Here is a 57,115-nt window from a genome sequence, read left to right as displayed (position 1 = left end):
AGGACAAGCTGCCGCCGGTCGCCTATGACGAGATTGTTTGCGAGATAGAGGCCGGGCTTGATGGCCCGCTCGACGAATTTTTCAGCCATGTTGACCCGGAACCTGTAGGGGCTGCGTCGGTTGCGCAGGTGCATCGCGCGGTCACCATCGATGGCCGCGATGTCGCGATCAAGGTGCTGCGCCCTGGCGTGCGGCGCAAATTTGCGCAGGATATCGCCACCTATGAATGGGCCGCCGCGCATGTCGGTGCCATGGGCGGTGAGGCGGCGCGGCTGCGTCCCGAACTGGTGATTGCCAATTTCAAGCGCTGGACCAATACCGAGCTCGATTTGCGGCGCGAGGCGGCCAGCGCCTCGGAACTGGCGGCGGCGATGGAAGCGGAGCCGGGCTATACCATTCCCGAGATTGACTGGGACCGTACCTGCGGCACGGTGATGACGCTCGAATGGGTGGACGGCATCAAGATATCGCGCGTCGATGAACTGCGCGCCGCCGGTCATGACCTGCCGGCTCTGGCCAAGCGGCTGGTGCTGGCCTTTCTCAAACAGGCCATCGCCTCGGGCTTCTTCCACGCTGACATGCATCAGGGGAATTTGTTCGTGAAAGCCGATGGCACCATTGTTGCCATCGATTTCGGTATCATGGGCCGCATCAATCGCCAGGCGCGCTATTGGCTTGCGGAGATTCTCTATGGTCTGACCACGGGCAATTACAAGCGCGTTGCCGAGATTCATTTCGAGGCGAAATATGTCCCCGATTATCACAATGTCGACGAATTCGCGACGGCGCTGCGTGCGGTGGGCGAGCCGATGCGCGGCAAGCCGGTGAATGAACTCAGCGTCGGGCAGATGCTTGACGGGCTGTTCGCTATCACCCGTGATTTCGACATGCAGACCCAGCCGCATCTGTTGCTGCTGCAAAAGACGATGGTGATGGTCGAGGGCGTGGCGACGGCACTCGACCCGGAAATCAATATGTGGGACACATCCGGTCCCTATGTCCGTTCATGGATACGCGATGAGCTGGGTCCGGAATCGGCGATTGCCGATCGTATCAACACCGACCTGTCAACGCTGATGCGGCTGCCCGACCTGATCCGCCGGATCGAGGAGAAATTCCCTGCCAAGGGCGGCGCGCCAGAACCACCGCCTGTGCCCGATATCCCGCTGATCTGGGAGCAGCGTGGCGATCCCGGTCGCGGCAGCCTGTGGCGTTATGCGTTGATTGCGATGATCGCCGGCGGCGCCGGAGCCACAGCGATGTGGTGGTTCGGCTGATTATGTCTGCCGCTGCACCCGTAGTCCGATCAGCAGCAACACCACTGTCATCGCTTCGACTGCCATCGGTGGATAGGGCGCGATCCCGGCACCGTCGACAACAAGGCTGAAAGCGCGACCGCAAAAAGTGATACCGAGGATTGCAATCGCGACCCAGTAGAGCATTGGACGGTTGGTCACGGCGCCCCAGAGCATCGTGCCGCCAGTAACCAGAAAATAGGCAGTAAAATCGGCGCGCAGGCTGGCCAGACCCTGGGCCCCGATCGGGCTCAGGGCGAAATCCGCACCGGACTCGACCGGGTTCAGCAGGAAAGACCCCGCGAGAAACAGATATAACAGGCTGAGCAGACCGATAAGGCCGCGCATAATGGCTGACATGAACACCCCCGGATTTTGTATCAGCCTATAGTGTGCCTGCCGTGCTGCCAAGGACGCAGCGTCATGGCTGGTCCTGATTGTCTTCATCGCCTTCGCCGCTGTCGTCCTCGCCTTCATCCCCGGGTTCGGGTGTCTCGCCCGATGTCGCGCGGCGAATTTGCCAGATACCACCGATGACCGCGACGATGAAGGCCACCACCGCCCACCAGAAGTCCTCGAGCAGCTTGAACAGCTGGGTGTACCAGTCGAGGTCCTCGACGGTGCGCTCGCGCTTGCGGCGGCGCTGTTCCTCTTCGGAAATGGTGATCGTCACCTTGACCAGGTTGCTGGGATAGCGCTCGAGCACGGTTCCGGTCTCGGACAATATGTCGATCTGAGCCGAGAGCGGATGCTCGCCTTCGCGCTGTGGCGTCACCTGCCATGACCAGACGCCGAAGGATGCCCCGCCCATGGCCTTTTCAATCGGTTCCGTCGGGTCGATGGCAAAGGCATTGCCGATCAGCCGGATGCGCACCTTGGCGCCGATGGCAATGGGGGCCACTGCGGTATCGGCATCGCCCAGTGCCTGACCGATCACCGCATCGCGCTGATCTTCGGGACCGATCGCCAGACGGACATCGGTGGGTTGTCCCTTGACCATGTTACGCGGCGGGTCGAACGCGGCAACGCCATTGGCCAGCGCCGCCTTTTCCTCGCGATATTGTTCGCATTGCTCGCGCGTGGTGCGTCGGCGCACGACATCGCAATAGATTTCGCCCATTCTGAGGCTATAGGCGACAGGAGTCCCAGGCTGGTCGTCTTCTGCCCCCTCTTCGGACCCGCTTTCCCCACCTTCGTCGCCTTCCTCGGCATCGCCTTCGGCGGCGTCGCCCGCGGCTTCATCGGCATCAGCGGGGTAGTCGTCATCAAAGTCGTTCGACGGGGATGCCAGCACCGTTTCTTCGGATGGCGACCGTTGCGGTGCGTCACAGCCTGACAGAATGAGACTGGCCAGCACCGCCAGTCCTGCAACACTCAGCCCGTTTTTGATCCCTCCATATGTGGTCATGATCTGCTCCTCCCCTGTGAGACTCGCCATAAACCCGCAATTTACATCGCCTGTATAGCATGAAAGCGCCGTTTACCCGGCTTTCGCTTCGGCAAAGATGGATAGACAGCCATGCAAGGTGGTGCCAGATACGGGACATGACAGAAGATTCTGCTTCCCGGTCGCAACATATATTGCTGATTATCGGCGGTGGCATCGCCGCTTATAAGGCGTGCGAGCTGATCCGGCTGATCCGCAAGGCGGGCATGACGGTGCGCTGTGTTCTGACCGAGGGTGGAGCGCATTTTATCACCCCGATGACGCTGGCAGCGCTGAGCGAGAATGAAGTGTTCACCACGCTCTGGGATCTCAAAAACGAAACCGAGATGGGGCATATCCAGCTCAGCCGCGAGGCCGATCTAATTGTTGTGTGCCCGGCCACGGCGGACCTGATGGCCAAGATGGCGGCGGGTATCTCCGACAGTCTGGCCACCACAGTGCTGCTCGCCACCGATACGCCGGTGATGGCGGTCCCGGCGATGAATGTCCGCATGTGGCACCACGCTGCGACCCAGCGCAATGTGGCGCAATTGCGCGCGGATGGGGTGACGGTGCTTGATCCGGATGAAGGCGCGATGGCCTGCGGCGAATATGGTGCAGGAAGATTGCCCGAGCCGGAATTTGTGATGGGGGAGATCGGGAAAGCCCTCACAAAACCATTTGCCGGGAACACGTCCAGTCCTCTGACCGATCAACCCGCCTTTGCCGCCACGGCCCACCGCCCGCTGCATGGTCGGCATGTGCTGGTCACCGCCGGGCCTACGCATGAGCCGATTGATCCGGTGCGCTATATCGCCAATCGCTCCTCCGGGCGGCAGGGTTTTGCCCTTGCCGCCGCCGCCGCCGAGGCCGGTGCGCAGGTAACATTGGTCGCCGGGCCGGTGACGCTGGAGACGCCACAGGGCGTCACCCGCATCAATATCGAAACCGCGCGCCAGATGCAGGCGGCAGTGGAACAGGCATTGCCAGCGGACATTGCGATCATGGTCGCTGCTGTTGCTGACTGGCGCGCTGCGGATCAGGCTGAACAGAAGATCAAGAAAAAGGGCGGTGCTCCAGAGCCACTGCCGCTGGCCGAGAACCCGGATATTCTTGCTGGTCTCGCCGGCCATGATCAGCGCCCCGGCCTGCTTATAGGTTTTGCTGCCGAGACCGAAAATGTCATCGCCCATGCCCAGGCCAAGCTGGCGCGCAAGGGCTGTGACTGGATCATCGCCAATGACGTTTCGGGGGATGTTATGGGCGGTATGTCGAATAGCGTCCATATCGTTCGCAGTGACGGCGTAGAAAGTCTCGACACATTACCCAAGGATCAGGTTGCGCGCCTGCTTGTCGAAAGGATTGCTGCAAGTCTATGATATATGTCGGTGCGCGCTGGCTCTTGGCGGTGCTTTTTCTCTGTCTTTCATCGCTGGCTTATGCTTCGGATGACGCGGCGCAAGGCAGTGAGCTTTACACGAAAAGCTATGGCAGCGAAGAACAGGATGATACCAAAACCCTGATTTTTGTGCTCCATGGCGACGCCCCCTTCGCGCCGCCTTCTTATCATTATGCCTTTGCCCGGAAAGCGGCAGAGCAAATCCCCAATAGCCGTATTATTGCGATTCTTCGTCCCGGTTATAGTGACGGCCTTGGCAATCAGTCAGCGGGTAAGAAGGGCATGGCCACCGGCGACAATTACACCGCTGATCGCATCGCTGCCATTGCTGAAGTCATCGCTGCAGAGCGTCAAAAATATCCCGGCTCTGATGCTGTTATTGTTGGTCATTCCGGCGGTGCGGCGATTGCGGCCAATCTTGCCGCGCTTTATCCGCAGCTTGTTGATTCTGCGCTGCTGGTTTCCTGCCCCTGTGTGTTGGATCAATGGCGCGAACACATGCTTTCCATTGCTCCTGATGCGCCATTTGATCAGCCTGTTACGAGCATCAATCCGCTCAACATGGTGGAAAGGATCAACCAGGACAAGCGGATCACCATTATGGTGGGGGAAGATGACCAGGTGACACCGTCATCCTTATCGAAGCTTTATTATGATCGGTTGAAACAGCGGAGTGTAGCCGCACATTTTTTCGTGCTGGCGGATAAGGACCATGAAATGCTGAACAGTTGGGAAGTCTTATCGATGCTTACATTGCTGGTGGGAAACCATGATTGAAATCAAACTGAAACGCTTGTCCCATGGCGAGGGCCTGCCACTGCCGCAATATGAAACGCCGGGGTCCGCCGGCATGGATGTGCGTGCGGCGCAGGACGTCATCATCCCGCCCGGCTCGACCGCGCTGGTGCCGACCGGCTTCGCGATTGCCGTGCCCGATGGCTATGAAGTGCAGGTGCGCCCGCGTTCCGGCCTCGCCCTGAAACACGGCATTTCGGTGCCCAATACGCCGGGGACAATCGACAGCGATTATCGCGGCGAGCTGGGCATCATCCTGATCAATCTCGGTCGGGTCGATTTCCTTGTCGATCGCGGTGAGCGCGTCGCCCAGATCGTTGCCGCCCCGGTGCAGCGGGCAAGGATGGTCGAGGTCGACGAACTGGACGAGACCGAGCGCGGTGCCGGTGGTTTCGGCTCGACCGGAACCTAAGAACCTGTATGGCGTTGGACGACAAACGGGGACATATTGCTGCGAACAGCCGGAGAGACACTATGCTGAACATGACCAAACCCGCCACATCCATATCCACTGCCATCAAGTCCGCATTGGCTCTTGGGTTGATCATGGCCATGCCGCTTTCCGCGCCGCTCCATGCTGCCGGCTCGAGTTCCGGCCCAAGCCGCAGCGCGCCGCAATATGATGCCGCTGCCGAATATCAGAAGGGACTGGCCGCGCTCGAAGCGGAGGACTATCGCGAGGCGGAAAAAGCATTGAAGCGCGTCATCCGCGTCTCGCCTGAAGATGCCAATGCGCAATATATGCTGGGTGTCACCTATATGCGTAGCGGTGATTTTAAAAAGGCGCTGAAGCGTCTGGAAAAGGCGATTAGATATGCGCCGGGCATGATCATCGCGCATCGCGATCTCGGCATCACCTATGTCCGGCTCGACAAGAATGGTGATGCTGAAGCCACGCTTGATCGCCTCAATGCTCTGAAGGCTGACTGTGCCGGAAGCTGCAGCGATGCCGCAGCGCTGGATGAAGCCATTGCCGCCATCAAGGGCGCCATGAGCGGTGCTGCCGTCAGCCGCTACGGCCCGGATGTGACACAGCTGGCCGATGCCGCCAGCGGCGATGCGCTCTATTCCGCAGCCATCGGCCTGATCAACCAGCAGCGCTATGCCGAAGCGCTGCAAGCGCTTGAACAGGCGGCGCTGGCCTTTGGCCCGCATCCCGACATTGTCACCTATCAGGGCTTTGCCAACCGCAAGCTCAAGCGGCTGGCCGCGGCGGAATATCATTATAACCGCGCGCTGGCCCTGGCACCCGATCATCGCGGTGCCTGGGAATATTATGGCGAACTCAAGCTGGAGCGTGGTGACATGGCAGGTGCAAAACAGCATCTGGCGAAGCTGGAAGATCTGTGCAGCTTCGGCTGTTACGAGGCCGATGAGCTGCGCCGCTGGATCGTCGAGGTCGAGGCGCGGTCATCCGCCAGCTAAGCATTATTATTGCAGGACTGGCGGCGCTGGCGCTGCTGTCCGCCGCCACCGACACGCTGCCCTTGCGGGCGATGCAGTGGCTCAAGGTCGATGGTGGCGCGGATGCCATGGTCGCAGCGGTCAATTATGATCCCGGTGTCTGCCTATCCAATGGCGCTTCGCTGCTCGCAAAGGAAGGGGCACTATTGTTCCGCAACCCGACACTGCTTGGCGGGCAGGCGAGCAAGGCGCGGCTGTCCTGCGCCAGTTGTCATGTCAATGGCGGCGACAATCCCCATTTCCATTTCCCGGGCGCTTCCGGTGCGTCCGGAACAGCGGATGTCTCGAACAGCTTTTTCAGCGCCGCCGGGGGCAATGGCATATTCGATCCGGTTGCCATTCCCGACCTGTCGCAACCGGGCAAGGTGTCGCGCAGCGAACCGGGTGAGATGGAAGCGTTTCTGAAAACCCTGATCGTCACCGAATTTGCCGGAGCCGAACCGGACAGCCGGACGCTCAGGGCACTGGCCGAATATATTCGGGCGCTGAAATCCTGCAATGATCTGACTTCCGCTGAAAGTCGAATGCAGCATGGCCTCACTGCTGATCTGATGCTAGTGGAAATGGCGGCAGCGCAGGCAGAACTGCGCATCCAGACCGGAGATAGTGAAAAGGCCCAGCTTATGGTCGCCGGCGCGCGCGACATACTCGGCCTTGTCCATGAACGTTTCGCGGGGGATGATCTGGCCGAAATGCGCGCTTCCATAGAACAGGCAAGCATCACCCTGAAAGCCGCCGCGCAGGAAGCAGCAGAGGGCCGCCGCAGCGTCGCCTTTTATCTATGGCGGCAGAGATTTGCGGATCTGCGCCGGCGGCTTGAGCAAAGGGAAGGCCGATCGCTCTATGATCGCGAGCGCCTGCGCGCCGCGCTCGACTGATCGCCATCATCGTTGTTGCGCCGCAGCATGGGGCGCTGTATAGGCGCGGCCAAAGCATGCCCGGGCGCAATATTCTGCCGGGCCGCACACTCTCTCGATAAGGCCTGTCCCCATGTCCAACGCCTCGCTGCGCAATATCGCCATCATCGCCCATGTCGACCATGGCAAGACCACGCTGGTCGACCAGCTGTTCCGCCAGTCGGGTACCTTTCGCGACAATCAGCGGGTGGAAGAGCGCGCCATGGACTCCAATGATCTGGAGAAAGAGCGTGGCATCACCATCCTCGCCAAATGCACCAGCGTCGAGCGCCCCGACAGTGAGGGCAAGCCGGTGCGCATCAACATTGTCGACACGCCGGGGCACGCCGATTTCGGCGCCGAGGTCGAGCGCATCCTCTCCATGGTCGATGGCGTTATCCTGCTCGTCGATGCCGCCGAAGGACCAATGCCGCAAACGAAGTTCGTTACCGGCAAGGCATTGGCGCTGGGCCTCAAGCCGATTGTTGTGGTCAACAAGATTGATCGCCCCGATGGTCGGCCGCAGGAAGTGCTCGACGAATGTTTCGACCTGTTCGTCAATCTCGGGGCCAATGACGAGCAGCTCGATTTTCCGGCACTGTTCGCCTCGGGTCGTTCGGGCTATGCCAATCTCGATGCCGATGCGCGCGATGGCGACCTGTCACCGCTGTTCGATACCATTATCGATCATGTGCCCGCCCCCGATGTCGACAGGGACGCGCCGTTCAGCTTTTTGGTGACCTTGCTCGACCGCGACAATTTCGTCGGGCGCATCCTCACCGGACGCATCGCCACCGGTACGCTCAATATCAACGACCCGATCCGCGCGCTTGATCGCGAGGGCAATCAGGTAGAGGCCGGGCGCGCGACCAAGATCATGGCGTTTCGCGGGCTTGAACGGGTGCCGGTGGAAACGGCTTCGGCCGGCGATATCATCTCGCTGGCGGGCCTGACCGTCGCCACTGTGGCCAACACCATCGCCGCGCCCGAAGTCGACACGCCGATCGCAGCCCAGCCAATCGATCCGCCGACGCTGTCGATGCGCTTTGCCGTTAATGATAGCCCCTTTGCCGGGCGCGAGGGCGACAAGGTTACCAGCCGGATGATCCGTGACCGGCTGATGCGCGAGGCGGAGAGCAATGTTGCCATCCGCATCACCGAGAGCGCCGACAAGGACAGCTTCGAGGTTGCCGGACGCGGCGAATTGCAGCTTGGGGTGCTGATCGAGACAATGCGCCGCGAAGGTTTTGAGCTTGGCATCAGCCGTCCGCGTGTCCTGTTCCGCGAGGATGAGGTGGGCAACCGCACCGAGCCCTATGAGACCGTCGTCATCGATGTTGATGATGAGCATTCGGGCACCGTGGTCGAGAAGATGCAGCTGCGCAAAGCCGAGCTGACCGATATGCGGCCCTCGGGCGGTGGCAAGACCCGCATCACATTCAGCGCGCCGTCACGCGGGCTGATCGGCTATCATGGCGAGTTCCTTTCCGATACCCGCGGCACCGGCATCATGAACCGGCTGTTCGAGAAATACGGGCCGTACAAGGGAAGCGTTGCCGGGCGGCCAAATGGGGTTCTCATCTCCAACGGCACCGGGGAGAGCGTCGGCTATGCGCTCAACGCGCTGGAAGAGCGCGGCGAGCTGTTTATCGGCTCGGGTGTGCCGATCTATGAGGGCATGATCATCGGCGAAAATGCCAAGCCGGAAGACCTTGAGGTCAACCCGATGAAATCGAAGCAGCTCACCAATTTCCGCTCTACCGGCAAGGACGATGCGATCCGGCTGACCCCGCCGCGGCTGATGAGCCTTGAACAGGCGATTGCCTATATTGACGATGACGAGATGGTCGAGGTGACCCCCAAATCGATCCGCCTGCGCAAGGTCCATCTCGACCCGCATGAGCGCAAGAAAGCGGCGCGGAAGAAGGATGCGGCATAGCGCACCCGGTGCACTGGTATAATCCGCTGCAAATGCTATTCAGAACCTGAATTTGACACTCAAGGAAAGGCAATAATGATGGAATGGATGATCATGCCCCTGAAACGCTATGCCGATTTTCAGGGCCGGTCGCGGCGCAAGGAATATTGGATGTTCTTCCTGCTGATCATGATCGCTGCCATTATTGTCGCCATAATCGAGAACGCTCTTGGTCTCGGCATAGGAACATCGACATATGAAAGCGATGGCTACAACGCCAATTACAGCGCGAATTACGATGGGGGGCCGCTATTGTGGCTATTTGTCCTGGGGATCATGATTCCGAGCCTTGCCGTACAGGTGCGGCGTTTTCATGATCAGGATAAATCGGGCTGGTTTGTACTGCTGGGATTTATTCCGTTGGTGGGCGGCATCATTATTCTGGTGTTCATGTGCCTTGAGGGAACGCGTGGCCCCAATCGCTTCGGCCCCGATCCCAAAGGCGCCGGTGGCGATGTGGAAGAGGTATTTTCCTGATCTGCCTCGCTGCGGCATGGCAGTTGACCATTTAGGGGTCGCAGAATCGTCACGATATGCTTAGCGTTTTCGCTACAGTCCCTTACTCAGCCCCCGGAGCAAATATATGAAGAACAGTGACACGCGCCGTCAGACCGAAACCACCGATTCAGTAACCCTCAAGCGCAGCTGGTCTCCGCCGGCACTCACCGAGCTGGAGGTTGACATGCTGGCGATTGAGGGTGCTCTTGGTGGAGGAATTGATGGCATGGGAGGTGAGACCGGCGACAGCTGATTATTGGCATAGACTCTTTCTGCCACAGGTCGGCCGATAATGCGTCCTGACCTGCCATCGCCGATTACGCTCAACCTGCAGCAGCGTCTGACGCTTTTGCAGGCGATTGCCACCCCTTCGACAAAGCAGAAATGGCAGATAATCGATCTGTTGTTGCGTCTCGACCGGTTTGACGAGGCTGTCGCACTTTATCGGAACATCGGCGAAGCCAATACCACAGCCGCGACACAGCTTCTGGCTGCAAGAGCCCTGCGCGGATCTGATACCCTGGATCATCAAGCAGAAGCGGAAACGCTGTTGCGCCATCTGCTCGACCGGCCCCTCGACGACGCGCTGCAATCGCGGGTGCTGGTCGAACTTGGCGATATCCTGCGCCGACGCGGCGATTATGATGCGGCCAGCGAGCGGCTGCTCGATGCGCTGGCAATTGATCCGACCTATTCGACCGCGATCCGCAAATATGCCGTGATCCAGGCCGATACCGGCAACTTTGCCGCTCTGCTCGCCCAATCCGAGAAGCTGATCGCCAAAGGGGGACGGCAACCGCGGTTGGTGGCAAGCTATGTTACTGCTCTGGCGGCACTTGGGCGCGAAGATGAAGCCCGGGCGATCCGCGGTGAAGAAACATTGTTGCGCCAGACATCGCTGGAACCACCAGAGGGATTTGCCGATCTGGCCGCGTTCAACGACCGACTCAATGATGAACTGAAGCGCCATCCGTCGCTACGCTATGAAAATTCCCTGCGTGCCAGCAGCAATAGCTGGCGGATCGACGAACTCTATATGCGCAACGGCCCGATGGTGAAGCGGCTGCTCGACCGGATCGCCGATATGGTGGAAGATCATCTGCGCGCACTCGCGGATTTGCCGCCGCACCAGTTCTTCGAAGAGCGGCGTCCTGAAACCGCGCGCATTTCTCCCTGGGCGGTGCTGACCGGAGCACAAGGCCATGAGAAATGGCATGTGCATGCCGATGGCTGGATCAGCGGTGTCTATTACAGCGCGGTGCCCGAAACGATAGTACATGGCACGGACAAGGCGGGAGCTATCGGCTTTGGCTGGTCGGAACGCTTGCTGGGGGAAGGGGCATCCGAGAAGCTGGGTGAGAAGATTATTCATCCGGCACCAGGCATGCTGCTGCTGTTCCCGTCCTGGCTACATCACCGCACATGGCCGCATGGCCTTGAAGAAGAGCGCATCTGTATTTCGTTCGATATTGTGCCGTCCCGCAAGTAAAGTTGCGTGTTAACGGCTGTTTGACACTCCCCTGTTACACACAATCCTTCACAGCGTGAGGGGCCTGTAATGCATTGGTTTATCCTGCCGTTCCGGCGTTATGCAGAATTTTCGGGCCGTTCGCGGCGGCGGGAATATTGGTGTTTCCAGCTGCTCAACCTGGTTGTCACTTTCGCGCTGATCGCGCCGATCCTGGCGTCGCTGATGTCCATAGTGGCAACCAGTGGCGAGATGGGTTCCTTTTCGAGCCGAAGCCAATCCTATGTCCAGCTGGCGGATGCAAGCGCCGCAGTGGGAAAGCGCAAATGCGAACCCTTTTGCTCCTCGCCCGCGCCGGATGCGCCTATCGGCCCTGCACAGAATGTGTTCAACGACAGCAGCTTCGACGATGGCGGCCTTGGCGACGATGCGCTGACCGAATTGCTTGTCGGATCGACCAGTATTTTCCTGCTGGCGATCTGGTGGCTTGCGACCTTTATTCCCAATCTGGCGGTAACCGTGCGTCGGCTTCACGATGTCGGCTTTAGCGGCTGGTATCTGCTGCTCTATTATGGACTTACCATGTTGCCTTTTGTCGGCGGTATTGTCGCGATCATCTTTCTGGTGGTTATGTTCATGCCGGGTCAGAAGGGGGACAACCGATATGGTGGCGATCCGAAATCCGCGGATAATTACGAAATGGTTTTTGCCTGAGTCGCTGCTGGTCAGATGCGCCTTGCAGCCTGGCTGCACAGCGCATAAACAGCCTCGCATCATCCAGTAGCGAGTTTGTTCCATGACCGATAATGCGTCCGACATTCCCCCCGATCGCCTCGCCGTGCATCCCGGCAGCCCTCATTATGATCCGGAAAAGCTGGGCCGTGGTATCGGCATCCGCTTCAAGGGCGAGCGCAAGACCACAGTTGAGGAATATTGCATTTCCGAGGGCTGGATTCGGGTGCAGGCGGGCAAGACGCTCGACCGCAAGGGACGTCCGCTGACGATCAGGATCAACGGTCCGGTCGAAGCCTGGTACGAAGATCTGGGCGATGACGCCCCGGTGGCCAAGGCCGGCTGAGCGTCCTTACTCGGCCGTGCCGATATCCAGTTTCCCGAGCAGTTCGCCCAGCGGATCGGTGGGCTCTGCCGGAGTCTGTGGCTCGCGCGTAGTGGCGGTATAAATCCGTTGCGGGTTATCGGGCCGGGATGTGGCATCCGGAATCATTCCGGGCGGTGCATTGTAGATAAAGCCATGCACCGGATAGCGTGTAGTGCCGAGGTCATTGATCGGTGCATACCATACCCGCACCTGTGACCAGTCATTGGCGGGCGATACGTCAACAGCTCTGACATCGCGCTCAATCTGGCCACGCCGACCGTTGATCGGCGACCAGTTGGCATGGTCGAGCAGGATGGTGCGATCATCGACAATCGCGCTGACCGTGGCGACATGGCCAAGCCGCATCCGCCCGATGGGACGGAAAGCCAGCACCGCGCCGACCGCTGGTTGATTGCCCCGGGCATAGCGCCCGCCTGCCTGGTGCCACCAGGTATGGGCATCGCCATAGATGCTGATGCCCGACTGCTGGCGCGCATAGGGCACGCATTGCAGATAGCCGTCACCATTGGCCGAGACAGGCGCGGCGAGCGCGACCATCATCAATCCTGTAGCAATAGCTGTAGTGCGCGCCCGAAAGACGGTACGCCGGTAAAACTGTTTCCCCATGACGATGATCTTAGTCCAGGACCGTTAAAATCCGGCAAACCGGGAGCGGCGGGCTGGGCGGCGATTGGGACAGGGAGAAGGATTGGCACTGCCGGTGTAACGAGCCGGGGCTGCTCTGCGAATGACCTGTTAATTCAGGAGATAGTAAACATGAACAGAATTGCTCTCACTTTCGCTGGTGCATTCGCCTTTCTCGCCCTCGGTCCGACGGCGCAGGCTGCGGTACCTGTCAGCACTACAAAGTCTTTTGCCGTGCCGGTCGTCGATATTGCGCCCGGCGCCACCCAAGTCGAGGACAAGTCGGAACTGCGCCGTGGACGTGGTATCCGAGGTGGCCGTCGCATAGCGCGGGGCCGTAGTTTTCGCGGACGCGGCTTCAGGGGACGCGGCTTTCGCGGGCGTCATTTCCGCAAGCGCGGCTTCCGTAAAGGCTTCAAAAACGGCTTTGTCTATCGCGGGGGTATCCATCATCGCGGTTTCCATCGCCGGGGATTCCATAAAGGCCTGAAAGGCAGGGCTTTCAAAAGAGGCTTTTAACCCGGGGGCATCATTGGCGGGCGGTACGTCCTCACTCTGCCGGTCAAGGCATGGGCGGAATATTATTCATGGCTTGCTTACCATTTACGGTTAAACTGGCAGTCATGGACAATATTCCGCCCATGGCAGACGATGCGCGGCAGCCCTTGCGGCTGTCCGAAGGGGATTCCGGAAAGCATCGCAAAGGTGATCCGCGCCCGCAAAGTGCCGTCGGCCATGGTGTCGGCATTGCCGGCCTTGCCGGGCTGGTACTGTGGATCATGATCGCCCGCAATTTCGGAGCCGTCATGACCATGCTGGGCATCGGCCCGGAACTGTTCGGTATGACATTCCTGCCAGAGCGTGCCTCGGGCCCCTATTCGGCGCTGATGGCGACGATATTCTGTGGTGTGGCGATGGTCGTCTGGTCGCTGCTCGTCGACAAGGTGCACCGCCGTGCTTCTACCGGTATCGACTGGTCGGCTCCCCGCCCGGTGTCCGAAGTCATGGACATCAGCCAGATCAAGCTCGCCGGGCTATGGGCGACCTGGGCGATCATAGCCGCCATCTATGCCATTTCACGCTGGTATTGGGCCGGGCAATATGTGTTCTCGATGGAGGTGTTCACCACGCTGGCACCGCTGCTGTTCATCGGGTCGATCCCCTATGTTATCTGGCTCGATCGCTATCTGGTCGAACCGAAGGACGGCGCCTGGCATTTTGGCGCGATGCTCTGTGGCCAGGCGGGATGGGATCGTGAAGCGATTGCCAACCATGCGCGCAGTTGGCTGGTCAAGGGCTTCTTCCTCGCCTTCATGATCTCGATCGTGCCCGGCGGTTTTGCCGATATCGTGCAGCTGCGTCTGGCTGATATCATCGGCAACCCGGTGCTGATCGCACATTGGCTGATCATTGCCATGTTCGTTGTTGATGTGCAGTTTGCCACCGTCGGCTATATGCTGACGATGAAGCCGCTCGATGCGCATATCCGCACCGCCAATCCCTATCTTGCCGGCTGGCTGGCGGCACTGATCTGCTATCCGCCGTTCATCCTGATGGGTGATGGCGGCCCGCTCAACTACCATGTCAATACCGCCGACTGGGCCTATTGGTTTGCCGGCAATACGCCGCTGCTGATCGTCTGGGGGGCGGCGCTGGTGTTCCTGACCGCTGTTTATGCCTGGGCCACGGTCGCCTTCGGCTTGCGCTTCTCCAACCTCACCCATCGCGGCATTCTGACGCATGGTCCCTATGGCTGGACCAAGCACCCGGCCTATCTGGCGAAAAATCTCTATTGGTGGCTGGCGACGCTGCCATTTCTCACCACCAGCGGTTCGTTCACCGATATGGTGCGTAATACGGCTTTGCTGGCGCTGGTCAGCGGCGTGTATTACTGGCGCGCCCGTACCGAGGAAAAGCATCTTATGGCTGATCCCGATTACGCCGCCTATGCCGCTTGGATGGACCGCAATGCCATGATCCCACGCAGCATCAACGCGCTGGCTGGTCGGCTTGTCGGCTGGCGCAGGCCGCAGCCGGTTGCGCCGCAGGGAAAACCCGATAGCGGCAGCGCCACAGACGATGTCGCCCCGGCGGAATAGGCTTTAATCAGGACATGCCAAATCAAAAGGGCCCGCAGCGCCATGCGCCACGGGCCCTTTTGATTTGGCTGTCGTTGCAGCTTAGAACCGGGTTCCGATTTCCACGCCGAAGATACGCGGTTCGTTGACGAAAGCGGTCAGGTTGTTGAAGTCGATACCGCCAACGGCCGAAGTGTCGTTGGTGATGTTACGCGCGAAGGCGGCTAGGTCGAACTTGCCATCCTGGGTGCGATAACCGAAGCGCAGGCCGCCCTCGAGCAGATTGTCATCGGCAAATTCAACCGAATTATAGAGGAAGAACTGAATCCGGCTGCGATAGTACCAGTCGGTAAAGACATAGAGTTCACCGCCGCCGACGGGGTGCGCATAGCCTGCGGTCCAGTTAACCGTCCAGCGTGGCGACTGGGGCAGGCGGTTGCCGTCGATCGAGGCGATGCCGGGGGCAACGATCGGATCGAGGACGGTGCAGGGTGCGGCGCAAACCTGAGTCTGCAACTGCGGATCCTGGATTTCATTCTCGTTGAAGCCGATGCCGATGCTGAGGTCGAGACCATCGGCGGGACGGGCCTGCAACTCAGCCTCGAAACCATAGCTTTCCACATCGGCCGCATTGAGCAGCGTATTGAAATTGGTGCCGCCGCCAACAGCGGTAAGCTGCAGGTCTTCGGTGTTGGAATAATAGGCGGTGAGGTTGAACCGGGCGAGGCCGCCAAACAGGGTCGACTTGATACCTGCCTCATAGGACATGGTACGTTCGGAGTCAGCCACCGAGGTGGTGCGTCCAAAAGCGAGGCGACCCTGGATTGACGGCGCACGATAGCCGCGCGCGGCGCGGGCAAAGATGTTGACGTCCGGATTGACTTCATAGACCGCGCTGAGGTCCCATGTCAGCAGATTGGCATCGACATTGTTGGTGATCGGTGCAACCGGTCCGCCAAAGCCGAGAAAGCCGGGACGAGTGTCGACCGGGCGCGAAGCGACAAAATCACGCGAGTCATCATTGTAGCGCGCACCGGCCTGCAGGGTCAGGCCGTTGTCAAAGGCATAGCTGACCGAGCCGAAAATGCCGAAGGCTTCGCTTTCCTGGCGCTGCAGCGCAACGGCAGAAGGGATAACATCTTGCGGTCCGCCAAAGTCGAAAGTCTCAATGTCGAGATTCTCGCTGAAATAGAAGAAGCCGAACTGATAGGATAGCGGGCCGTCACCATTGCTGGCGAGGCGCAGTTCCTGGGTGAACTGGTCGAGACTGGGCACATTGTCCTGGGTCTGGGCACTGAACGGAATAAAGCCCGGACCCTGCGCCGGCGCAAACTGGTTGCCGAAGCCACCATCGATATCGCCGCGGCTGAACAAATTGCCGTTCCAGTAGGAGGTGATTGAGTAAAGCGTGACACCGCCGAAATCATATTCCAGTGCGCCGCCGACATTGTACAGTTCGAGCCGCTGGAAGTTGATACCATCGGCGCGGGTCTCGCGGCGGCTGAAATCGGTGCCAGGTCCGCCAATGCCGATCAGGTTGCCAGTGCCGGGTTCGAGCGCATTGGCGCGGAAGACGATGGCAGTGCCGTCGAAAATGCGGGTCTGGCCGAACAGCCGTCCGGTAAAGCCGCCACTCTCATATTGCAGCTGGATACGCGCGGCGATGTCATCGAAACCACCAAGATTGTCGTCTCCCGGGGCATCGACATTGTCGATCCAGTTGCTGCGCCGCTGATAGGAGCCCGAGGCGCGGACCGAGAAGCCACTGTCATCGGCAACGCCCACAGCGGCCTGGATATTCGCCGAACCAAAGCTGCCGACACTGGCGCGGGCATAGCCGCCGGTCTCACCCGGCTTGACGGTGTCGAACTTGACGATACCGGCAGGGGTGTTGCGGCCGAACAATGTGCCTTGCGGGCCGCGCAGCACCTCGACGCGCTCCAGGTCGAACACGGGAAAGCCTTTGAGGATTGGATTTTCCAGGACCACATCGTCATAGACCAGGCTGACCGGCTGCGATGCATTGAGGTCGAAATCGGTGTTGCCGAGACCGCGAATATAGAAACGCGGGAAGGTTCGGCCGAAGGAGCTCTCGATGTTGAGCGCCGGGACACGGCCTGCCAGCGAGCGGATATCGGCACCGCCCGAAGACAATACGTCGAGCGCCTCATCGTTGAGGATCGATACCGACAGCGGCACGTCCTGAATGTCCTCGTCGCGGCGCTGTGCCGAAACGATAAGCACGTCCAGCCCCTGATCATCGGTAGCAACATCATCATCGCCCTGCTGGGCCATGGCCGGCATGGCGGTAAGTGAAGAGGTCGCCAGTGCAGAGGCGAGCACGGCGCGGAAGGCGGTTTTCTGGATATGGGAACGCATGATCTGCAATCTCCTGTCAGGGCAGCGTGACGATAATCGATGTAATCGGGATTATGCGGAGATCATTAATGCCCCCGTTATCTGGGAGACCTGAAAAAATGCTGCACTGCGGTCAAGCTGAGCGCCCCAGAATCATGGGGATTATTGCTATTTCATGCGGCTATTGTGTCATTTATGTTACTTTTTGAGTATCATGTTGCGCCGCATTGCTGGCGGTTCCGTTATTCAGAAGCTCATGGCCTCGTAAATATGGTCGACATCACCGGCCCATTCGCTGTGATAGAGCGCCAGCACCTGTTCTGCCGGTGTCCGTCCCCGGTTCACAATGTCGCGCAGCGGTTCGAGAAAGCCGGTCTCATTGTCGCCGCTGCTATTGAGCCGGTTGCGGCTGGCAAGTCCCGCGGCTGCAATATCGAGCACCGGTCCGGCTATGTCGCGGAGGGTGCGGCCATCGCCCAGCGGCGCATCGAAACCCATTTTCGGAACGCTGTCGCGCAGTGTCTGGCGCGCTTCCATCGACCAGCCCCTGACCAGATCCCAAGCGGTATCGAGCGCGCTTTGATCGTAGAGCAGGCCGACCCATAAGGCAGGCAGGGCGCAGATGCGGTTCCACGGCCCGCCATCGGCACCGCGCATCTCGAGGAAGGATTTCAGCCGTACCTCGGGAAAGGCGGTGGAGAGATGGTCGTTCCAGTCATCCATGGTCGGGCGCTCGCCGGGGAGCGCGGGGAGCCTGCCTTTGAGAAAATCGCGGAAGCTCTGTCCGGCCGCGTCGATATATTGTCCGTCACGGTGGACGAAATACATCGGCACGTCGAGCATATAGTCGACATAGCGCTGGTAGCCGAAACCCTCTTCGAAGACGAAAGGCAGCATCCCGGTGCGGGCCGGGTCGGTATCGGACCAGATATGGCTGCGATAGGAGAGATAGCCATTGGGCTTCCCCTCGGTGAAGGGCGAGTTGGCGAACAGCGCCGTGGCCAGAGGCTGCAGCGCCAGCCCGACACGGAATTTCTGCGCCATATCGGCTTCGGATGAATAGTCGAGATTGACCTGGATGGTGCAGGTGCGCAGCATCATGTCGAGACCCAGATTGCCGACCTTGGGCATGTGGCGCATCATGATTTTGTAGCGCCCCTTGGGCATAACCGGAAGGTCTTCGCGGCGTTTGTCCGGCCACATGCCGAGACCGAGAAAGCCCTTGCCGGTCTTGTCGCCGATCGCCTTGACCTGCTCAAGATGGCGGCCGGTCTCGTTGCAGGTCTCATGCAGATGCTCAAGCGGCGCGCCCGACAGTTCAAGCTGCCCCGCCGGTTCCAGGCTGACCGTGCCATCGGGTCCGTGCATCGCGATGACATTGTCGATGCCATCGGCGCCGCGCTCAATCACTGGCTCCCAGCCAAATTCGGTGAGTGCCATCAGCAGGTCGCGAATGCCGCCGGGCTCATCATAGCTCGGCGCATGGCGGTCCTGACGGCAGAACACGAATTTTTCGTGCTCAGTGCCGATGCGCCATTTGTCTTTGGGTTTTTCGCCGCGCTGCATCGGCTCGCAAAGCTGTGCGATATCTTCGATGACCGGGCTGTCGGAGGGGCCAGATGTACGGGTGCTCATGGCTGAGCCTTAGGGTCTGGCAAGCCATGATTCCAGCGTTATTTTGTTCGCGAAACGACCTTGCATTGCCGATGCAAATCAGTCGACGGTAACATTGAAGATGATCGCCAGATTGGCATTGGGGCCGAGCGCGCTGGCGGTGCCGGTAATCTGGCCTTTCACCGATGCACCGGCGTCGAATGAGGCGCCAAAGGGATCGCTCTCATCGGCGCCTGCCGCATCATCGTCTTCCGCTGTCAGACTGCCCGAACATTCGCTGCCGGTCTGCAGGCTTCCCGCGACATAGCTCACGGTTGCGGGAATATTGTCGCTGGCAATGATATTCTCCGCCGTCGCGCTGCCGCTGTTGCTGATCAATATGCAGTAACGCAGCGTTGCCCCGGGGATCGCCTTGGGATTGCTGCTGTTCACGGCATCATCGAGCACCTGCGAAATCTTGGTGACCGAAAGGGTGGTTGTCGGGGCGCACAGATTAATATCCTGAATGGTGATGCCCTGCTGGCCGGGATCGGCCGGAATGTTGAAATTGTGGTTGCCATAGCGGATGACAATGGTGTCCACCGGGCTGTCAAAGGTCACCGTGACATTGCCATTGGCCGTATCGCTGTCGGCCCCGGCATCGCCAAAGGCGCTGTTGCCGATGACGAAGTTGGCAATGCCATTGGTCAGTGTCGGTATCACCGGTGCCCCGTTGAAGCTCCCGGTCACCTCCACCCGGTCAGCGAACTGGTTGGCGGCATGGTCGACATCGGCGATGACGAATTGCGCCCCGTCGACCGCGCTCGGCAGGGTGATAGTGGTGACTGCCTCATCCGACTGGTTGTTCATATTGGTCAGCAGCAGCAGCTGTGTCTGTCCCGGATTGCCGCCATCAATGACCGATTGCAACAAGGGTGTCTGGCCACCAAAGGCGGCATTGTTGAGAAATGTGCCGTCATTGGTGATCAGGAAACGGATATCGCCGAGCCCGGTCAGCGCATAGGTATTGTCGAGGCTGCCATTGGGCCAGCTGCGCCCGTCCCAGTCGAACAGGTTTGACCCGGCCGGGCATATCAGCGCCGGTGGCGTCCCTGCGGTTCGCGTGCCCTGCACGGTGAACTGGGCGGTATCATCGTCATCTTCATTGGTAGAACCGTTATCGGGCGTCGAATCCGGGTCCGGTGCCGAAGAGGCAATGATCTCTGCGCTGCTGGTGACAGTTGCGCTCGCCCCGGCATCGACATTGACGGTAATGTTGATCGTGGCTGACCCACCCGGTGCTATGGTGCCGACGGTCCAGATGCCGGTTGCCGGATCATAGCTGCCGGTGCCGCTGGTGCTGACAAAGCTGACACCGACAGGCAGGTTCTTGCGGACCTGCACGCCATTGGCTGATAGCGACGATGAAGCCTCATTGGACACAGTCAGGGTATAGATGACCTGGCTGCCGCTGGTCGGATTGCTGTTGCTGACGCCCATGCTGAGCGAAAGGTCGGCAGAGTTTGCCGCCGGCTCGGTCAGGTAAAGCTCTGCATGCTGGAACAGACCATCATCGGCACCAGTAAACAGGTCGCAGATTTCAAGCCGCCATGTGCCATTGCTGTTCTCGCCGTCAAAGGCGCTCAGTGCGCTATTGGGGATGAAATCATTCTGGAAAGGCGGCGGTGTCACGGTCGAATGGTTGACGGTATTGCCATCGGTATTGACCAGCTGGGTACCCTCGTCGTTAAGGCGGACGTTGAAATTATCGCCGCTCAGATTGTTGGTATTGCCATTGGTCAGCTGTACTCTGGTGCCGCTGGGTGACTGTAAAGTCAGCCGGATGTCGCCGCGCCATGAATGGGTGGCGAAAACGCCGATATCGACATCGGATATGGTGAAATTGTCGGTGACGTTGAAATTACGCACCAGCGGGCTGGTGCATGATGTGCCGCTGTTGATCGCGCCATCGGTGCTGTTGACATAACTGTTGACCGTCTGCGCCCATGCCGCACTTGGCATCAGGCACAGAAGGATCAGCGCAAAAAGCGCGCTCGCACCGGCTCTGGCACCCGCCGGGCAGACGCCGGACAGTCGGGATCGCTGCCTCATCAAATCAAAATCCCCATCTGGTCAACGGTGAATTATCGTCCCAAATGGTTGATTAATCATAAACACCCCCGGCTTTGCGTGGGTCTCGACGTGTAAAATCAGGTCATCAGGGCGTAAAGGTTAACGCGCTGCCCAGTCGCCTGCCTCGGCCATCCACAGGCTGATTGCTGCCAGTGCCGCCGTTTCAGCGCGCAATATGCGGGGGCCGAGCGATACCGCTACCGCTTGCGGGTGGTTGCGGATCAGGCTGTTCTCGGCGTCGCTGAAACCGCCTTCGGGGCCGATCAGGATCGCCGCCGGGCCCGGATGCGCCGCGACAGCATTGGCAAAGCCGCCTTCGCCGCTTTCATGCAGCCGTTCATCAGCGAAAAACAGCTGTCGTCCTGAGGGCCATTTTTCCAGCATGATGGGCAGGTCCTGTATCGGCGCAACAGCGGGCAGGGCAGTGCGTTCGCACTGTTCCGCCGCTTCGATCATATGCATCTCGAGCTTGTCGAGCCGGATACGATCCCCCATGGTGCGCTCCGTGCGCACCGGGCAGAAGCGGTCAATGCCGAGTTCGCATGCCTTTTCCGCCATGAAATGCCAGCGCTCGCGCTTTATCGGGGCGGCGCAGAGCCACAGATCGGGGACGCTTTCGCGTTCGCGAATCCATTCCTCGGCGATCAATGTGACTGATCGTTTCTTCACTTCGGTAATACTGGCGAGATATTCGCCGCTGATATTGTCGAACAATACCAGTTGGGCATCGACCGACAGCCGCAGCACATGCGCCAGATAATGCGCTGGATTGCCCTGCAGCACAACCTCGAGACCGACCGAAAGCGGCTGGGCAACATAGAGCCGCGGCAGTGACTGCGGTGGCCAGGCGGGGGTTGCGGGCATCTGTTCTCCTGTCCTGACGCTTCTCGGGGCTTTTCTTTGCCTTTGTCCAATCATTTCCTTAATGCCGCTCATGTCGGGCGAAGTCGAGACATGCTCTCGTTACCGTTTCTCGACTGCGCACGAAACGAACGGTTATGGCGGAAACTAATCAGATCACACCCGATAGCGAATATCGCGGATTGCTCGGCTTGCTGCCCGCCGCAGCACGGCCCTATGCGCTGCTGGCACGATTTGACCGACCGATTGGCTGGTGGCTGCTGTTCTGGCCCTGTGCCTTTGCCACCGCGCTGGCGGGCGATGTGCGCGATCACTGGCCGTTATTGCTGTGGTTCCTGCTCGGCAGCATCGCGATGCGCGGCGCGGGCTGTGTCTATAATGATATTGTCGACCGCGATCTCGATGCGCAGGTGGCGCGCACCCGCAGCCGCCCATTGCCCAGCGGTGCGGTGTCGCTGCGCGCGGCCTGGATGTGGTTGGTGGCGCTCTGCCTGATCGGGCTGGTGGTGCTGTTGCAACTGCCGTTGCTGGCCCAGGGCATTGCGCTCGCCAGCCTGGCGTTGGTCGCCGCCTATCCGTTCATGAAGCGGATCACCTGGTGGCCCCAGGCCTGGCTTGGCATGGTGTTCAGCTGGGGCGCGCTGGTCGCCGGGGCCAGTGTCAGCGGCGCGCTGCCGCCGATGGTGCTGGCGCTTTACGGCGGCTGCATCGCCTGGGTCATCGGCTATGACACCATTTATGCGCTGCAGGATGTCGAGGATGATGCGCTGGTCGGCATCCGCTCGAGCGCCCGCGCCATGGGCGGCTCGGTGCGCTTGGGGGTGGCGCTATGCTATATTGCCGCCATCGGACTATGGGCGCTGGCGCTGTGGCTGAAGCGGCCCGATATGCTGGGGCTGGCGGCGCTGCTGCCGGTGACGCTGCACCTGTTGTGGCAGGTGGCGACGCTGAAACCCGAAGACCCGGGCGATCCGCTGGCCAAATTCCGCTCCAACCGCAATGCCGGCTTGTTCATGTTCCTCGCCTGTGCGACGCTGGGGCTGGCGGGATAAGCGGAGACCGGACAGGGGAAAGATGTGAGCGATTTCAAAATCCGCTTCAACTATGGCGACAGCGCCAGCCCTGCTCCCGCCCCGGCCAGTTCTGCGGGCGCGGCACCAACCTCCTCCGAAAACCAGATCGAATTTCTCTGCGATCCGGCATTGCAGGGACTGATCCCGGCACCCGAACGCGCCATCCGTTTCGCACCCGACTGGTTCAAGCGGCTGGAGCGCGAAATGGGCATGGACGATGCGCATGGTCTGCCCGGCCTCACCGCCAAGGCATGCCTGCCAATGACCGATGCCTTTTCGCTTGGCTTCGTCCTTCCGCTGCCTTTCGATGTCCAGTTCCGCATCCCCGAGGACCGGGTGTCGATCCAGATGGGATGGCACCCCGATGTCCCGTTCCAGCCGGTCGAGCAGCATCATCCCGGCCAGATTGGCGCGCCCAATCCGCCGTTCGAGTCAACGATGCCGCTCAAATTCATCAATCCGTGGCGGATAAAGGTGCCCAATGGCTATTCGGTGCTGTTCTCTCAGCCGCTCAGCCGGCCTGACCTGCCCTTCACCTGCTTTTCCGGCTTTGTCGATTGCGACCGTTTCGACACCACGGTTAACCTCCCCTTTGCCTGGACCGGGCCGATCGGTGATTTCCATCTGCCCGCCGGTACACCGATCGCCCAGCTCATCCCGATCCGTCGCGATACGCTGTTGAAGGACAGTAGAGCACGGCTATCGACTGAGGCCGAACTGGCTGAGCAGCAGGACGCAGCGAAACGAAAATATACCGAGGAATCGACTTATCGGAAGGACTGGCGGGTCAGGAAATAGCCCGCAGCAGTTTGCAGTTCACTGCGTGCGATAGCTGACTATCTCATATTCGATCCCGTCCGGGTCGAAGAAATAGAAGCGGCGTCCAGGGTCATAATCGCCATGCGAAAAGGGCTTGAGGCCGGCGGCGATGACCTTTTGTTCGATGGCGTCGAGATCGTCGACGACAATACCGATATGATTCAGCGGCTGGCCCTTGGCAAATTTGCGGACAGGGGACGTGGCATCGTCATTGCTGTAGACAGCGATATAGTCGCTGTCATCGCCGACATGCAGCGTATGGCCACCCAGCATTGATGGCCCCTCCCACCGGATATGCCAGCCAAAAAGCGCGCACAGCAGATCCGCTGTCTGCTTCGGGTTGGTGACGGTGATGTTCACATGTTCTATTCGGGCAGTTCCGGCTGTGGGCATGAGGCACGTCCTTTCTCCATCAATCACGAGGTGCAGCATGGCGGGTTTGGAATAGCCCGCCGAATCACCTCCTCTTGCCTGTTGTGCAACCTCAACCTAAGGTGAGATCAAGCTTTATCTTTCTCCGATACAGGCGTGTTTCATGGCGGCAGCATCACAGCTCAGCATTGGCGATCTGGCCAGTCGCACCGGGCTTTCGGTGTCCGCCATCCGTTTCTACGAGGGCAAGGGGCTGATCCATCCGGTACGCAGTGCCGGTGGACAGAGGCGCTTTCTGCGTGCCGATATTCGCCGTTTGTCCTTCATTCTGATTGCGCAGCAGCTTGGGCTCAGCCTGTCGGAAATTGCCGAGGCGCTGGCGCTGCTGCCCCGCGACCAGGCGCCGACGAAGCAGGACTGGTCATATATCGCCACCCGGGTTGGCGCACTGATCGATGCGCGTATCGCCATGCTCGAGCGCACCCGCGACCGGCTCGATGGCTGTATTGGCTGTGGTTGCCTGTCGCTGGAGAAATGCGCGCTTTATAACCCTGATGACCGTGCCGGGCGACAGGGCAGCGGCCCCCGGTTCGTGCTCGGTGATGCCCTTGGCGACTGATACCGATAAACCAATCTCGATACGTCAAAGTAACGATGTATTGGCGTTGCGCCGACTTGTTTCTATGTAGACGGGGAAACCCAGCAGCAAAGGAATCACGTCATGGCCGAAGCCGAATATATCCCACCGAAAATCTGGACCTGGGACAGCGAGAGCGGCGGTCGTTTCGCGAGCATCAACCGGCCGATTGCCGGGGCAACGCACGACAAGGAACTGCCCGTCGGCAAGCATCCCTATCAGCTTTATTCGCTGGGCACGCCCAATGGGGTCAAAGCGACGGTGATGCTCGAGGAATTGCTCGCGCTTGGCCATGAAGGTGCCGAATATGATGCCTGGCTGATCAATATCCAGGAGGGCAAGCAGTTCTCCAGCGGCTTTGTCGCAGTCAACCCGAACAGCAAGATCCCGGCGATGATGGACCGCAGCGGTGACACGCCGGTGCGGGTCTTCGAATCGGCCTCGATCCTGTTCCACCTTGCCGAAAAATTCGATGCATTTCTGCCCGCATCCGGCCCGCTGCGCACCGAGGTAATGAACTGGGTATTCTGGCAGATGGGCAGCGCGCCCTATCTCGGCGGCGGTTTCGGCCATTTCTATGCCTATGCCCCGACAAAGATGGAATATCCGATCAACCGCTTCGCCATGGAAGTGAAGCGCCAGCTCGACGTGCTCGACCGCCAGCTGGCCGACAATGAATATATTGCCGGCAGTGAGTACAGCATCGCCGATATTGCCATCTTCCCCTGGTATGGTGCACTGGCGCTGGGCCTGCTCTATAGCGCTGGAGAATTTCTTCAGGTCCAGGGCTATGAGCATGTCCAGCGCTGGAGCAAGATGCTCGTCGAGCGCCCGGCGGTGAAGCGCGGCAAGATGGTCAACCGGCCTTTTGGCGATCCGTCCGAGCAATTGCTCGAGCGCCACGACGCCAGCGATTTCGAATTGCGCACCCAGGACAAGATTGGCGGCGAAAGTCCGGTCGCGGTGTAGCGCTACTCCGCCGCGAGCAATTCCTCGGCTCCACCAAGATCGACCGAGACCAGCCGGCTGATGCCCTTCTCGATCATGGTGACGCCAAACAGCCGGTGCATCCGGCTCATCGTCACGGCGTTGTGGGTAACGATCAGATAGCGGGTGTTGGTTTCGCGTACCATCTGGTCGAGCAGGTCGCAGAAACGGTCGATATTGGCATCGTCGAGCGGCGCATCGACCTCATCGAGGACGCAGATCGGCGCCGGGTTGGTGAGGAACAGCGCGAAGATCAGCGCCACTGCGGTCAGCGCCTGTTCGCCGCCCGAGAGCAGGGTAAGCGAGGACAGTTTCTTGCCCGGCGGCTGGGCCATGATTTCAAGGCCTGCCTCGAGCGGATCGTCGCTGTCGATCATCGCCAGATGTGCCTTGCCGCCGTTGAACAACCGCACGAACAGCCGCTGGAAATGGTTGTCCACTTCTTCAAAGGCAGCGCGCAACCGGGCGCGTCCCTCGCGATTCAGGCTGCCGATCGAGCCGCGCAATTCGGCGATCGCGGTGACCAGATCCTCCTGCTCCGTGCGTGCCTTTTCGGTCTCCAGCGCCAGTTCCTCCAGCTCATCGGCAGCGACCAGATTGACCGGCCCCAGCCGCTCGCGCGAGGCGGTCAGGCGGTCGAGTTCGGCAGACTCAGCCTCCGCCTCGCCGACATCATCTTCGTCGAAATCGCAGGTTTCGGGCAGCAGCGGGGGTGAGCAGGAAAAGCGCTCGCCTGAAATACGGCCCATTTCGACGCGGCGCATATCGGCATTTTCCGCCCGGGTGCGCGCTGCCGCGCGGCCCTCGCGCGCCTGGGCCAACGCCTCGGCAATGTCACGGCTGGCGGCCTCGGCTTCGCTGACTGCGGTTTCGGCGGTGTTGAGCGTTTCGATATGGCGGCTGAGCGTGGCGTCGATCTCGGTGCGTTTGGCTTCGGCCTCGGCAATGGCGCGGGCGAGCTTTTCCGGCTGTTCGGCGATGCGCTTTTGCTCGGCGCTGATTTCCCCGGCGCGGCGGCCGAGTTCCTGCAACCGCTGGTCGGCCTCGCCCGAGCGCGCCTGCCAGCCGCGTATCTCTGCCTTGACCACCGCCAGCCGCTCGCTGGTCTGTGCTGCCGATTGTTCGGCTGCGGCCAGCTCTGCCTGTGCCTTTTGCAGCGCCGCGCGCATCGTCTCGCTCTGTTGTTCCATCTCGACCAGCCGCTGCTTCTGTGCCGCACCATCGGGCAGTGCAGCACGCGCGGCTTCAGCCTCGGCCAGGGCGGCTTTGGCGCTGGTCATAGCATTCGCGCTGCGTTCGCGCCGTTCACCAAGATCGGCCAGTCGCTCGGCATTGCGCTGGCGCGCAAATTCAGCCGTGTCCAGATCGCGCAATGCCTGGCGATGCGTTTCATGCGCGCCGGCGCGCGCGGCCTCGGCTTGGCGGGTCTGCTGTTGTGCGTTCTCGAGCGCTGTCTGCGCCGTGTCGAGCGCTGTCTGGTGCCGCGCCAGCACCGCTTCATTTCCCGCGATGATTGTCTTGAGTTCGGCGAGCCTGTTGGTGCGTTCCAGCCGCTCCGCCGCGCCTGACTGTTCGCCGCGCGCTGCATAGCCATCCCAGCGGCGCAGCGCCCCGTCACGCGTGACCAGCCGCTGGCCTGGCGCCAATGCCTGTCCTTCATCACGGTCGCACACCAGTATCGCCTGCAAACGCGCTGCCAGCTCTGCCGGTGCTGTGACATGATCGGCGAGGCGGGTGGAGCCTGCGGGCAGGGTATCGGGGGCTTCGCTCGCCTGGCCCGACCAATAGCGCGCATTGTCGCCACCGTGATCGGCCAGCCCGGCATTGAGCGTATCGCCCAGCGCTGCCGCAAGGGCGCGCTCATAGCCGCTATCAGCGCTCAGCTGGTCAATCAGCCTGGTGCCACTTTGTCGCTTGGCGAGATCGCGCTCCAGCGCATCATGTTCGCGGCTGAGGCCACTCAATTCAGCGCGCGCTGCGGACAGTTCTGCTTCGGCATCCTGCTTTGCACGTTGCATGGCGGTGCGTTGCTCGGCCAGAGATTGTACTTTTGCTTCGGTCTCGGTGATGGCCTTTTCGGCGGCATCCGATGCCGATTTGGCTTCTTCCCATTGGCGGGTGAGTACGTCGTTATCTTCTAGTGCCGCTTCGGCTGCGGCCAGAGCAGCCTGTGCGCGTTCGGCTTCGGTCAATTGCCCGCGAGCATTGTCGAACGCCGCCTCGGTTACGCGGATATCGGCTTCGATTCGTGCGGCCTCGGCGCTGGCACGCGCCAGTTCGACCTCGGTTTCGCGCACCGCGCGCTCGGCATTGTCATGCGCTGCCTTACGCTGTGGTAAATCGGCATCGATCGTCTTGATTTTCGCGGCCAGTTCCGCTGCTTCTTCTTCCAGTGCTTCCAGCGCGGCAGCGGCATCATGGGTCAGCCGGTCTTCACGCGCCCGGTCTTCCTCGATTCGGTTCGCCTGTTGTTGCAGATCGCCGAGACGCGCCTCGGCGCGGTCGCGCTCGGCAGTGAGCGTCGCCAGATGGTGCGCTGCGTCACTGCTGCGCTGGCGTGCTTGCTCGACGGCGCTGCGGGCATCGGCCAGCGCGCGCGTGGTTTCATTCTGTTTTGTCTGCGCACTTTCCAGCGCGGCCTGGCCCTGACTGACCCGCGCCTCGGCGGCTTCTGCCTCGGCTTTTGCGGCCTTGGCGCTGTCCGCTGCCAGCTTCCACCGGGCATAGATCAGTCGCGCCTCGGCAGTGCGGATCTGCTCGCTCAGCTTCTTGTAACGTTCGGCGGCGCGCGCCTGTTTTTTCAGATGCGCCGCGCGCGCATCCTGTTCGGCGAGGATGTCCTCGAGCCGTGCCATATTGGTTTCGGCGGCGCGTAGCTTCTGCTCTGCATCCTTGCGCCGCACATGCAGGCCGGAGATCCCTGCTGCTTCCTCGAGCATCTGACGCCGTTCCGCAGGCTTGGCGGCAATCGCGGCGGCGATACGTCCCTGACTCACCAGTGCCGGTGAGTGCGCCCCGGTGGCGGCATCGGCAAAGATCAGCGACACATCCTTGGCGCGGACATCACGGCCATTGGCGCGATAGGCCGACCCGGCATCGCGTTCGATGCGGCGGACAATCTCCAGCTCGGGATCGTCGCTATCGCCGAAGAGCGGATTATTGTCATTGGCCTCTTCTTCGCTGCGCTTGGTGTCGCCCAGCAGATGCACAACGTCGCCACGCTGGCGCTCGGCAAGCAGCGTCACCTCTGCAAAGTCGCGCGACGGGCGGCGTTCGGTTCCGGCAAAGATGACATCTTCCATACCGCCGCCGCGCATGGATTTGGGCGAGTTCTCGCCCATCACCCAGCGAATCGCCTCGAGCAGGTTGGATTTGCCGCAGCCATTGGGACCGACAATACCGGTCAGCCCCGGCTCGATATGCAATTCGGTCGGGTCGACAAAGCTTTTGAAGCCGGAGAGTTTCAGGCGCTTGATCAGCATGGTTCAGAATGAACGAACAATGCCGCTCGCCAATTTGCAACGGTCACGCCCGATTCTTCCCCGGAAAAAGCCGGTTTGGCGAAGAACCGGGCGTTGCAAGCAGCCATATGCCAATGGCAGCGTTATTGATCGCGCGCGCCCATGCGCTGAATCCGGGTTTCGATCTCGGGCCAGGTGTTGAAGTCGAGCATCTGTCCGTTGATCAAAAAGGTTGGCGTGCCTTCGATGCGGAATTCGTCCACCGCCGCCTGCGTCTGGTTGGCAAGGCTATCGGCAGTGGCCGGGTCGGCGAGACAGCTGTTCGACTGGTTCTGCGAAATGCCGCGCTGGGCGAAGAACTGGTCGAGACCGAGTCCCTGGGCAATAGCGATAAAGCGCTGCTCGGCCGGCAGTTCGCCGATGGACGGATTGAGCTGCTGTGCCGATTGCAGAATCTGGGCCTGGTTGGCAAAGACCTGTTCGGTGAGCGGGAAGTAGCTGGCATCGGCACCGCACTGGGTCAGCATCGCCATGGTCAGGTCGATGGGATCGCGGACGAAATTGCGCAGCTCGAACGAAACCCGGCCCGAAGCGATGTAATTGTCGCGCAGTGGTGCGAAGGACTGGGCCGCAAAATTGCCGCAAGCGCCGCAGGTCAGCGAGCCAAATTCAACCAGCTTGATCGGCGCATCGGGGTTGCCCATGAGATAGCCACCGGCTTCGGTCTGGGTGATAACCTCGCTCCATTGCTGACCCTCGGGTGCCTGAATCACCGGCAGCGGTTCGGCTTCGGCAATCTCTCCGCCGGCGGCGGCACTATCGGTTTCCGATGAACAGGCGGCTAATGCCAGCGCGGCGGTTGCGGTGAAAAGAAAAGCGGAAATGCGCATTATCCAGTCCTTATGCCTAAAGTGATGCGGGTAATATGGTGTCTTGGTCGGGTGATATGGGCGATGCCCTGTCATGAACCGGCGTTACAGTGCTTTCAGCTTCGGTTCCAGTGTCTGCCAGTCATGAGTCTTCTCGACCAACTCGCCGTTGATGATGAAGCTCGGCGTCCCGGTAATCTTGGTTTCGTTGGCAGCGCTCTGGGTCATCTTGATCAGCAGGGCAATCTCTTTCTGGTCAGTCACACACTGGGTGATCTGGCTGTCATTATAACCGCGCCCGCGCATCAGCGCGGCAAGTCCGGTGTCCTTGGCGATCAGTGACAGGCGCTGCGGCATTGGCGCGGATTCCCAGCTCTGACGCTGCGCCTGGGTAGCACTCTGGGCCTTGCCGACCCAGCTTTTCTGCGCCGCCAATATCGCGGCATGATTGCCAAAGAACTTGTCCTTGCTGCCGCAGCGCGCCAACAGTGCGGCGGTGAGGTCGAACGGGTCGCGGACAAAATTGCGTACCTCGACACTGGTTGTGCCCTTTGGAATATAGCGGGTTTTCATTGCCAGCGCCGACTGTTCGGCATAATCGGCACAATGGGGGCAGGTATAGCTGACAAATTCCACCAGCCGGTTGCGCGCCAGCGGATTGCCGAGAATATGGCCGCCGCTGGGTGACATGCGCACCATCTTGGCCCAGTCCGCCTTGCTCTGCGCTGCACCACCCGATTGCTGCGCCATCGCCGAACCGAGCGCGGCACCGCCGACGGTAATGGCCAAGGCTGCCATGGTCCTGAGAAGATGCTGTTTAAAGCCGGATTTCATATCTCTGCTCATCTGTCGCTGTCGTCCGCGTCGCTCATACCCTTTTTCTGCCATTCATGTCCATGATTTGGCGGTGTATCGGTATTTTCTTCGGCATCCCTGTCCTCGGCCGTGGCAATATCGCGCGCCAGCGATTCCAGCACCGCCAGCAGCTCCTGATCGCCAATGTCCCGCAGGCCATCGCCCAGCTCGACCGGGACCGGCTTGAGCGGGCGCGGCGGCTTGACCTGTGGCTTGCTGCGCGGCGGGGTGACATCGCCCTGGCGAAACTTGATCCGCGCCACCGCCGGATAGCCGAAAAAGCGGTTGACTCGCTCGATAATCTCCGGCCCGACATGTTGCATCAGCACCGCATGCGCGCCGCTGACTGTAAGGTGCAGCGTGCCATCGGACTTTTTGCCTTTGGGGAAGCGAATGGATTCGGGCAGCGAGATCGCCGAATAGCGCTCCCCGGCAATTTCCGGCCAGCGGGTGACTACCGAGCTTTGTACGAAACCGAAGCGGCGAAAGGCGGTGCGGCCGATTTCCGGCATCAGATCGGCGATCGGCCTGGCTTCGCCGCCGCGTGGGCGCTGATAGATGCGCGATTTTGATCCGCCCTTTCGCACAGCGCGTTTCTTCGGCTTTTTGTCGTCGGATGAGTCACTGGCCATGGCCAGTGGCTTTTGCCATAGCGGCACCATGTCCGTCGAGCCTGACTCTCCCGATACCGACAAGATTCCCGCATTGCTGCTGCGCTGGTATGACAGCCACGCGCGTGACCTGCCCTGGCGCATGCCGCCCAACAGCCCGGACGGACAGAATGTCGCCGATCCCTATCATGTCTGGCTGTCGGAAATCATGCTGCAGCAGACCACGGTTGCAGCGGTCAAACCCTATTTTGCCGAGTTTACCCGGCGCTGGCCCACGGTTGCGGCATTGGCTGCGGCGGATGAGGCTGATGTTCTCGCTGCCTGGGCCGGGCTGGGCTATTATGCCCGGGCGCGCAATCTGGTCGCCTGCGCCAGAGTGGTGGCAAATCAGCATGATGGCCGCTTTCCCGATAACGAGGCGGAATTGCTGAAACTGCCGGGCGTCGGCACCTATACCGCTGCCGCCATCGCCGCCATTGCCTTTGACCGTCACGCAGTAGTGGTCGACGCCAATGTCGAGCGGGTGGTAGCGCGTCTATTTGCCATCAATGCACCTTTGCCCGGTTCGCGTCCGGCGATCCGCACCCAGGCTGCGAATATCACGCCGCGGCGCCGTGCCGGCGATTTCGCCCAGGCGATGATGGATCTCGGCGCGACTCTGTGTCGCGCGCGCGAGGCGAAATGCCTGGTCTGCCCGCTGGCCGAATGCTGTACTGCGCGCCACGATGCTGATCCGGTGCGGTTTCCGGTCAAAGCACCGAAAAAGGCAAAACCGCAACGCACCGGCCATGCCTATTGGCTTGAGGCGCAGGGTCATGTCGCGCTGGTCGAGCGTCCGGCCAGGGGTATGCTGGGCGGGATGCGCGCACTGCCCGATGATGGCTGGCGCGCCGCGACCGATGGTGATGGCCAGCCTCCGGTGGATGCCGAGTGGTGCCGCCATGGCACGCCGGTGGCGCATGTCTTCACCCACTTTTCATTGGAACTGCAGCTGATGGTGGCGGCTCCCGGCTCGTTCGATCCCGATGCCATCGAGGCAATATGGTGGCCGGTTGATGATCTCGACAATGCCGGCTTGCCGACTCTGTTCGACAAGGCGGTGAAGCGCAAAAGCGCCTGATAAACCCTCGGAACGTTATTCCAGTATGGAAACGAAACCCATTTTGCTTGCCATTCGGCCCGCATGCCGCAACAACGGGGCAAGGCGGGGAGCTGGAACAGGTTCAGGAGAGAATTGCATGAAATCCGAAAAACTGATCGCCCAGGATATGGTACTTTCCCGGCGCAATCTGTTGCGTTCTGCCGGACTCATCGGTGCGGCCGGCGCAATGCCCATGGGCGTTGCGCGTGCCGTGGCAGCGCAGGGCGCGGCGTCGCGCTTTCCGCTAGTGGCCGCGGAGCTGGACGAATATGTCAATGACAAGAAGGTTGCGGGCATGCTGGCGGCGATCGGCTTTGGCACCGATGCACCGGAATATGTCGCCGCCGGAACGCAGAATGTCGGCGGCACTGTCGCGGTCAACAAAGACACGCTGTGGCGCGTCTATTCGATGACCAAGCCGGTCACCGGTATGGCGGCGATGATCCTGATCGGCGAGGGTAAGCTGAAACTCGACCAGCCGGTGGCCGAGATACTGCCCGAATTTGCCGAGATGAAAGTCCTGACCGATCCGGAAAACAGCCTCGATGCAGTACCGGCGAAGAATTTGATGACCATCCGTCATCTGCTGACGCATACAGCAGGGCTGGGCTATAATATCGTCACCAAAGGGCCGTTGCTCGATGAATATAACCGTCTCGGCATCGCTCCGGGCGAGGTCAGCAAGACGCCATTGCCGGGTTTTCCGGTCCCTGCACCGACACCGTCGATTGACGAATTTTCGCGTCGTGTGGCCTCGCTGCCGCTAGTGGCCGAACCGGGAACGCTCTGGAGCTATTCGATCAGTCTCGATCTGCTGGGCTATGTCATCCAGCAGGCATCGGGCATCGAATTTGGCACCTTTCTTCAGCAGAAGCTGTTCGATCCGCTGGGCATGACGAGCACCTGGTTTACCGTGCCGGAAAGCGAGCTTTATCGCCTGCCGACCAACTATGCGACGCTGGGCGGGGTGCTTATCCCGGTCGATCCGCCGAACAACAGCATCTATGCCGAACCGCCGGCCTTCCCCTTTGGCGGCGCCGGCATGGTTTCCAGCGCCCGCGACTATGACCGCTTTCTGGCAATGCTGGTCGGACGCGGTTCGCTTGACGGCAAGCGCATCATGTCGGAAGAAACGGCGATGCTGGGCATGTCCAACCTGTTGCCCGATACCGCGGTGACCAAGGGCACCTGGGTCGAGGGCGAGGGCTATGGTGCCGGTGGCCGTGTCGGGATCGGCAATGAAAAGGCTCCGGTCGGTACCTATGGCTGGGGTGGCGCTGCGGGTACAGTCGCCTTTGTCGATACCAACCGCAATTTCCGCGCCAGCGGCTATACCCAATATATGCCGGCCGACGCCTATCCGTTTCAGCGCGAGTTTCCCAAGCTGATCTACAAGCAGATGGCGGCACTCGGCGCAGCCTGATCTGCCGAGGCTGACAGGAACATGTACGATTCTGCCAATCTCGCTGCCATAGCGCCGTTGATGACCGGCGCGAATATGGACCGTGCCGACCAGATACGTGTCGACCCGGACCGGCTGGCGGAGGTGATGAATTGGCGGTCGCGCCTGCTCAAACTCGATGCGCTGGTACCCGGCATTACACCCGAGGGTGGGCTGCTGTGGAATTCGCTCGGCGAGCTGGGCGAGGATTGCGAGCCGCTGTTCCTCGGCATGCGCGACGACAAGGCGCATTTTGTCGAACTGCCGCCGCGTGACGGCACGGCCCGACCGGTGCAATATGATCCGCGGCTGTGGCAGGCCATTGCCCATATGCCGCGCGATGATCTGGCGATTTATGGTGCTGCGCGCAGCCTTGTCGATTGGCACAACCGTCACGGCTTTTGCGCGGTGTGCGGTTCACCGACGCGAATATCCAAGGGTGGCTGGTCGCGCCAGTGCGACAATTGCGGTGCCGAGCATTTTCCGCGTGTCGACCCGGTGTCGATCATGCTTGCCGAGCATGATGACGGGGTTGAGAAACGTGTCCTGCTGGGCCGTCAACCGCGCTTTCCGGCTAAACGTCTGTCGGCGCTGGCCGGCTTTATCGAACCGGGTGAATCGATCGAAGAGGGCGTTGCGCGCGAACTCTGGGAGGAGGCGGGTATCAGGGTGCGCGATGTTCGCTATGTCACCAGCCAGCCCTGGCCGTTCCCGTCATCGCTGATGATTGCCTGTATCTGCGCCACCGATGATCCGGCGCTGACGCTCGACACCACCGAGATCGAGGAGGCGCACTGGTTCTCCGCCGATGATGTCCGCGCCGCCATGGCCAATGCGCCCGATGCGTCGTTTATTGCCCCGCCGCCCTTTGCCGTAGCCCATGATCTGCTACGCTATTGGCTCGACACCCTGGACGAGAAGTGAGGAAGACCATGGCCGCGACACCCTATAAGCTGCGTATCGATATCGTCTCGGACGTGGTCTGCCCCTGGTGCATTATCGGTTATAAGCAGCTTGAAAACGCTCTGGAGATGGTCGGTGATGAGGTCGATGCCGAGATTGTCTGGCAGCCTTTCGAGCTCAACCCCAATATGCCACCCGAGGGCCAGGATATCGCTGAGCATGTGGCGCAGAAATATGGCAGCACGGCTGAGCAGAGCGCCAAGACCCGCGACCATATGGCGAAGCTGGGCGAGGGGCTGGGCTTTCGCTTCAGCAACGCGCCGGGCAAGCGCATCTATAACACCTTCCAGGCGCACCAGCTGTTGCACTGGGCCGGCGAGCATTTCGGCAGCGACGCCCAGACCAGACTGAAAATGGCACTCTTCTCCGCCTATTTTCAGGAGAACCAGGACGTCAGCGACGAGGACGTGCTCTTGCGCGCGGTCGAAAATGCCGGGCTCGATGCCGATGCCGCGCGCGAGATTCTCAACGACCCTGAACAGGCGGTGCAAGTCCGCAATGCGCTGAACGGCTGGATCGAACGCGGCGTCTCCGGGGTGCCTGCGACGATATTGGACGGCAAATATATGGTGCCGGGCGCGCAGGACGCCGAGACCTTCGCCCAGGTGATCCGCAAGGTCATCGCCAAGGCAGCAGCCTAGGCTCAGGCAGCGATTCCTGCAGGTGCGGCAATTACAGCAGCGCCAGCCGTGAGAGTTCGGACAGCATTTCCGCCGGCATGGCATCAAGCGCGGCATGGCCGCTGGCGAGATCGGCAGGCGCATCCGCTGCGTCAAGATAGCGCCAGCCCTGATGTGCCCGCCGCGGCGTCCGCACGACAGCGATCAGCCTGGGCTCCAGTCTGATCCAGTAGCGGCCCTGGCCATTTTCCCGAAAGCCCAGGATCGGGCTGCGGCCGACCAGGTTGCGGTCATGAATCCAGAACAGCGAGCCGCCGACAATCTCTGCCTCGCGTTTCGGCTTGTAGCGGGTCGTGAGTCGCGCCTCGCCAATGCCACCATTGGCGCGGCTGTGCGATTCAAGCCAGCGGCGCAGTGTCACCGGGCTCTCGCTGCCATAGGCGATTTTGGTCAGGTTCAGCGGCATCTGTGTCAGATGGCGTTCCGGCTTGCGCAGTGCAAGCGGCGAAGCGCCGGCAAAGGCCTCTCTTGTGGACAATCTCTGCGAGAGGCGTGGTCAGGAGGATGGCGAAGCGGCGACAACCGCCTCACGGCGTTCCTCATCATCGATCGCTCGCAGCCGCAGCGCCTCGCGCTGTTCCTTGGCCCAGGCGTCATCCTCGTCCTTGTTGAGCATGCGGTCGAGCATCTTGCGGCTAAGGCTGCGATTATCCTGTGCGATATAGAGTTCTGAAGCGGCGCGCAGGGCGCCCATATTATAAGGATCGAGCAACAGCGCGCGCAGAAGATCGCGCTCACGCCGCCCCATATCATCGCCAATGGCGCCGCGCGCCACCAGCAGGTCGACCTGATTGGGGTCGCTGGCAATCAGCGGGTCAAGCATGGCCAGCGCCGCGCCAATATCATCATTCTGCGCCAGCGACTGGGCCTCGGCAATCGCATCGTCATAGGTGGCAAAGCGTATCGCCGCATCGCTACTGCCGTTGAACACGGCGACGGAGACGCTGTCCTCGAACAGTTTGTCGCTTTCCTCATCCCAGCGCTTGGCTTCGGCGGGGAGATATTCGCTGCGACGAATATTGGTCGACATATAGCCGCGCACGATATTGCCCTCGCTCTCAAAGCTGCGGAAATAATGTGCCGGGCCGATGGTGCGATCATAATTGCCGCCATTGATACGCACCGCCTTGGTGCCTTCGGGCAACTGCAGTTCCACGCGCACCGCCTTATAGCTGGCGCCGGTGAACAGTGGCACGTCGCGATAGTCTTCATCATCGCGTTCGGAATAGAAATTGCGGCCAATGTTGAACTGTTTCAGGTCCAGCTCGCGGAAATCCTGAGCATCGCCCCAGACCAGATCGGCCTCACCGGTGAACACCATACGGGCATATTTGCCCTTGATATCGAACTGGACATCGAAATCGCGGAAGCGGATATCGTTCTCTTCGCTTTTTGAAGCCAGATCGGTGAGAATCTTTGCGCGGTCGGCCTCGGTCATATTCTCCATGTTGCGGGCCAGAGACAGGGCATTGTCGTCATAAAAGTTGACCGTCATGGTAATCGGGGTGAGCCGGTCGAGCCCGGCCCTTGCATCCATCTCGAGCACCAGTTCCTGTTGCGGCCTGTCATAACGGTCGTCGGTAAGCGCGATCAGCCCGGCACCGGCCTCGAGCGGAACCGCATAATCGTAGAAAACCGGTGGCAGGCGGTCGAGGCTGCTATCATCCTGACGGGTGCCGTCGAGCCAGTAAGTCTGGCCGTCTATACGGGCACGGACAAAGACATGGTTGAACCATCCGGGCATGACGATGGTATCTTCCAGCGCATCATTGCCATTGGTATGCACCATCACCGGCGTCGCATCCACGCCGAGTTCGCGCAGGATCGCGGTGAGCAGCACCGTCTTGCCCTTGCAGTCGCCAAAGCGACTGTCCCAAACCGATTGTGCCGATACCGGAGTGTAATTGCCCAGGCCCTGAAAGTTGCCGACATAGCGTATGTCGGTCTGGACCATTTGCAGCACTCGCTCGGTCGTTTCCTTCCGGCTCAGATCCAGCGCCCTGACCGTCTCGACATAGTCGCGCAGCGGCCCGCTATCGGGGATTGTCATCGCCGCTTCATAGACCGGCAGAAAGGCGCCGGAGAGCTCCTCCCAGCTGCGGAATGTCGAGAGCAGGAAACCCCGGCTGCGATAATAGCGCGACATCAGATTGTCGGGCATCTCCTCCCAGTCGACATTGTCGGTGGAGAATTTGCGCACACGATAGCCGCGTTCGCTGGTTTCCGGCATTTCAGGCAGGTCTTCGCCGAGATCAAGGAATATCTCCCGGTCCTTTGGCCAGACAATGCGCTGTATCAGCCGGTCGGCGCGGGTGCGGCCGGTGAAATAATGCCAGGTCTGATAATGGCCGGTCATCGGCGAATAGGCAGTCTCGATGCTGTGTGCGAAATCGATCACGTCGCCGACGCGCAGATCCTCGATCTGGATCGATGCGGTGACCTGTCCGTCGATAATTCCCTCGGCAAGATTGGCCTCGCGCTGGAAGGTCGCAAAGCCATCCTGCTTCTGCAAAATGTCGATCACCGTGTCGCCGCGTATGATCTTGAGATGATGGACCATCGCCACCGATCGTCCGGGCACCCATTCGATCGAGACCGTGCCCTGTGATTCGAGTGCTGAACGGTCGCTGATCCGGGTCACCAGTCGCTGATAGGTAATGCCGCCGGTATCGGTGATGAGATATTGGTCGCTGTGCAACGCCTCACTCATCGCCAGCCCGAGCGTCGCGTCGGTCTGGTCCGGAATATCCGCCACCTCGACCCAAGCGGGGATCGGCGCGAGCAGCAATTCTTCGCTGCTGTCATCGGTCGTCGCCACCGCAGGGGCCGCTATTGGCAGCGCCATGGCAGGCGTCATCGCCACAGGCAGCGCTGCAGCAGCGAGCGCGATGGCTAGAGCGGTCAGGCGCGGATAGGACGGCATAGTGAGATAACGTGCTTTCCTGTGTTTTGATCCGCCAGACAATCAGCAAATGCAGGGCAAAGCAAGTGGTCGGCGCATAGATTTTCGCTATTGCGGGCGGTTGCGCATCAATAGCGGTTACAGGCTGACCAGTCCGCTGGCCACGGCGAGGCCAAGAAAGGCGAAAAATCCCATCGAGTCGGTAATCATGGTAACGAATACCGATGAGGCAACTGCCGGGTCCTGTTCCATCCGGTCGAGCACCACCGGAACCAGCACGCCGGCCAGCCCGGCGATGATGACATTGATCACCATCGCCAGCGCAATCACTCCGCCAAGCATCGGATTGGCGAAAATCAGACCGGTCGCCATGCCGATCAGCACCGCGATGGTAAGACCATTGAGCGCCGCGACCCGCAGCTCGCGCAGGATGATGCGCGCGGTGTTCGACTGGGTCAGCTGGTTCATCGCCAGCGCGCGTACTGCCACCGCCATGGTCTGGGTGCCGGCATTGCCGCCGATCGAGGCGACAATCGGCATCAGCACTGCGAGTGCGACCATCTGCTCGATGGCGCCGCCGAAAAACGCGATAATCGCGCTGGCGACCACGGCGGTGCCCAGATTGGCCACCAGCCAGCGCACCCGGCTGGAATAGCTTTCGATGATCGGCTGGTTGATGTCGCCTTCACCGGCACCGGAAAGGCGCAAAATATCCTCGCCCGCTTCTTCCTGGACGATATGGATAATGTCATCAACGGTGATCTGGCCGACCAGTCGGCCCGATTCATCGACTACGGCGGCGGATATCAGGGCATATTTCTGGAACCGCAGCGCCACTTCCTCCTGATCCATATCGGTCGGGATCAGCGTCTGCTCGCGCTTCATCACATCGCTGAGCTGCACATCCCGCGGCGTGCGCATGATCCAGCTGAGCTGGCAGGTACCGACCGGGTGATGGCCGGGGTCGACAACGAAGATTTCCCAGAATTCGGTGCTCAGCTCGGTATGTTCGCGCAGATAGTCGAGCAGCTGGCCGACGGTCATATGTTCGGGCACGGCGACCAGGTCGCGCTGCATCAGTCGGCCCGCGCTCTCCTCGGGATAGGTGAGCGCGTCCTCGATCGCGGCGCGGTCTTCCGGCTCCAGCTCTTCGAGCACCGCCTGCTGATCGGCGGCGTCGAGATCCTCGATGATCGCCACCGCATCATCGGTCTCCAGCTGTCCGGCAAGCTCCGCCACCTGTTCGGCGGGGAGGAATTCGATAATGTCCTCACGGACATAATCATTGAGTTCAGCCAGCACATCGGCACCGAGCAGATCGGTGATCGCGCTGGCTAACGCCGGACGGTTCTCATTGTCGATCAGCTCGAACAGGTCAGCGACATCAGCCGGGTGCAGCGGCTCGACCAGATCATAGGTCGATTCGTCCACGCCATCGTCGAGCGAGGCCAGGACACGGCGGACATAGCCGGGCTTGAGCCGGTTTTCCTCGTCCAGCCGGTTTTCGCTGTCCAGCTGTTCCGGGGCAAGATCACGCTGCTCGATCATGTCATGCCCTTCCCTGTGCCAAAGTGTTGCGATTCACCGGCTATGTGACCGTAAAATGGCGCAAATGCAATTACGCTATGCACAATCTGCCGCCTGTTGCGCAGAGCCTTTGCAACGTTGCGGGCAATGGCCTCGGCGATGGGGTGACATTTCCGCCAGCCACGCTATAGCAGGCGCCATTCTTCCCCCAGGCCGGTCCCGTGACGGACTGGGCCCAGATAATTGGAAAAGAGAATTGCCATGGCTGACAATACCCTGACGCTTACCCTGGATAGCGGTGATGTGGTGATCAAGCTGCGCCCCGATCTTGCCCCCAATCATGTTGCCCGCATCACCGAGCTGGCGCGCGAAGGCTTTTATGACGGAGTCAGGTTCCACCGGGTGATTGACGGCTTCATGGCTCAGGGCGGATGTCCGCACGGCACCGGTACCGGTAGTTCCGAAAAGCCTGATCTGGAGCAGGAGTTCAACAGCGAACCGCATGTTCGCGGCACCTGTTCCATGGCCCGCACCATGGATCCGAACAGCGCCAACAGCCAGTTCTTCATCTGTTTCGATGATGCCGAATTTCTCGACGGCCAATATACCGTCTGGGGCCAGGTCACCATCGGCATGGAGCATGTCGACGCGCTGCCAAAGGGCGAACCGCCGGCAAATCCGGGCGTGATCCAGAAAGCCGTGGTGGGGTGAATTTCCTCACAGGGACTTGAGCTTTTGAAGTCAGCCCCGCGCAGGCAGGGTCAGGGCTTTTTCCTTAGAGGCCAGCCTTGACGAGCCAGTCATGGAATAGTCGAACTGCGCGGGTCTCCAGCGCGGCGGGGCGGCAGATAAACCAGTAGCTATAGGGGCTCTTGACCTCGACCGTATAGAGCCGTGCCAGACGCGGATCATGGGCGCGGTCGAGATGATTGTCGTGCATGATCGCGATACCCAGCCCCTGCGCTGCTGCCTCGAGCATCAGCGGGCCGCTGTCGAAATGATCGATGGCGCTGGGCTGGAGCTGCGGCATGCCGATCTCGTTCTTCCAGGCAGTAAACGAGTCGGCCATGTCATTGTGAATCAGGAAGGTCTGGTTCGCGAGCATGTCCGCCGAAGGTGTTTCGCCGAGCTGCGCCGCCAGATCGGTCGAGGCGATGGCAAAGACATAATTGTCGTCGAGCTGCACCGCATGCAGTCCGTCAGGAATGGTATCGGTGAGCACGATGGCGGCATCGAGGCTGTCGCCCAGCCGCTCCTCGGCATGGCCCGATGTATCGATATCGATATGCAGCAGCGGATAGAGCTGGCGCAGTTCGGGCAATTTGGGGAATAGCCGCTGGCTGCCGAACAGCGGCAGCACGCCGAGCCTGAGCCGCATGGTGCGGCTGCTGTCCATATGGGCATGCACCGCATCGGTGAGCAGATCGAGTGTCGGGCCGACGCTCTTGTACAGCGCCTCACCATCGCGGTTGAGCGTTAGCAGCTGCTTCTGGCGACGGAACAGCTTCTTGCCCATAAAGTCCTCAAGCGCGGCGATGCGCCGGCTGAGCGCCGAGGGTGACAGCGACAATTCGGCCGCTGCTGCCTTGGCCGATCCCAGCCGTGCAACCTGGGCAAAGGCCTCGAGTGACCGCAAGGGTGGCAATCTGCGCATTTCCGCTCCCATATAGCGATGAATCGCTTTTCCTTGTGCAGCGCAATAACATAATATAGCCGTCTATATAGCAGATTTCCGGTAAAAAATCCAGATAAGTGCAAAATTTGCAACCATTATGACTTATTTCGCACTTGCACAAAAATGGGCATGGCCCCATATCAGACAGGCCTTTCAGGCATCCTCTCCTATATGACTTACGGCCAGCCTTCGGGCTGGCCTTTTTTTTGCCCGGTTTCGGTGCAGAACAATTTTCAAAGCTGTGTTTGAAATCATTGGCGGGCGGGCCTAGGTCTAGGTTCTCATTACAGGAGAGCCGGTTTCGATGAGTGACAGCCCCGAAGCAGCCACCAAATCCGCCGAAACGGAGATAAAACTCCAGGTCGCCAATGCCCGCCCCGAAGACAGTGGTCGTGGCCTTGCCCGAATCAGCCAGCAGAATATGGCACGTCTGGGCATTGTCGAGGGCGATGTCATCACCATTCGCGGCAAGCGCGAGACCGCGTCGCGCGCGGTGCTGCCCTATGCCGAGGATGAGGGCCTTGAACTTATCCGTCTCGACGGCTTTCAGCGCGCCAATGCGGGTGTTGGTTCAAGCGACTATGTCCATCTCGCCAAGGCCGAGTCGGCACCGGCCAAGCGCGTGGTGCTGGCCCCCGCACAGAAGGATTTGCGGTTGCAGGGTTCGGCAGCCGCGCTCAAGCGCAGCTTTGCCGGTCGCCCTGTGGTTGCCGGTGATGTCGTCGCCACCAGCGGCCAGCAGCAGGTCAGCCGCAAGGACATGCCGCCACAGCTGCGCCAGATGCTCAACACGCCGGCCTTTGCGCTCACCCAGGTTCGGCTGGTGGTGGTCAGCACCAGCCCGAAAGGCATTGTCCATATCGATGCCGATACCGAGGTAGAGCTGCGCGCGGAGTATCAGGAACCCACAGAGGCACGGCGTGCCGATGTGACCTATGACGATATTGGCGGCATGGGCGAGACCATCGACCAGCTGGGCGAGATGGTTGAGTTGCCGTTGCGCTATCCCGAATTGTTTACCCGTCTCGGTGTCGATCCGCCGCGCGGGGTGTTGCTGCACGGCCCGCCGGGCACTGGCAAAACGCGGCTGGCGCGCGCTGTCGCCAATGAGAGCGATGCCGAGTTTTTCCTGATCAACGGGCCCGAGATCATGGGCTCTGCCTATGGTGAATCGGAGAAAAAGCTGCGCGAGCTGTTCGAGGCGGCGACCAAGGCGGCGCCGTCTATCCTGTTTATCGATGAGATCGATTCGATTGCGCCCAAGCGTGAGCGGGTACAGGGCGAGGCGGAAAAGCGGCTGGTCGCGCAGTTGCTGACACTCATGGACGGACTGGAGGCGCGCACCAATTTGGTGGTCATCGCCGCGACCAACCGTCCCGATGCGATTGACGAGGCGCTGCGCCGTCCGGGCCGGTTCGACCGCGAGATTATTGTCGGGGTGCCCGATGAGGCCGGTCGCCGCGAGATTTTCGCCATCCATACCCGTGGCATGCCGCTCTATGAGGATGTTGATCTTCAGGAACTGGCGCGCACCACATTTGGCTTTGTCGGTGCCGATATTGCGGCGCTGACGCGTGAAGCGGCTATCGAGGCGGTGCGTCGCATCATGCCGCAAATCGATCTGGAAGAGCAGACCATTCCGCAGGAGGTGCTCGACAATCTGTGTGTCAATCGCACCGATTTCATGGAAGCGATCAAGCGGGTTCAGCCCTCGGCGATGCGCGAGGTCATGGTGCAGGCCCCCGATATCGGCTGGGGCGATATTGGTGGACTCGACGAGGCACAGGCCAAACTGAAAGAGGGCATTGAGCTGCCGCTGAAAAATCCGATGGCGTTTCACCGGCTCGGAATTCGTCCGGCCAAGGGCTTTCTGCTCTATGGTCCGCCAGGAACCGGCAAGACGCTGCTGGCCAAGGCAGCGGCGAAGGAATCGGGCGCCAATTTCATCGCCACCAAATCGAGCGACTTGCTGTCCAAATGGTATGGCGAGAGCGAGCAGCAGATTGCCCGCCTGTTCGCCCGCGCGCGGCAGGTGGCGCCGACGGTGATCTTTATCGACGAGATTGACAGTCTGGTGCCGGTGCGCGGTCGCGGTATGGGCGAACCGCAGGTGACCGAGCGGGTGGTCAACACCATATTGGCCGAGATGGACGGGCTTGAAGAGCTGCAGGGCGTGGTGCTGATCGGGGCTACCAACCGCCCCAACCTTGTCGATCCGGCACTGCTGCGTCCCGGCCGCTTCGACGAACTGGTCTATGTTTCGGTACCCGACATGCAAGGTCGTCGTCGGATATTGGCTATCCACACATCCAGGATGCCGCTGCACGAGGATGTCGACCTCAGCCGGATAGCGGAGGAAGCAGGGAATTTCACCGGTGCCGATCTGGAGGATCTGGTGCGTCGTGCAGGACTCTTTGCCTTGCGCGAAAATGGCCTGGACCAGGACCCCGAAGGTCTCAAGGTCACGATGAAGCATTTCACGCAGGCGCTCAAGGCGTCGCGTTCATCGGTGACACCGGAGATGATAGAGGAATATTCCAAGATTGAAGCGACATTGAAGCAGCGGGCAATGGAGGTCGACCCGATCGGCTTTGTGACGCCCGGCATGCTGACCCCCACCAAGCAGAGGAAGCACGGATGATGAGGATATGGTGGTGGCCGTTGGCGGCGGCGCTGGCTATGGTGCCGCCCATGGCGACGGCGCAGGAGAAGCAACCGCTCACGCTTGAGGCGGTCTATGGCAGCCCCAGCCTGTCCGGTTCAACACCACGTGCGCTCAAACTCTCGCCCGATGGTCGTTATGCGACGCTGCTGAAACCGCGCGCGGATGACCGTCAACGGTATGACCTGTGGGCGATCGATACCATCACCGGCGAGGAACGGATGCTGGTCGACAGCGAGGCGCTTGGCGGGCGGGAGATTTCCGAAGAGGAAAAGATGCGCCGCGAGCGGATGCGACTGGCTGGCACACGCGGCATTGTCAGCTATGACTGGGGGCCGGATGGCAAGGCACTGCTGGTGCCGGTGGATGGCGATTTGTGGATCGCGCCGCTGGACGGAGCACCCCGGCGGCTGACCGACACCGAAGCCACCGAGCTCGATGCGCAACTGTCCGAGACGGGACGCTATGTCAGCTTTGTCCGTGGCGGCGAGCTTTATGTTACCGAGACCGCAACTGGCGAGGAGCGGCAACTGACTCAGGGTGCGAGCGACACGATTAGCTGGGGCTCGGCCGAATTTGTGGCGCAGGAGGAGCTGGATCGGTCACGCGGCCATTGGTGGAGCCCCGATGATAGCCTGCTCGCGGTGGCCCGCGTAGATGAAAGTGGCGTCGGTGTGGTGCAGCGGCTCGCCATTGGCGCCGAGGGCAGTGCGCTGATCGCCCAGCGCTATCCGCGCGCCGGTACCGATAATGCGGTGGTCGAACTGTTCGTGATGCGTCCCGATGGCAGCGACCGGATCAAGATGGATCTCGGTGATGACCCGGATTTCTATCTCGCCCGGGTCAACTGGTCGGCGGATGGCAAGACGCTTTGGGTACAGCGCCTCAGCCGGGATCAGAAGCGGCTCGACCTGCTGGCTTTTGATCCAGCGACCGGAAGTGCCAGCCCGGTATTGGCGGAAACGGCGGACACCTTCGTCAATCTGCCTTCAAGCGGCTTTGGGCAGGGCGGCGAACAGGGCCTTATCCCGTTGAAGGATGGCGGCTTTCTGTGGCTGTCCGAGCGTGATGGCTATATGCACCTCTATCGCTGGCGCGATGGCGGCCTCAACCAGATCACCAGCGGCGAATGGGTGGTCAGCAGTGTCGCGGGTGTCGATGAGCCCGGTAATGTCGCCTATATTGTCGGCAATCGCGAGACGCCGCTGGAACGGCATGTCTATGCCGTTCCGCTGGACGGCAGCGCCGAGCCGAAGCGGCTGACCGAGCGCGGTTACTGGCATGGCGGAACCAGCGATGGCAAGGGCACCCGCCTGCTGCTGCAGCGCCATAGCCCGATGCAGCCGCCGCAAGTCTATCTCGCCGATACGGCCGGCAAACGTCTGCGCTGGATGGAAGAGAATCGCATCGGTCCGAGTCATCCCTTCGCGCCATACAAGCATCTGCTACGCGCGCCGGAATATGGCACCATCAACGCCGCTGACGGCCAGGTGATGCACTGGGAAGTGCTCAAGCCTGAGGGTGAAGGGCCGTTCCCGGTTATCTTCAATGTCTATGGCGGGCCGCATGCCCAGCGCGTCGCCCGCGGCTGGGTTAGCCCGTCCGATCTTTGGTGGGTCGAGCAGGGCTATGCCATTTTCCGGCTCGACAATCGCGGCTCGGGCAATCGCGGCCGTGCTTTTGAGGAGCCGATTCATCTCGCTTTGGGCGGGGTTGAAGTGGAGGATCAGCTCGCCGGCCTCGCCTGGCTGAAACAGCAGCCCTGGGTCGCAAAAGACAGGATCGTCGCCAATGGCTGGTCCTATGGCGGCTATATGGTGCTCAAACTGCTACAGGCAGCGCCCGGCGCCTTTGCCGGCGGTATATCGGGGGCACCTGTGACGCAATGGGATCTGTATGATACCGCCTATACCGAGCGTTATCTCGGCGATCCGCGGGTTGATCCAGATGTCTATAAACGCGCCGATGTGCTGGGCCGTGTCGATGCGATCAAAGACCCGCTGCTGGTGGTGCATGGCATGAGCGATGACAATGTGATCTTCGATAATAGCGTGCGTTTGTTCGCCGAGTTGCAACAGGCGCGGGTGCCATTCGAAACCGCTGTCTATCCCGGCCAGGCGCATGGCTTTCAGAGCACTGACATATTGGTCCATCGCGCGCTGACGCTGGAGCGTTTCCTGGATAAGGTTGCACCAACAGGGGATGCGAAGTCGCTACCCTGATAAGAAGCTCAGCCGTGAAGCCGTAAGGCTTTGAGAAATCCCTCGGTTTCTGCATCTGCCGGGACCAGTGTTTCCAGACCAATGCCTGCCATCGCCTCGCTTTCGTTGCTGCCGAAATGGGTCGACATCGCTGTAAAGCTCAGTACATGGCCACCGAGGCGATAACTTTCGGAGACCAGTGGCGATGCTTGCTGCCCTTCGCTGTACAGGCCGATTTTGCGTGCCAATGGGTAGCGCAAAATACGTTCCAATGTGGCGCGCGCACCCTCATGGTTCAGTGCGGCGCGGCGCAGGCGCTGGATCAGGGCCGGGACGACCTCATCCGCATTGACGAGAAACCGGCCAATGCCTTCTGCATGCAGCGTCAGATCGAAGATATTCGGGCCATCGGGTCCGGTGACGGCCCAGAGGTCGCGCTTGGGATCAGCCATATGCAGCAAGGTGTCGATGGCGGCATTGGTCGCGAGCAGCCCGCCATCCGGGGCCAGCGCATAGCAGGGCCAGGGCAGGGCATGGTCAAGCTGGCGATGGACGCTCCAGCGCACCGGTGCCATGGCTGTGTCATCCCAGCCAATATCCTGCCGTTCGCTGCGCATGCCGGCTGCAGCGAGCAATTGATCCGCCTCATAGCCATCGGTGGTGAGCGCGAGGATAAGCTGGCTGAGTGCCTGTTTGCCAGGAGTCGACCGCCCGGTCTCGAGGAAGCTGATATGCCGCTGCGACAGTTCGGCGCGGTCGGCGAGTTGTTGCTGCGACCAGCCTTTGCGGCGGCGCTGTTGCGCGAGGACGGTTCCGAAATCGGTCATACCCGCTTTTTATAACATTGAGGTAATTGTATCAATTACCTTCGCCGTACATTTTGAGCCTCACATGACAGAGGAGACCCGAGATGATTGAACGCTGGAGAGAATGGATTGCCGCTTTTGACCAATGCTGTGCGGATGATCAATGGCAGCGACTGGAGCCGTTTCTTGCGGAAAATGTGACCTATTCGGTGAGTGGTGCCGCCTATCCCTGCCATTTGCAGGGACGGCAGAAAGTGATTGATGGTTTCGCCAGCTCGATACGCAATTTTGACCGGCATTTTGATGAACGCCAATGGCATGGCATCGGCATTCGCGAATATCCACCCTCGGTGATTACCGGCCGCGCTGTCGGTGTCTACCGCAAGGGTGACCTGCCGGTGCTCAGCTTTTCGGCCAAATCCATCTGGCAGTTCGACGGCGATATGCTGATCGCGATGAGCGATATGTATGACCCGGCGGAAATCGATGTGCAGCAGGGGCTGGCCTGGCTGGCCGAGCATGGCGCGGGAATGGACCCGAGCTATGGCTGAGGCGGCACGGTGGCTTTGATCCACGTCAATGTAGCCTGACAGACTCGCTGTTACCCATCCTTGACATATAGGAGGTAATAGCCATGCGGATTCTCTTTGTTCACCCGAATTATCACAGCGGCGGGGCAGAGATTGCGGGCAATTGGCCGCCCGCCTGGGTGGCCTATCTCTCCGGTGCGCTGAAAAAGCATGGCTTTGACGATATCCATTTCATCGATGCCATGACCAATGATCTGGATGACGAGGAATTGCGGACGCGGATTGATGACATCCAGCCCGATGTGGTCGGCGTCACCGCGATTACGCCGTCCATCTATGCTGCCGAAAATGTGCTCGACATTGCCCGCGAAATGGCGCCGCAAGCGCTGCGGGTGTTGGGCGGGGTGCATGCCACCTTCATGTACAAGCAGGTGCTCTCCGAAGCGCCCTGGGTCGATGTTATCGTTCGCGGTGAGGGCGAGGAGATTATCGTCAATCTGATGAAGACGCTGGAAGCAGGTCGCTGGCCGATGGACCAGCATAAAATCCCCGGCCTCGCCTTTATCGATGGTGACAAGATCGTCGCCACCCGCGCGGCATCGACGGTCAAGGATATTGATGGCCTGTCACCCGATTGGTCGCTGCTCGAATGGGACAAATATATCTATGTACCGCTCGGCACCAAAGTCGCCATCCCCAATATGGCGCGGGGGTGTCCTTTCACCTGTTCCTTCTGCTCGCAATGGAAATTCTGGCGCGATTATCGGGTGCGCGACCCGAAAAAGGTCGCTGATGAAATCCAGAATCTGGTTGAGGAACATGATGTCGGCTTCTTCATCCTCGCCGATGAGGAACCGACGATCAACAAGAAGAAGTTTATCCAATTCTGTCAGGAGCTGATTGATCGCGGCCTGAATGAGAAGGTGAAATGGGGTATCAACACCCGCGTCACCGATATTATGCGTGACAAGGAATTGCTGCCTTTTTATCGCGAGGCGGGGCTGGTGCATGTCTCGCTCGGCACCGAAGCGGCGGCGCAGTTGAAGCTCGACCAATTCAACAAGGAAACCAAGGTTGAGGAAAACAAAGAGGCGATCCGGCTGCTGCGTGAGGCGGATATTTTTGTTGAGGCGCAGTTTATCGTCGGCCTGGATAATGAAACCGAGGAGACGCTGGAACAGACATTCCAGATGGCATGGGACTGGCAGCCAGACCTCGCCAATTGGGCGATGTATACCCCCTGGCCGTTCACGCCTTTATTCCAGGAGATCAAGGACCAGGTCGAAGTGTTCGACTTTTCCAAGTATAATTTCGTCACCCCGATTATGAAGCCCGAAGCGCTGACCCGGGGTGAGTTGCTCAATGGCGTGATGAAGAATTATCGCCGCTTCTATATGCGCAAGGCGCTGTTCCACTATCCCTGGCGCGGCACGGGTTTCCGGCGGCGCTATCTGCTGGGATGCCTCAAGGCGTTCCTCAAGGCCGGGGTCAGCCGCACCTTTTATGATCTCGGCAAGGCGGGCTATTGGGGGCCGCAGACCAAGGACAAGGTGCATTTCGACTTTGACGAGACGCGCACCATCGCCGAGGCGCAGCTTGATGACTGGGAAGCCACCGCTGACCGTGCGCGTAAAGCGGCCGAGCGCCGTGAGGCAGTGCGTGCGCAGACCAAGGCAAGGGCGGCCGAGCGCAATGCCGAACGCGATAAAGCCAAAGCGTCTGGCGAGCGGGTGCCCGACACTATCATGGCCTGTGGCGGCGGTACCGAACAAATGGCCCAGGACGAGTAGGATCGGACGATGCACGGCGCACAGATCGGCCCCAATGCCCTGACGCAGCTGATCGAGCCGATAGAGCGGCGTTGTGGCGGTGAGATGGTGACGCGGCTGCTGCGCCAGTCGGGCATCAAGCGCCTGCCCGATATGACCGGGCTGATCGATGAAGACCCGGTGATTGCCCTGCATCACCATATGATCCGCGCCTTGCCGGATATGGCCGATGACATATCGCGTGAGGCGGGTGCGAGGACTGGGGCCTATATCATCGAAAACCGTATTCCCGGCTTTGCGCAAAAACTGCTGCGCCTTCTTCCCGCACCTGTTGCGGCTAGGCTTTTGGCCAAAGCGATAGCCAAGAACGCTTGGACTTTTGCCGGATCAGGCACATTTGCGGTGCAAAGCTGGTGGCCATTGGTTTTTACGCTTGAGGATAACCCGTTCGCCAAAGGGCTGCGAACTTATGCTCCTGCCTGTCACTGGCACGCGGCTGTGTTTGAAACGCTATTTCAGGAACTGGTCAGCCCGCATATCCGGGTGACAGAAACCACCTGCTGTGCCGCGGGCGATCCGCGCTGCACATTCCAAATCATGCTAGCCGCCTGACGGCAACGCCATAGACGGCTATCAGCAAGACCAGCAGCCCCATAATACCGGCCAGTCCGGCTTCGGGACCATAATTGCCGCCCGTCCACAAGTCTGGACCCGTCATTTCAGCGCGCAGCACCGAGCCTGCAGAAGGGTTGCCGCTCATGGCAAAACCAAAGACTTTACTCTGCGAAAAATTCCAGGCGGCATGCATCCCTATGGAAAGACCCAAACGGCCAGTCACAAGCATAGGCACACAGAAGACAACGCCGTTAAAGCTCAATATGGCGAGAGCTGACCAGGAAAAACTGCTGGTTCCAGCATGTGCCAAACCGAACAGCAGCGAGGTAATCAGCACTGCGATCATCTTTCCTTGCCTAGGACCAAAGCTGGTGGCTGCGCTGTCACGAATATTGACGAACAGATAGCCCCGAAAAAGTACTTCCTCCCAATAGCCAACCAACAGCGCTTTAACGAGGAACAGCCAGAAACCTGCGGTCAACAGAGCGGCAGGATCATATTCTGCAGAGCCGGCAAATCCTAAGCCATGCGTCAGAAGAAAGATGATAGCTACAGCTCCACCTGCGAGTGCGGCGCCGATACACAGTTCACCAGCCATGGAAGTATCCGCGCTCAAGCCATAGTCTGCCAGCTTCCTGTGTTCGATCCTGCGGCCCCAGAGGCTGAGAAGAATAGTCAGTAATATTGCGCCAATGGCGAATTGGAGCAAAGCGCTATCAAGCAGAAGTAGCGGAGAAACAAGGAGGCCGAAGAGAACTGCAAAGCCGGCAAGACGCCACAAAAGTCGCACCTGGCCCATTTGATTACGCAATAGGGGCATGCCGTATCTGCGGTTGCTGCCTTAGCCCTCAATAACTCGCGTCTCGGGATGATGCTTGTCGAGATGCTTGCGGATAATCTTCAGATTCTTGCTGTTCGAGCGCCAGAAAAAGTCGAACACATCGCCGACCAGCGGCACCGCACCGAGCAGCGCGTCGATGCCGACATTGCCGGTCATGCGCGCCAGCTGGAATTTCGACATGCCCAGATTACGTGCTTCCCAGACGATGTACATGCCCATGGCGGCGGTGATGATATCACCGATCACGGGGATCAGCCCGATGACCGAGTCGAGCCCGACAGGTGTTCGGGTACCGGGAATGACAAGGCTGCGCTCAAGCAGATGTTCCATCACCTCGACCCGCTGGCGCACGGCTTGCGGGTCGGTGGGCAGGTTGTTCAGCGCGGAGCGCACAAAGTCCTTCTGCTCCGCACCAAAGCGGGTGGAACTGTCAAATCGCTGGTCTTGGCGGGTCGCCATAATCTATCCTCTTGCAGTCGCTCCCTTGCCGCTGCATTTTTTCGCTATGCTCAACCTAAATGGGGTCTGTGAGCAGTTCCGACAAGGGATGCAGCCCGGTTGCACTCTCGGCATAGCCGGTAATATCGCCGCGCACCAAGGCCCAGCGCAGCGGCAGGCCGAGCGGAATATAGCTGTTGTGCAGCGTCATCAGTGTTTCGGCACGGGCTATTCCGGCGGCGCGCTGGTTGCGGTCATAGGCGGCGCGGGCATCCTGCAACACAAAGTCGGCCTCCTCATCGCAAATCGGTACATGGACACAGGACAGGCGGGCGAGATACCATTCAGCGCCGCCATAAGGCGCGATCTCGTCGATCAGTCTGAGATCGGCATCGGCGTTGAGGGGCACGCTTTCGGCGCGGATGCCGATCAGGCGCCAGTCGGCGCGCAGCCGCGCCATCAGATAGCGTGCCCCGGGGCCCGACGGCATGGCAATGCGCAAGGGCGGCAATGGTCCATTGGCCTGCTCCCACACCAGCACCCGCAGCCGTGCCTGTTCGCGCCGCGCGGCGATCGACATATCGGTCCAGCGATCGGCGACATTGGGCGCATAGTCCGTAATATTTTGCGGGATCAGCCGGGTGGTCGAGGTCCATTCGGTCAATTGCAGGCCGGAAAAAAGATCGCTCCTGTCGATCGCCATGGCCAGCGCTTCGCGCCGGGCCGGGTCGCTCAGAAAGCCGTCATTGCTGACGAACACCAGCCCGAAAAGCCCCGCGACCGGATCGAGCCGCAAGCGGCTGCGCGCAATGCCTGAAACATTGACCAGCGGCAGGTGTTGGAACCGTCCGCCGAGAACGATATCGCTTTCGCTGTTGCGGAAGCGTTGTATCGCCAGCGCCGCACGGTCGGCGGTGAAGATGATCCGGCGCTTTTCCTCCGCATCCTCTTCGGCCAGCATCGCCAGGTCCTGTGGCATTGCCTCCAGCGTGATCTTCCGTTCTGCTTCGGTCTCCACCAGCAACGGGCCGGTTCCCAGGCCATCGGTGCGGACCCCCATTTCCGGCAGCGCCAATATGTTGAGGAAATTGGGCGATGGTGATTCGAGCCGCACCTCGACCACCTGCCGTGTGCGTGCCAGCACGTCGCGCACCTTGGCCATTTCTGCAGCAAAGCGGCCGCCGCGCTCAATCTCTATCCGCTCGTTAAGGCCGCGGGCAACCGCCTGCGCTGTTACCTTGCGGCCATTCGACCAGTCGCGATCCTCGATCCGGAAAATATAGCTCAGCCCGTCATCGGTAACGACCCAGCGCTGGGCGAGACCGGGAACAATCTGACCCTCGGCATCATAACGGACAAGGCCTTGGGCCAGGTCCATGCGCATCTGACGGCTGGCGGGGCCAAGATTCATCCGGCCGATCTGCAAAATATCGTCGCCGCTATCGATCACCGATACGGTGATGGTGCGGTTATCGGCCTGGCCACAGCCAGCCAGCATCACACCGAGAAGCGCGGTCAGGAGAATCGGGATCAGGGTTACAGGCGGTTTCACGACTGTTTCTATGTCATTCTTTGTCTGTCAGCGACAGAGTGGCGCTGGGATGAATGTTGAGAACATTGTCCTGCCAGCCGACTATCCTTGGCGAGACAAGAGCACTGGCGCGGTAGAAATAGAGCGGCAACACCGGCGCATCGCGTGCAATCAGGGCATCGGCCTTGGCAAGCAGTGCATCGCGTCCATCGGCTGATGCACTGGCATTGTCGAGGAGCGCATCATAGTCGCTGCTGGCATAGCCGCTATAATTGACACTGCCGGCATCGGAACGATGCACCGCGAGGAAATTGTCAGCAGTCGGCAGGTCGGCAATCCAGCCCGAGCGCGCCAGATCGAAATCGCCGCGCCGCAGGCTGGCGAAATGCAGCGTTGCCTCGCTGTTGAGAATCTGTGCTTCTACCGGTAGTGCGCGCCACATCGCTGCCAGCGCTACCGCGACACGGCTATGCTCGCGTGCTGAATTGATGCGCATGGTGAAACGCAGCGGATTGGCTTCATCATAGCCGGCACCGACGAGCAGGCGCCGTGCGGTTTCGCGTTTTTCCGGGGTCAGGCTGCAGCCATTGGCGGCGTTTTCCAGCAATGCCGGTGGCACCACGCCACAGGCCGGGTGGTTGCCAAAGGGCTGCAGGGTGCGGCTGAGAAAGGCGCGGTCGACCGTCATCGACAGCGCCCGCCGCACATCGGCATTATCAAATGGTGGTCGCCGTGTGTTGAAGGCAAAATAATAAGTGCCGAGATAATCACTGCTGCGCAGATATTCGGGATGATTGTGCTGCAACCAGCGGTGGCGGTTATCGGGATAGCTGTGCGCAATATCGGCGGCGCCGCTGAGCACCAGCCGCATCCCCGCGAGCTTGTCGTCCATCGGTTTCCAGATCACTCGTGCTACGGGCGGTGTGGTGGCATGCCATTGCGGGTTACGCTCCAGCGCCGCTGCATCATTGAGCCGCCAGCGGGTCAGCCGATAAGCGCCGCTGGTGACCAGAGGCCGCATCGCGGTCCAGCCATCGCCGCGCGTCTCGATCAGGTGCATCGGCAGCGCCGCCATTGCCGGATGCGCCAGCAGCGAGGGCAGCTCGGGGAAGGGATGGGCAAGGGTGATACGCACCGTCTGCGCGTCTTCGGCAGTGATATTCGCAATAGCGCGGAACAATTCCCTGTGCGGCGAGGCGGTGGCCGTATCGTTGAGCCTTTGCCACAGCTTCGCGAACAGCGGCGCGGTAATCGCGGTGCCATCGGAAAAGAGGGCAGTATCGACCAGACGGAATTGCCAGAGCTTGCCGTCCTTGCTGACCGTCCAATCACGGGCGATGGCGGCTACGGCTTCACCTGCGCCATTATAACGGGTCAGCCCGTCAAACTGGTCGCGCGCCACGCGCAGGCTGGCGAGATCGGAATATTTCTGCGGGTCAAGCCCGCGTATCTCGGCATCGGAAAGCCGCACCAGCGTGTCCGGCCCGGTGCCGGTAGCGCTGTCCTGTTGCGACGCTTTGGTGCAGCCCGTCAGCACGAGAGCCAGCAGCAACAGGAAACGCGAGACCATCATGCCGCGCAGCATAAATGCCTGTCGGCAAATCGCAATTCTTCATCACAGCGTATGCGGGCTGGTTGACTGAATCGGGGCTTCATGGTCTGGTCGCCGACAGAGCATAATCGGGAGGAATAAATGGCTGATATGATGCGCTATGTGGTACTGGCGCGCTATTGTGAGGGGCTGCCGGTGCCGGAAGATTTCCGGGTTGAGGAAGCGCCTTTGCCGATCCCCGAAGAAGGCCAGTTCCGCGTCCGCCATGTGTTTAACTCGGTCGATCCGGGCACCCGCTCGCGCCTGTCGGGCAGCGATACTTATTCCGCGGCGCAGAAGATTGGCGCGCCGATGGATGGTTTCTCGGTCGGCGTGATCGAGGAGAGCAGACATGCCGACTGGAAAGAGGGCCAACAGGTGTTTTTCGCCGGTGGCTGGCGCAGCCACAGTATCCAGAATGGCAAGGGCTTTATCGGCCCGGTCTATCCCGGATTGCCGCTGTCTTACTGGATTGGCGTTTTGGGCGTGCCGGGTCTGACCGCTTGGTGCGGGTTGAAGGAAACCGCGCAATTTCGCGAAGGCGATGCGGTGCTGGTGACATCCGCCGCCGGGCCAGTCGGTGCGACCGCCGGGCAATTGGCCAAGGCTTGGGGTGCGTCAAAAGTGGTCGGCATCGCCGGCAGCGATCAGAAATGCGCCTGGCTGAAAGACGAGGCCGGGTTCGATGCGGTGATCAATTACAAGACAGTCGACGATCTCGACGCCGCGATCTCCGAAGCCATGCCCGATGGTATCGACCTGCTCTACGACAATGTCGGCAATGCCATGATCGAGAGGGTGCTGCCCAAGATGAAGCTGAATGGCCGTATCTGCGTCGCGGGACAGGTGGCCGACTATTCGCTGGCGCTGGAAGACCGGCCCGGCATCCGCACTACCACACCGTTTATCACCCATCAGATCATGATGCGCGGGCTGGTGGTGTTCTATCACGCCAAGATGTTTCCCGAAGCATTACAAACCATGGCGGGAATGATCGCCAAGGGCGCGCTCAAGCTCAAAGAAGAGCGCTTTGAAGGGCTGGACGCGATGCCTGAAGCCTTTTGTGGCCTGTTCCGCGGCGAGAATTTTGGCCGCCGTGTCGTCAAAGTCGGGGAAGAGTGATGGGTGCAGAATTCCGCATTGAAGACACCCACTACAGCCGCTTCACCTTTGAACGTGATGGCCGGATACTCAAAGCCTTCATCACCTCGGATCATCCGGTCAATGGCGTCGATGCCGCGATGCACGATGAGCTGGCGACGGTGTTCACCGATCTGCAGCGTGACAGCGACAGCGATCTGATCATCCTTTCCGCCAAGGGCCGTGCCTTTTGCGCTGGTGGCGATTTTGACTGGTTTGAAGAGCAGATTTCCGACCCGGCCAAATTTCGCGGCATCGCCTGGGACGCCAAACGCATTGTCTCGGGCATTTTGGAGATGGAAAAGCCGATCATCTGCCGCCTGAATGGCGCTGCGGCGGGACTGGGGGCGACGATTGCCTTGTTGTGCGATGTCATCATTGCCGATGAAAATGCTGTGATCGGTGACCCGCATGTCAAAGTGGGGTTGGTCGCGGGTGATGGCGGCGCGCTGATCTGGCCGCAGCTTATCGGCTATGCCAAGGCCAAGGAATTGCTGATGACCGGCGATATGCTGAGCGCATCCGAAGCACAGGCGCTGGGCTTGATCAACTATGCGCTGCCGACGGACGCGATTGACACTAAGGTGGACGAGATTGCGGGTAAAATTCTGGCCAATCCGCGCTGGGCAGTACGCTGGACCAAGACGGTGACCAACATCCCGCTGCGCGCCTTGGCGGCGCAGTTGATGGATGCGTCGATAGGCTATGAGAGCGTGTCCAATTTCCTCGACGACCGGCGCGAAGCAGTGGCAGCGATGATGGAGAAACGCGCGCCAAAACTGACGGGGGATTGAGGACGTGTCTAAGTTATCCGTCATTGCGAGGAGCGAAGCGACGCGGCAATCCAGAGCAGATGCGAGACGCCCTGGATTGCTTCGCTACGCTCGCAATGACGATGTTTTTGTAGCTAATGATCTGAACGATAAGGCAAAGACAATAATATGACCTTCCCCGATACATGGCAGAGCTTTGCCGATGAGCCGGAATATGTC

At 60.3% G+C, this 57,115-nt stretch carries 52 protein-coding genes (2 of these 52 cut by a window edge); 30 read left to right on the top strand and 22 right to left on the bottom strand.

Annotated elements, in window-relative coordinates; translation table 11 throughout:
• Nucleotides 1–1,277: the 3' portion of a 2-polyprenylphenol 6-hydroxylase gene (ubiB, locus tag AAFX04_11460; GenBank protein MEO1046047.1), read on the top strand. The gene continues 277 nt to the left of window position 1, outside the view; the window shows 1,277 of its 1,554 coding nt (coding positions 278–1,554); its start codon lies off the left edge, out of view; it ends in the stop codon at nt 1,275–1,277.
• On the opposite strand, the gene AAFX04_11455 is transcribed toward ubiB, so the two are convergent.
• Nucleotides 1,278–1,655: a hypothetical protein gene (locus AAFX04_11455; protein ID MEO1046046.1), complete on the bottom strand. Its 378-nt coding sequence runs from the start codon at nt 1,653–1,655 to the stop codon at nt 1,278–1,280.
• 61 nt (nt 1,656–1,716) lie between these two features.
• A complete protein-coding gene (locus tag AAFX04_11450) occupies nt 1,717–2,703 on the bottom strand; it encodes a hypothetical protein (protein ID MEO1046045.1) in 987 nt (328 codons plus the stop codon).
• 137 nt (nt 2,704–2,840) lie between these two features.
• On the opposite strand from AAFX04_11450, the gene coaBC reads away from it, so the two are divergent.
• From coaBC to AAFX04_11395, 11 genes are all read left to right on the top strand, one after another.
• Nucleotides 2,841–4,100 carry a bifunctional phosphopantothenoylcysteine decarboxylase/phosphopantothenate--cysteine ligase CoaBC gene (coaBC, locus tag AAFX04_11445; protein MEO1046044.1) on the top strand — a complete coding sequence of 420 codons (1,260 nt, stop codon included), beginning with the start codon at nt 2,841–2,843 and terminating at the stop codon, nt 4,098–4,100.
• A complete protein-coding gene (locus tag AAFX04_11440) occupies nt 4,097–4,897 on the top strand; it encodes an alpha/beta fold hydrolase (GenBank protein ID MEO1046043.1) in 801 nt (266 codons plus the stop codon). Before coaBC ends, AAFX04_11440 begins: the two co-directional genes overlap by 4 nt.
• Nucleotides 4,890–5,327, top strand: a complete 438-nt coding sequence (gene dut, locus AAFX04_11435) for a dUTP diphosphatase (GenBank protein ID MEO1046042.1) — start codon at nt 4,890–4,892, stop codon at nt 5,325–5,327. Before AAFX04_11440 ends, dut begins: the two co-directional genes overlap by 8 nt.
• 71 nt (nt 5,328–5,398) lie before the next feature.
• Nucleotides 5,399–6,340: a tetratricopeptide repeat protein gene (locus AAFX04_11430; GenBank protein MEO1046041.1), complete on the top strand. Its 942-nt coding sequence runs from the start codon at nt 5,399–5,401 to the stop codon at nt 6,338–6,340.
• Nucleotides 6,341–6,411: 71 nt separating this feature from the next.
• The gene (locus AAFX04_11425) at nt 6,412–7,257 is read left to right on the top strand and encodes a hypothetical protein (GenBank protein MEO1046040.1); all 846 of its coding nucleotides are present in this window, start codon (nt 6,412–6,414) and stop codon (nt 7,255–7,257) included.
• A 112-nt stretch (nt 7,258–7,369) separates the two neighbouring features.
• The gene (gene typA, locus AAFX04_11420) at nt 7,370–9,214 is read left to right on the top strand and encodes a translational GTPase TypA (protein MEO1046039.1); all 1,845 of its coding nucleotides are present in this window, start codon (nt 7,370–7,372) and stop codon (nt 9,212–9,214) included.
• Nucleotides 9,215–9,292: 78 nt separating this feature from the next.
• Nucleotides 9,293–9,730 carry a DUF805 domain-containing protein gene (locus tag AAFX04_11415; protein ID MEO1046038.1) on the top strand — a complete coding sequence of 146 codons (438 nt, stop codon included), beginning with the start codon at nt 9,293–9,295 and terminating at the stop codon, nt 9,728–9,730.
• Nucleotides 9,731–9,836: 106 nt separating this feature from the next.
• Nucleotides 9,837–10,004 carry a hypothetical protein gene (locus AAFX04_11410; GenBank protein ID MEO1046037.1) on the top strand — a complete coding sequence of 56 codons (168 nt, stop codon included), beginning with the start codon at nt 9,837–9,839 and terminating at the stop codon, nt 10,002–10,004.
• 39 nt (nt 10,005–10,043) lie between these two features.
• Nucleotides 10,044–11,240, top strand: a complete 1,197-nt coding sequence (locus AAFX04_11405) for a putative 2OG-Fe(II) oxygenase (protein ID MEO1046036.1) — start codon at nt 10,044–10,046, stop codon at nt 11,238–11,240.
• Between the two features lie 69 nt (nt 11,241–11,309).
• Complete coding sequence (locus tag AAFX04_11400) at nt 11,310–11,933, top strand: DUF805 domain-containing protein (protein MEO1046035.1); 624 nt, start codon at nt 11,310–11,312, stop codon at nt 11,931–11,933.
• Nucleotides 11,934–12,015: 82 nt separating this feature from the next.
• Nucleotides 12,016–12,297, top strand: coding sequence for a DUF3297 family protein (locus AAFX04_11395; protein ID MEO1046034.1), 282 nt, complete (start codon nt 12,016–12,018; stop codon nt 12,295–12,297).
• 6 nt (nt 12,298–12,303) lie between these two features.
• Here AAFX04_11395 and AAFX04_11390 read toward each other — a convergent pair whose 3' ends face one another.
• Both AAFX04_11390 and AAFX04_11385 read right to left on the bottom strand, forming a co-directional pair.
• Nucleotides 12,304–12,879 carry a CHAP domain-containing protein gene (locus AAFX04_11390; GenBank protein MEO1046033.1) on the bottom strand — a complete coding sequence of 192 codons (576 nt, stop codon included), beginning with the start codon at nt 12,877–12,879 and terminating at the stop codon, nt 12,304–12,306.
• A gap of 195 nt (nt 12,880–13,074) precedes the next feature.
• Nucleotides 13,075–13,416, bottom strand: a complete 342-nt coding sequence (locus AAFX04_11385) for a hypothetical protein (GenBank protein MEO1046032.1) — start codon at nt 13,414–13,416, stop codon at nt 13,075–13,077.
• 188 nt (nt 13,417–13,604) lie between these two features.
• Between AAFX04_11385 and AAFX04_11380 the strand changes: the two genes are divergently transcribed.
• The gene (locus tag AAFX04_11380) at nt 13,605–15,062 is read left to right on the top strand and encodes an isoprenylcysteine carboxylmethyltransferase family protein (protein MEO1046031.1); all 1,458 of its coding nucleotides are present in this window, start codon (nt 13,605–13,607) and stop codon (nt 15,060–15,062) included.
• Nucleotides 15,063–15,143: 81 nt separating this feature from the next.
• Here the strand turns inward: AAFX04_11380 and AAFX04_11375 are convergent, their stop codons facing one another.
• The 4 genes from AAFX04_11375 to AAFX04_11360 all read right to left on the bottom strand — a co-directional run bounded on the left by AAFX04_11375 (nt 15,144) and on the right by AAFX04_11360 (nt 21,989).
• Complete coding sequence (locus AAFX04_11375; protein MEO1046030.1) at nt 15,144–17,420, bottom strand: TonB-dependent receptor; 2,277 nt, start codon at nt 17,418–17,420, stop codon at nt 15,144–15,146.
• A gap of 225 nt (nt 17,421–17,645) precedes the next feature.
• Nucleotides 17,646–19,034: a glutamate--cysteine ligase gene (locus AAFX04_11370; GenBank protein MEO1046029.1), complete on the bottom strand. Its 1,389-nt coding sequence runs from the start codon at nt 19,032–19,034 to the stop codon at nt 17,646–17,648.
• 78 nt (nt 19,035–19,112) lie between these two features.
• Nucleotides 19,113–21,104: a proprotein convertase P-domain-containing protein gene (locus AAFX04_11365; GenBank protein MEO1046028.1), complete on the bottom strand. Its 1,992-nt coding sequence runs from the start codon at nt 21,102–21,104 to the stop codon at nt 19,113–19,115.
• 120 nt (nt 21,105–21,224) lie between these two features.
• Nucleotides 21,225–21,989, bottom strand: a complete 765-nt coding sequence (locus tag AAFX04_11360) for a 16S rRNA (uracil(1498)-N(3))-methyltransferase (GenBank protein MEO1046027.1) — start codon at nt 21,987–21,989, stop codon at nt 21,225–21,227.
• A 134-nt stretch (nt 21,990–22,123) separates the two neighbouring features.
• Here AAFX04_11360 and ubiA point away from each other — a divergent pair, with 134 nt between their 5' ends.
• The gene (ubiA, locus tag AAFX04_11355; protein ID MEO1046026.1) at nt 22,124–23,038 is read left to right on the top strand and encodes a 4-hydroxybenzoate octaprenyltransferase; all 915 of its coding nucleotides are present in this window, start codon (nt 22,124–22,126) and stop codon (nt 23,036–23,038) included.
• A gap of 24 nt (nt 23,039–23,062) precedes the next feature.
• The gene (locus AAFX04_11350) at nt 23,063–23,857 is read left to right on the top strand and encodes a hypothetical protein (protein MEO1046025.1); all 795 of its coding nucleotides are present in this window, start codon (nt 23,063–23,065) and stop codon (nt 23,855–23,857) included.
• 18 nt (nt 23,858–23,875) lie between these two features.
• On the opposite strand, the gene AAFX04_11345 is transcribed toward AAFX04_11350, so the two are convergent.
• Nucleotides 23,876–24,271: a VOC family protein gene (locus AAFX04_11345; protein ID MEO1046024.1), complete on the bottom strand. Its 396-nt coding sequence runs from the start codon at nt 24,269–24,271 to the stop codon at nt 23,876–23,878.
• Nucleotides 24,272–24,413: 142 nt separating this feature from the next.
• On the opposite strand from AAFX04_11345, the gene soxR reads away from it, so the two are divergent.
• Both soxR and yghU read left to right on the top strand, forming a co-directional pair.
• Nucleotides 24,414–24,869: a redox-sensitive transcriptional activator SoxR gene (gene soxR / locus AAFX04_11340; GenBank protein ID MEO1046023.1), complete on the top strand. Its 456-nt coding sequence runs from the start codon at nt 24,414–24,416 to the stop codon at nt 24,867–24,869.
• Nucleotides 24,870–24,971: 102 nt separating this feature from the next.
• Complete coding sequence (yghU, locus tag AAFX04_11335) at nt 24,972–25,856, top strand: glutathione-dependent disulfide-bond oxidoreductase (protein ID MEO1046022.1); 885 nt, start codon at nt 24,972–24,974, stop codon at nt 25,854–25,856.
• Between the two features lie 2 nt (nt 25,857–25,858).
• Here the strand turns inward: yghU and smc are convergent, their stop codons facing one another.
• The 4 genes from smc to AAFX04_11315 all read right to left on the bottom strand — a co-directional run bounded on the left by smc (nt 25,859) and on the right by AAFX04_11315 (nt 31,691).
• Nucleotides 25,859–29,356, bottom strand: coding sequence for a chromosome segregation protein SMC (gene smc / locus AAFX04_11330; protein MEO1046021.1), 3,498 nt, complete (start codon nt 29,354–29,356; stop codon nt 25,859–25,861).
• A 122-nt stretch (nt 29,357–29,478) separates the two neighbouring features.
• The gene (locus AAFX04_11325) at nt 29,479–30,225 is read right to left on the bottom strand and encodes a thioredoxin domain-containing protein (protein MEO1046020.1); all 747 of its coding nucleotides are present in this window, start codon (nt 30,223–30,225) and stop codon (nt 29,479–29,481) included.
• A gap of 84 nt (nt 30,226–30,309) precedes the next feature.
• A complete protein-coding gene (locus tag AAFX04_11320; protein MEO1046019.1) occupies nt 30,310–31,038 on the bottom strand; it encodes a thioredoxin domain-containing protein in 729 nt (242 codons plus the stop codon).
• Between the two features lie 8 nt (nt 31,039–31,046).
• Entirely contained in the window at nt 31,047–31,691 is a 645-nt protein-coding gene (locus AAFX04_11315; GenBank protein MEO1046018.1) for a DciA family protein, read from the bottom strand.
• Between the two features lie 28 nt (nt 31,692–31,719).
• On the opposite strand from AAFX04_11315, the gene AAFX04_11310 reads away from it, so the two are divergent.
• From AAFX04_11310 to AAFX04_11295, 4 genes are all read left to right on the top strand, one after another.
• A complete protein-coding gene (locus AAFX04_11310; GenBank protein ID MEO1046017.1) occupies nt 31,720–32,790 on the top strand; it encodes an A/G-specific adenine glycosylase in 1,071 nt (356 codons plus the stop codon).
• Nucleotides 32,791–32,908: 118 nt separating this feature from the next.
• Entirely contained in the window at nt 32,909–34,234 is a 1,326-nt protein-coding gene (locus tag AAFX04_11305) for a serine hydrolase domain-containing protein (protein ID MEO1046016.1), read from the top strand.
• A 21-nt stretch (nt 34,235–34,255) separates the two neighbouring features.
• Nucleotides 34,256–35,176, top strand: coding sequence for an NAD(+) diphosphatase (nudC, locus tag AAFX04_11300; GenBank protein ID MEO1046015.1), 921 nt, complete (start codon nt 34,256–34,258; stop codon nt 35,174–35,176).
• 8 nt (nt 35,177–35,184) lie between these two features.
• A complete protein-coding gene (locus AAFX04_11295) occupies nt 35,185–35,856 on the top strand; it encodes a DsbA family oxidoreductase (GenBank protein MEO1046014.1) in 672 nt (223 codons plus the stop codon).
• A 31-nt stretch (nt 35,857–35,887) separates the two neighbouring features.
• Here AAFX04_11295 and AAFX04_11290 read toward each other — a convergent pair whose 3' ends face one another.
• The 3 genes from AAFX04_11290 to mgtE form a co-directional block, all read right to left on the bottom strand.
• The gene (locus AAFX04_11290) at nt 35,888–36,301 is read right to left on the bottom strand and encodes a DUF1489 family protein (protein MEO1046013.1); all 414 of its coding nucleotides are present in this window, start codon (nt 36,299–36,301) and stop codon (nt 35,888–35,890) included.
• Nucleotides 36,302–36,391: 90 nt separating this feature from the next.
• Complete coding sequence (locus AAFX04_11285) at nt 36,392–38,818, bottom strand: DUF3857 domain-containing protein (GenBank protein MEO1046012.1); 2,427 nt, start codon at nt 38,816–38,818, stop codon at nt 36,392–36,394.
• A gap of 117 nt (nt 38,819–38,935) precedes the next feature.
• On the bottom strand, nt 38,936–40,345 hold the full coding sequence (gene mgtE / locus AAFX04_11280; protein MEO1046011.1) for a magnesium transporter: 1,410 nt from the start codon (nt 40,343–40,345) through the stop codon (nt 38,936–38,938).
• Nucleotides 40,346–40,585: 240 nt separating this feature from the next.
• Between mgtE and AAFX04_11275 the strand changes: the two genes are divergently transcribed.
• A complete protein-coding gene (locus tag AAFX04_11275; GenBank protein ID MEO1046010.1) occupies nt 40,586–41,035 on the top strand; it encodes a peptidylprolyl isomerase in 450 nt (149 codons plus the stop codon).
• A 64-nt stretch (nt 41,036–41,099) separates the two neighbouring features.
• Here the strand turns inward: AAFX04_11275 and AAFX04_11270 are convergent, their stop codons facing one another.
• Entirely contained in the window at nt 41,100–41,978 is an 879-nt protein-coding gene (locus tag AAFX04_11270; protein ID MEO1046009.1) for a LysR substrate-binding domain-containing protein, read from the bottom strand.
• 325 nt (nt 41,979–42,303) lie between these two features.
• On the opposite strand from AAFX04_11270, the gene AAFX04_11265 reads away from it, so the two are divergent.
• Complete coding sequence (locus AAFX04_11265; GenBank protein MEO1046008.1) at nt 42,304–44,640, top strand: CDC48 family AAA ATPase; 2,337 nt, start codon at nt 42,304–42,306, stop codon at nt 44,638–44,640.
• Nucleotides 44,637–46,883, top strand: a complete 2,247-nt coding sequence (locus AAFX04_11260; GenBank protein ID MEO1046007.1) for a S9 family peptidase — start codon at nt 44,637–44,639, stop codon at nt 46,881–46,883. Before AAFX04_11265 ends, AAFX04_11260 begins: the two co-directional genes overlap by 4 nt.
• A gap of 8 nt (nt 46,884–46,891) precedes the next feature.
• Here AAFX04_11260 and AAFX04_11255 read toward each other — a convergent pair whose 3' ends face one another.
• Complete coding sequence (locus tag AAFX04_11255) at nt 46,892–47,689, bottom strand: helix-turn-helix domain-containing protein (GenBank protein MEO1046006.1); 798 nt, start codon at nt 47,687–47,689, stop codon at nt 46,892–46,894.
• Nucleotides 47,690–47,772: 83 nt separating this feature from the next.
• Here AAFX04_11255 and AAFX04_11250 point away from each other — a divergent pair, with 83 nt between their 5' ends.
• From AAFX04_11250 to bchJ, 3 genes are all read left to right on the top strand, one after another.
• Nucleotides 47,773–48,219 carry a hypothetical protein gene (locus tag AAFX04_11250; protein ID MEO1046005.1) on the top strand — a complete coding sequence of 149 codons (447 nt, stop codon included), beginning with the start codon at nt 47,773–47,775 and terminating at the stop codon, nt 48,217–48,219.
• 83 nt (nt 48,220–48,302) lie between these two features.
• On the top strand, nt 48,303–49,988 hold the full coding sequence (gene bchE / locus AAFX04_11245) for a magnesium-protoporphyrin IX monomethyl ester anaerobic oxidative cyclase (GenBank protein MEO1046004.1): 1,686 nt from the start codon (nt 48,303–48,305) through the stop codon (nt 49,986–49,988).
• Nucleotides 49,989–49,997: 9 nt separating this feature from the next.
• Nucleotides 49,998–50,579: a bacteriochlorophyll 4-vinyl reductase gene (bchJ, locus tag AAFX04_11240; GenBank protein MEO1046003.1), complete on the top strand. Its 582-nt coding sequence runs from the start codon at nt 49,998–50,000 to the stop codon at nt 50,577–50,579.
• Here bchJ and AAFX04_11235 read toward each other — a convergent pair.
• From AAFX04_11235 to AAFX04_11220, 4 genes are read right to left on the bottom strand one after another with little or no spacing between them, the layout of a single operon-like run.
• A complete protein-coding gene (locus AAFX04_11235) occupies nt 50,563–51,402 on the bottom strand; it encodes a type II CAAX endopeptidase family protein (GenBank protein ID MEO1046002.1) in 840 nt (279 codons plus the stop codon). The genes bchJ and AAFX04_11235 overlap by 17 nt on opposite strands.
• A 21-nt stretch (nt 51,403–51,423) precedes the next feature.
• Entirely contained in the window at nt 51,424–51,882 is a 459-nt protein-coding gene (locus AAFX04_11230; protein ID MEO1046001.1) for a DUF4112 domain-containing protein, read from the bottom strand.
• Nucleotides 51,883–51,937: 55 nt separating this feature from the next.
• Nucleotides 51,938–53,413 carry an ABC transporter substrate-binding protein gene (locus tag AAFX04_11225; protein MEO1046000.1) on the bottom strand — a complete coding sequence of 492 codons (1,476 nt, stop codon included), beginning with the start codon at nt 53,411–53,413 and terminating at the stop codon, nt 51,938–51,940.
• A gap of 13 nt (nt 53,414–53,426) precedes the next feature.
• Nucleotides 53,427–54,965 carry a peptide ABC transporter substrate-binding protein gene (locus AAFX04_11220; protein MEO1045999.1) on the bottom strand — a complete coding sequence of 513 codons (1,539 nt, stop codon included), beginning with the start codon at nt 54,963–54,965 and terminating at the stop codon, nt 53,427–53,429.
• 120 nt (nt 54,966–55,085) lie between these two features.
• Between AAFX04_11220 and AAFX04_11215 the strand changes: the two genes are divergently transcribed.
• From AAFX04_11215 to AAFX04_11205, 3 genes are all read left to right on the top strand, one after another.
• Nucleotides 55,086–56,105 (top strand): NADP-dependent oxidoreductase, encoded by a 1,020-nt coding sequence (locus tag AAFX04_11215; GenBank protein ID MEO1045998.1) that lies wholly within the window; start codon nt 55,086–55,088, stop codon nt 56,103–56,105.
• Entirely contained in the window at nt 56,105–56,917 is an 813-nt protein-coding gene (locus AAFX04_11210; protein ID MEO1045997.1) for an enoyl-CoA hydratase-related protein, read from the top strand. The genes AAFX04_11215 and AAFX04_11210 overlap by 1 nt, the downstream gene beginning before the upstream one ends.
• Before the next feature lie 147 nt (nt 56,918–57,064).
• Nucleotides 57,065–57,115: the 5' portion of an acyl-CoA dehydrogenase family protein gene (locus tag AAFX04_11205; GenBank protein ID MEO1045996.1), read on the top strand. It continues 1,128 nt past the right edge of the window; 51 of the gene's 1,179 nt are visible here — the first part of the coding sequence; the start codon lies at nt 57,065–57,067; its stop codon lies off the right edge, out of view.

The sequence above is a fragment of the Pseudomonadota bacterium genome (assembly GCA_039818985.1).
GTDB lineage: Bacteria > Pseudomonadota > Alphaproteobacteria > Sphingomonadales > Sphingomonadaceae > Alterisphingorhabdus.
The sequence above is the reverse complement of the archived record's forward strand: the minus strand, read 5'-3'. Positions and strand labels throughout refer to the sequence as shown.

What these genes read in the sequence shown, in the direction of transcription:
- AAFX04_11310 (MEO1046017.1), top strand. Translation starts at nt 31,720, where the DNA reads ATGTCCGTCGAGCCTGACTCTCCCGATACCGACAAGATTCCCGCATTG.
- bchJ (MEO1046003.1), top strand. Translation starts at nt 49,998, where the DNA reads ATGCACGGCGCACAGATCGGCCCCAATGCCCTGACGCAGCTGATCGAG.
- yghU (MEO1046022.1), top strand. Translation starts at nt 24,972, where the DNA reads ATGGCCGAAGCCGAATATATCCCACCGAAAATCTGGACCTGGGACAGC.
- AAFX04_11405 (MEO1046036.1), top strand. Translation starts at nt 10,044, where the DNA reads ATGCGTCCTGACCTGCCATCGCCGATTACGCTCAACCTGCAGCAGCGT.
- AAFX04_11270 (MEO1046009.1), bottom strand. Translation starts at nt 41,978, where the DNA reads ATGCGCAGATTGCCACCCTTGCGGTCACTCGAGGCCTTTGCCCAGGTT.
- AAFX04_11400 (MEO1046035.1), top strand. Translation starts at nt 11,310, where the DNA reads ATGCATTGGTTTATCCTGCCGTTCCGGCGTTATGCAGAATTTTCGGGC.
- coaBC (MEO1046044.1), top strand. Translation starts at nt 2,841, where the DNA reads ATGACAGAAGATTCTGCTTCCCGGTCGCAACATATATTGCTGATTATC.
- AAFX04_11210 (MEO1045997.1), top strand. Translation starts at nt 56,105, where the DNA reads ATGGGTGCAGAATTCCGCATTGAAGACACCCACTACAGCCGCTTCACC.
- AAFX04_11450 (MEO1046045.1), bottom strand. Translation starts at nt 2,703, where the DNA reads ATGACCACATATGGAGGGATCAAAAACGGGCTGAGTGTTGCAGGACTG.
- AAFX04_11290 (MEO1046013.1), bottom strand. Translation starts at nt 36,301, where the DNA reads ATGCCGCTGAACCTGACCAAAATCGCCTATGGCAGCGAGAGCCCGGTG.
- ubiA (MEO1046026.1), top strand. Translation starts at nt 22,124, where the DNA reads ATGGCGGAAACTAATCAGATCACACCCGATAGCGAATATCGCGGATTG.
- AAFX04_11390 (MEO1046033.1), bottom strand. Translation starts at nt 12,879, where the DNA reads ATGATGGTCGCGCTCGCCGCGCCTGTCTCGGCCAATGGTGACGGCTAT.
- AAFX04_11230 (MEO1046001.1), bottom strand. Translation starts at nt 51,882, where the DNA reads ATGGCGACCCGCCAAGACCAGCGATTTGACAGTTCCACCCGCTTTGGT.
- AAFX04_11220 (MEO1045999.1), bottom strand. Translation starts at nt 54,965, where the DNA reads ATGATGGTCTCGCGTTTCCTGTTGCTGCTGGCTCTCGTGCTGACGGGC.
- nudC (MEO1046015.1), top strand. Translation starts at nt 34,256, where the DNA reads ATGTACGATTCTGCCAATCTCGCTGCCATAGCGCCGTTGATGACCGGC.
- AAFX04_11385 (MEO1046032.1), bottom strand. Translation starts at nt 13,416, where the DNA reads ATGATGGATACCCCCGCGATAGACAAAGCCGTTTTTGAAGCCTTTACG.
- AAFX04_11260 (MEO1046007.1), top strand. Translation starts at nt 44,637, where the DNA reads ATGATGAGGATATGGTGGTGGCCGTTGGCGGCGGCGCTGGCTATGGTG.
- AAFX04_11395 (MEO1046034.1), top strand. Translation starts at nt 12,016, where the DNA reads ATGACCGATAATGCGTCCGACATTCCCCCCGATCGCCTCGCCGTGCAT.
- AAFX04_11305 (MEO1046016.1), top strand. Translation starts at nt 32,909, where the DNA reads ATGAAATCCGAAAAACTGATCGCCCAGGATATGGTACTTTCCCGGCGC.
- AAFX04_11380 (MEO1046031.1), top strand. Translation starts at nt 13,605, where the DNA reads ATGGCAGACGATGCGCGGCAGCCCTTGCGGCTGTCCGAAGGGGATTCC.
- AAFX04_11215 (MEO1045998.1), top strand. Translation starts at nt 55,086, where the DNA reads ATGGCTGATATGATGCGCTATGTGGTACTGGCGCGCTATTGTGAGGGG.
- AAFX04_11345 (MEO1046024.1), bottom strand. Translation starts at nt 24,271, where the DNA reads ATGCCCACAGCCGGAACTGCCCGAATAGAACATGTGAACATCACCGTC.
- AAFX04_11325 (MEO1046020.1), bottom strand. Translation starts at nt 30,225, where the DNA reads ATGCGCATTTCCGCTTTTCTTTTCACCGCAACCGCCGCGCTGGCATTA.
- AAFX04_11455 (MEO1046046.1), bottom strand. Translation starts at nt 1,655, where the DNA reads ATGTCAGCCATTATGCGCGGCCTTATCGGTCTGCTCAGCCTGTTATAT.
- AAFX04_11295 (MEO1046014.1), top strand. Translation starts at nt 35,185, where the DNA reads ATGGCCGCGACACCCTATAAGCTGCGTATCGATATCGTCTCGGACGTG.
- bchE (MEO1046004.1), top strand. Translation starts at nt 48,303, where the DNA reads ATGCGGATTCTCTTTGTTCACCCGAATTATCACAGCGGCGGGGCAGAG.
- AAFX04_11315 (MEO1046018.1), bottom strand. Translation starts at nt 31,691, where the DNA reads ATGGCCAGTGACTCATCCGACGACAAAAAGCCGAAGAAACGCGCTGTG.
- AAFX04_11425 (MEO1046040.1), top strand. Translation starts at nt 6,412, where the DNA reads ATGCAGTGGCTCAAGGTCGATGGTGGCGCGGATGCCATGGTCGCAGCG.
- mgtE (MEO1046011.1), bottom strand. Translation starts at nt 40,345, where the DNA reads ATGATCGAGCAGCGTGATCTTGCCCCGGAACAGCTGGACAGCGAAAAC.
- AAFX04_11320 (MEO1046019.1), bottom strand. Translation starts at nt 31,038, where the DNA reads ATGAAATCCGGCTTTAAACAGCATCTTCTCAGGACCATGGCAGCCTTG.
- AAFX04_11250 (MEO1046005.1), top strand. Translation starts at nt 47,773, where the DNA reads ATGATTGAACGCTGGAGAGAATGGATTGCCGCTTTTGACCAATGCTGT.
- AAFX04_11370 (MEO1046029.1), bottom strand. Translation starts at nt 19,034, where the DNA reads ATGAGCACCCGTACATCTGGCCCCTCCGACAGCCCGGTCATCGAAGAT.
- AAFX04_11415 (MEO1046038.1), top strand. Translation starts at nt 9,293, where the DNA reads ATGGAATGGATGATCATGCCCCTGAAACGCTATGCCGATTTTCAGGGC.
- soxR (MEO1046023.1), top strand. Translation starts at nt 24,414, where the DNA reads ATGGCGGCAGCATCACAGCTCAGCATTGGCGATCTGGCCAGTCGCACC.
- AAFX04_11285 (MEO1046012.1), bottom strand. Translation starts at nt 38,818, where the DNA reads ATGCCGTCCTATCCGCGCCTGACCGCTCTAGCCATCGCGCTCGCTGCT.
- AAFX04_11235 (MEO1046002.1), bottom strand. Translation starts at nt 51,402, where the DNA reads ATGCCCCTATTGCGTAATCAAATGGGCCAGGTGCGACTTTTGTGGCGT.
- AAFX04_11275 (MEO1046010.1), top strand. Translation starts at nt 40,586, where the DNA reads ATGGCTGACAATACCCTGACGCTTACCCTGGATAGCGGTGATGTGGTG.
- AAFX04_11430 (MEO1046041.1), top strand. Translation starts at nt 5,399, where the DNA reads ATGACCAAACCCGCCACATCCATATCCACTGCCATCAAGTCCGCATTG.
- smc (MEO1046021.1), bottom strand. Translation starts at nt 29,356, where the DNA reads ATGCTGATCAAGCGCCTGAAACTCTCCGGCTTCAAAAGCTTTGTCGAC.
- dut (MEO1046042.1), top strand. Translation starts at nt 4,890, where the DNA reads ATGATTGAAATCAAACTGAAACGCTTGTCCCATGGCGAGGGCCTGCCA.
- AAFX04_11360 (MEO1046027.1), bottom strand. Translation starts at nt 21,989, where the DNA reads ATGCCCGCAACCCCCGCCTGGCCACCGCAGTCACTGCCGCGGCTCTAT.
- AAFX04_11440 (MEO1046043.1), top strand. Translation starts at nt 4,097, where the DNA reads ATGATATATGTCGGTGCGCGCTGGCTCTTGGCGGTGCTTTTTCTCTGT.
- AAFX04_11255 (MEO1046006.1), bottom strand. Translation starts at nt 47,689, where the DNA reads ATGACCGATTTCGGAACCGTCCTCGCGCAACAGCGCCGCCGCAAAGGC.
- AAFX04_11375 (MEO1046030.1), bottom strand. Translation starts at nt 17,420, where the DNA reads ATGCGTTCCCATATCCAGAAAACCGCCTTCCGCGCCGTGCTCGCCTCT.
- AAFX04_11410 (MEO1046037.1), top strand. Translation starts at nt 9,837, where the DNA reads ATGAAGAACAGTGACACGCGCCGTCAGACCGAAACCACCGATTCAGTA.
- AAFX04_11365 (MEO1046028.1), bottom strand. Translation starts at nt 21,104, where the DNA reads ATGAGGCAGCGATCCCGACTGTCCGGCGTCTGCCCGGCGGGTGCCAGA.
- AAFX04_11265 (MEO1046008.1), top strand. Translation starts at nt 42,304, where the DNA reads ATGAGTGACAGCCCCGAAGCAGCCACCAAATCCGCCGAAACGGAGATA.
- typA (MEO1046039.1), top strand. Translation starts at nt 7,370, where the DNA reads ATGTCCAACGCCTCGCTGCGCAATATCGCCATCATCGCCCATGTCGAC.